The 57,671-nt window shown below is 44.6% G+C and carries 51 protein-coding genes (1 of these 51 running past the window's edge); 20 read left to right on the top strand and 31 right to left on the bottom strand.

The window, feature by feature from the left end:
• Positions 1-6: 6 nt before the first annotated feature.
• From ACDZ28_RS18400 to citZ, 5 genes are all read right to left on the bottom strand, one after another.
• Complete coding sequence (locus ACDZ28_RS18400; RefSeq protein ID WP_042125991.1) at positions 7-876, bottom strand: SDR family oxidoreductase; 870 nt, start codon at positions 874-876, stop codon at positions 7-9.
• A gap of 209 nt (positions 877-1,085) precedes the next feature.
• Entirely contained in the window at positions 1,086-1,514 is a 429-nt protein-coding gene (locus ACDZ28_RS18395) for a hypothetical protein (RefSeq protein WP_042125989.1), read from the bottom strand.
• A 171-nt stretch (positions 1,515-1,685) separates the two neighbouring features.
• Complete coding sequence (mdh, locus tag ACDZ28_RS18390) at positions 1,686-2,627, bottom strand: malate dehydrogenase (protein WP_042125987.1); 942 nt, start codon at positions 2,625-2,627, stop codon at positions 1,686-1,688.
• A gap of 56 nt (positions 2,628-2,683) precedes the next feature.
• Positions 2,684-3,979 (bottom strand): NADP-dependent isocitrate dehydrogenase, encoded by a 1,296-nt coding sequence (gene icd / locus ACDZ28_RS18385; protein WP_042125986.1) that lies wholly within the window; start codon positions 3,977-3,979, stop codon positions 2,684-2,686.
• Positions 3,980-4,129: 150 nt separating this feature from the next.
• Positions 4,130-5,242, bottom strand: a complete 1,113-nt coding sequence (gene citZ, locus ACDZ28_RS18380; protein ID WP_375102443.1) for a citrate synthase — start codon at positions 5,240-5,242, stop codon at positions 4,130-4,132.
• Positions 5,243-5,637: 395 nt separating this feature from the next.
• On the opposite strand from citZ, the gene ytvI reads away from it, so the two are divergent.
• Positions 5,638-6,753 carry a sporulation integral membrane protein YtvI gene (gene ytvI, locus ACDZ28_RS18375; RefSeq protein WP_042125983.1) on the top strand — a complete coding sequence of 372 codons (1,116 nt, stop codon included), beginning with the start codon at positions 5,638-5,640 and terminating at the stop codon, positions 6,751-6,753.
• 91 nt (positions 6,754-6,844) lie between these two features.
• On the opposite strand, the gene ACDZ28_RS18370 is transcribed toward ytvI, so the two are convergent.
• The 3 genes from ACDZ28_RS18370 to ACDZ28_RS18360 are packed head-to-tail and all read right to left on the bottom strand — an operon-like array spanning position 6,845 to position 8,990.
• Positions 6,845-7,243: an FxsA family protein gene (locus ACDZ28_RS18370; protein WP_042125981.1), complete on the bottom strand. Its 399-nt coding sequence runs from the start codon at positions 7,241-7,243 to the stop codon at positions 6,845-6,847.
• Complete coding sequence (locus ACDZ28_RS18365; RefSeq protein WP_042125978.1) at positions 7,240-7,767, bottom strand: thioesterase family protein; 528 nt, start codon at positions 7,765-7,767, stop codon at positions 7,240-7,242. The genes ACDZ28_RS18370 and ACDZ28_RS18365 overlap by 4 nt, the downstream gene beginning before the upstream one ends.
• A 38-nt stretch (positions 7,768-7,805) precedes the next feature.
• Positions 7,806-8,990, bottom strand: a complete 1,185-nt coding sequence (locus ACDZ28_RS18360; protein WP_042125976.1) for an MFS transporter — start codon at positions 8,988-8,990, stop codon at positions 7,806-7,808.
• Between the two features lie 196 nt (positions 8,991-9,186).
• Between ACDZ28_RS18360 and ACDZ28_RS18355 the strand changes: the two genes are divergently transcribed.
• Positions 9,187-9,882, top strand: a complete 696-nt coding sequence (locus tag ACDZ28_RS18355) for a G1 family glutamic endopeptidase (protein ID WP_375102442.1) — start codon at positions 9,187-9,189, stop codon at positions 9,880-9,882.
• Between the two features lie 116 nt (positions 9,883-9,998).
• Here the strand turns inward: ACDZ28_RS18355 and pyk are convergent, their stop codons facing one another.
• From pyk to ACDZ28_RS18325, 6 genes are all read right to left on the bottom strand, one after another.
• Entirely contained in the window at positions 9,999-11,417 is a 1,419-nt protein-coding gene (gene pyk / locus ACDZ28_RS18350) for a pyruvate kinase (protein ID WP_042125972.1), read from the bottom strand.
• Between the two features lie 332 nt (positions 11,418-11,749).
• A complete protein-coding gene (locus ACDZ28_RS18345) occupies positions 11,750-12,751 on the bottom strand; it encodes an acetyl-CoA carboxylase carboxyltransferase subunit alpha (protein ID WP_076121507.1) in 1,002 nt (333 codons plus the stop codon).
• Position 12,752: 1 nt separating this feature from the next.
• The gene (accD, locus tag ACDZ28_RS18340; RefSeq protein WP_076121509.1) at positions 12,753-13,646 is read right to left on the bottom strand and encodes an acetyl-CoA carboxylase, carboxyltransferase subunit beta; all 894 of its coding nucleotides are present in this window, start codon (positions 13,644-13,646) and stop codon (positions 12,753-12,755) included.
• 72 nt (positions 13,647-13,718) lie between these two features.
• On the bottom strand, positions 13,719-13,907 hold the full coding sequence (locus ACDZ28_RS18335; RefSeq protein ID WP_042125966.1) for a hypothetical protein: 189 nt from the start codon (positions 13,905-13,907) through the stop codon (positions 13,719-13,721).
• Positions 13,908-14,053: 146 nt separating this feature from the next.
• Positions 14,054-14,554, bottom strand: a complete 501-nt coding sequence (locus ACDZ28_RS18330; RefSeq protein WP_042125964.1) for a phosphatidylglycerophosphatase A — start codon at positions 14,552-14,554, stop codon at positions 14,054-14,056.
• Positions 14,555-14,628: 74 nt separating this feature from the next.
• Positions 14,629-18,267 carry a DNA polymerase III subunit alpha gene (locus ACDZ28_RS18325; RefSeq protein ID WP_339291299.1) on the bottom strand — a complete coding sequence of 1,213 codons (3,639 nt, stop codon included), beginning with the start codon at positions 18,265-18,267 and terminating at the stop codon, positions 14,629-14,631.
• 324 nt (positions 18,268-18,591) lie between these two features.
• Here ACDZ28_RS18325 and ACDZ28_RS18320 point away from each other — a divergent pair, with 324 nt between their 5' ends.
• The 3 genes from ACDZ28_RS18320 to ACDZ28_RS18310 all read left to right on the top strand — a co-directional run bounded on the left by ACDZ28_RS18320 (position 18,592) and on the right by ACDZ28_RS18310 (position 19,829).
• Positions 18,592-18,915: a YtrH family sporulation protein gene (locus tag ACDZ28_RS18320; RefSeq protein WP_042125960.1), complete on the top strand. Its 324-nt coding sequence runs from the start codon at positions 18,592-18,594 to the stop codon at positions 18,913-18,915.
• A 5-nt stretch (positions 18,916-18,920) separates the two neighbouring features.
• Positions 18,921-19,427: a DUF4044 domain-containing protein gene (locus ACDZ28_RS18315; protein WP_042125959.1), complete on the top strand. Its 507-nt coding sequence runs from the start codon at positions 18,921-18,923 to the stop codon at positions 19,425-19,427.
• A gap of 87 nt (positions 19,428-19,514) precedes the next feature.
• Positions 19,515-19,829 carry a YtpI family protein gene (locus ACDZ28_RS18310; RefSeq protein WP_042125957.1) on the top strand — a complete coding sequence of 105 codons (315 nt, stop codon included), beginning with the start codon at positions 19,515-19,517 and terminating at the stop codon, positions 19,827-19,829.
• 95 nt (positions 19,830-19,924) lie between these two features.
• On the opposite strand, the gene ACDZ28_RS18305 is transcribed toward ACDZ28_RS18310, so the two are convergent.
• Positions 19,925-21,259, bottom strand: coding sequence for a DRTGG domain-containing protein (locus ACDZ28_RS18305; RefSeq protein ID WP_042125955.1), 1,335 nt, complete (start codon positions 21,257-21,259; stop codon positions 19,925-19,927).
• 300 nt (positions 21,260-21,559) lie between these two features.
• Here ACDZ28_RS18305 and ACDZ28_RS18300 point away from each other — a divergent pair, with 300 nt between their 5' ends.
• Together ACDZ28_RS18300 and ACDZ28_RS18295 are read left to right on the top strand one after the other, a co-directional pair.
• Complete coding sequence (locus ACDZ28_RS18300; protein ID WP_339290071.1) at positions 21,560-22,399, top strand: hypothetical protein; 840 nt, start codon at positions 21,560-21,562, stop codon at positions 22,397-22,399.
• Between the two features lie 97 nt (positions 22,400-22,496).
• Positions 22,497-22,637, top strand: coding sequence for a hypothetical protein (locus tag ACDZ28_RS18295; RefSeq protein ID WP_339290069.1), 141 nt, complete (start codon positions 22,497-22,499; stop codon positions 22,635-22,637).
• 311 nt (positions 22,638-22,948) lie between these two features.
• Here the strand turns inward: ACDZ28_RS18295 and ACDZ28_RS18290 are convergent, their stop codons facing one another.
• On the bottom strand, positions 22,949-23,233 hold the full coding sequence (locus ACDZ28_RS18290; protein ID WP_042125953.1) for a hypothetical protein: 285 nt from the start codon (positions 23,231-23,233) through the stop codon (positions 22,949-22,951).
• 191 nt (positions 23,234-23,424) lie between these two features.
• Here ACDZ28_RS18290 and ACDZ28_RS18285 point away from each other — a divergent pair, with 191 nt between their 5' ends.
• Positions 23,425-24,000 (top strand): hypothetical protein, encoded by a 576-nt coding sequence (locus tag ACDZ28_RS18285; RefSeq protein WP_375102441.1) that lies wholly within the window; start codon positions 23,425-23,427, stop codon positions 23,998-24,000.
• A 126-nt stretch (positions 24,001-24,126) separates the two neighbouring features.
• Here ACDZ28_RS18285 and ACDZ28_RS18280 read toward each other — a convergent pair whose 3' ends face one another.
• Positions 24,127-24,465: a YlbF family regulator gene (locus ACDZ28_RS18280; protein WP_076121521.1), complete on the bottom strand. Its 339-nt coding sequence runs from the start codon at positions 24,463-24,465 to the stop codon at positions 24,127-24,129.
• Positions 24,466-24,731: 266 nt separating this feature from the next.
• On the opposite strand from ACDZ28_RS18280, the gene ACDZ28_RS18275 reads away from it, so the two are divergent.
• From ACDZ28_RS18275 to ACDZ28_RS18250, 6 genes are read left to right on the top strand one after another with little or no spacing between them, the layout of a single operon-like run.
• Positions 24,732-26,099, top strand: a complete 1,368-nt coding sequence (locus tag ACDZ28_RS18275; RefSeq protein ID WP_375102440.1) for a YheC/YheD family protein — start codon at positions 24,732-24,734, stop codon at positions 26,097-26,099.
• 10 nt (positions 26,100-26,109) lie between these two features.
• Positions 26,110-27,288, top strand: a complete 1,179-nt coding sequence (locus ACDZ28_RS18270; protein ID WP_375102439.1) for a YheC/YheD family protein — start codon at positions 26,110-26,112, stop codon at positions 27,286-27,288.
• Positions 27,289-28,662, top strand: coding sequence for a YheC/YheD family protein (locus tag ACDZ28_RS18265; RefSeq protein ID WP_042125945.1), 1,374 nt, complete (start codon positions 27,289-27,291; stop codon positions 28,660-28,662). It abuts the gene before it with no gap.
• Entirely contained in the window at positions 28,659-29,771 is a 1,113-nt protein-coding gene (locus tag ACDZ28_RS18260) for a YheC/YheD family protein (protein ID WP_076121529.1), read from the top strand. The genes ACDZ28_RS18265 and ACDZ28_RS18260 overlap by 4 nt, the downstream gene beginning before the upstream one ends.
• 25 nt (positions 29,772-29,796) lie before the next feature.
• Positions 29,797-30,315: a hypothetical protein gene (locus ACDZ28_RS18255; RefSeq protein ID WP_076121531.1), complete on the top strand. Its 519-nt coding sequence runs from the start codon at positions 29,797-29,799 to the stop codon at positions 30,313-30,315.
• Positions 30,297-31,427, top strand: coding sequence for a YheC/YheD family protein (locus ACDZ28_RS18250; protein ID WP_042125939.1), 1,131 nt, complete (start codon positions 30,297-30,299; stop codon positions 31,425-31,427). The genes ACDZ28_RS18255 and ACDZ28_RS18250 overlap by 19 nt, the downstream gene beginning before the upstream one ends.
• Before the next feature lie 613 nt (positions 31,428-32,040).
• Here the strand turns inward: ACDZ28_RS18250 and ACDZ28_RS18245 are convergent.
• Positions 32,041-32,766, bottom strand: a complete 726-nt coding sequence (locus ACDZ28_RS18245; protein ID WP_042125935.1) for an HAD family hydrolase — start codon at positions 32,764-32,766, stop codon at positions 32,041-32,043.
• 194 nt (positions 32,767-32,960) lie between these two features.
• Here ACDZ28_RS18245 and ACDZ28_RS18240 point away from each other — a divergent pair, with 194 nt between their 5' ends.
• Both ACDZ28_RS18240 and ACDZ28_RS18235 read left to right on the top strand, forming a co-directional pair.
• A complete protein-coding gene (locus ACDZ28_RS18240) occupies positions 32,961-34,124 on the top strand; it encodes an ABC transporter permease (protein WP_375102438.1) in 1,164 nt (387 codons plus the stop codon).
• 93 nt (positions 34,125-34,217) lie between these two features.
• The gene (locus ACDZ28_RS18235) at positions 34,218-34,727 is read left to right on the top strand and encodes a PadR family transcriptional regulator (RefSeq protein WP_375102437.1); all 510 of its coding nucleotides are present in this window, start codon (positions 34,218-34,220) and stop codon (positions 34,725-34,727) included.
• A 142-nt stretch (positions 34,728-34,869) separates the two neighbouring features.
• Here ACDZ28_RS18235 and ACDZ28_RS18230 read toward each other — a convergent pair whose 3' ends face one another.
• The 6 genes from ACDZ28_RS18230 to ACDZ28_RS18205 form a co-directional block, all read right to left on the bottom strand.
• Positions 34,870-35,127: an AbrB/MazE/SpoVT family DNA-binding domain-containing protein gene (locus ACDZ28_RS18230; protein ID WP_042125931.1), complete on the bottom strand. Its 258-nt coding sequence runs from the start codon at positions 35,125-35,127 to the stop codon at positions 34,870-34,872.
• 541 nt (positions 35,128-35,668) lie between these two features.
• Positions 35,669-36,721 (bottom strand): CapA family protein, encoded by a 1,053-nt coding sequence (locus ACDZ28_RS18225; RefSeq protein ID WP_375102436.1) that lies wholly within the window; start codon positions 36,719-36,721, stop codon positions 35,669-35,671.
• A gap of 94 nt (positions 36,722-36,815) precedes the next feature.
• The gene (locus ACDZ28_RS18220; RefSeq protein WP_042125929.1) at positions 36,816-37,475 is read right to left on the bottom strand and encodes a bifunctional 2-polyprenyl-6-hydroxyphenol methylase/3-demethylubiquinol 3-O-methyltransferase UbiG; all 660 of its coding nucleotides are present in this window, start codon (positions 37,473-37,475) and stop codon (positions 36,816-36,818) included.
• A 154-nt stretch (positions 37,476-37,629) separates the two neighbouring features.
• Complete coding sequence (locus ACDZ28_RS18215; protein ID WP_042125927.1) at positions 37,630-38,652, bottom strand: SDR family oxidoreductase; 1,023 nt, start codon at positions 38,650-38,652, stop codon at positions 37,630-37,632.
• An 82-nt stretch (positions 38,653-38,734) separates the two neighbouring features.
• Complete coding sequence (locus ACDZ28_RS18210) at positions 38,735-39,583, bottom strand: NAD-dependent epimerase/dehydratase family protein (RefSeq protein WP_375102435.1); 849 nt, start codon at positions 39,581-39,583, stop codon at positions 38,735-38,737.
• A 30-nt stretch (positions 39,584-39,613) separates the two neighbouring features.
• A complete protein-coding gene (locus tag ACDZ28_RS18205; protein WP_042125923.1) occupies positions 39,614-40,546 on the bottom strand; it encodes an aldo/keto reductase family protein in 933 nt (310 codons plus the stop codon).
• Positions 40,547-40,720: 174 nt separating this feature from the next.
• On the opposite strand from ACDZ28_RS18205, the gene ACDZ28_RS18200 reads away from it, so the two are divergent.
• Positions 40,721-41,065 carry a helix-turn-helix domain-containing protein gene (locus ACDZ28_RS18200; protein ID WP_042125921.1) on the top strand — a complete coding sequence of 115 codons (345 nt, stop codon included), beginning with the start codon at positions 40,721-40,723 and terminating at the stop codon, positions 41,063-41,065.
• 76 nt (positions 41,066-41,141) lie between these two features.
• Here the strand turns inward: ACDZ28_RS18200 and ACDZ28_RS18195 are convergent, their stop codons facing one another.
• The 7 genes from ACDZ28_RS18195 to ACDZ28_RS18165 form a co-directional block, all read right to left on the bottom strand.
• Positions 41,142-42,143: an anti-sigma factor gene (locus tag ACDZ28_RS18195; RefSeq protein WP_042125918.1), complete on the bottom strand. Its 1,002-nt coding sequence runs from the start codon at positions 42,141-42,143 to the stop codon at positions 41,142-41,144.
• A complete protein-coding gene (locus ACDZ28_RS18190) occupies positions 42,140-42,631 on the bottom strand; it encodes an RNA polymerase sigma factor (protein ID WP_375102434.1) in 492 nt (163 codons plus the stop codon). The genes ACDZ28_RS18195 and ACDZ28_RS18190 overlap by 4 nt, the downstream gene beginning before the upstream one ends.
• Positions 42,632-42,809: 178 nt before the next feature.
• Positions 42,810-49,676, bottom strand: coding sequence for an Ig-like domain-containing protein (locus tag ACDZ28_RS18185; protein ID WP_375102433.1), 6,867 nt, complete (start codon positions 49,674-49,676; stop codon positions 42,810-42,812).
• A 251-nt stretch (positions 49,677-49,927) separates the two neighbouring features.
• Positions 49,928-51,040, bottom strand: coding sequence for a response regulator (locus ACDZ28_RS18180; RefSeq protein WP_042125914.1), 1,113 nt, complete (start codon positions 51,038-51,040; stop codon positions 49,928-49,930).
• Positions 51,037-54,123: an ATP-binding protein gene (locus ACDZ28_RS18175; RefSeq protein ID WP_042125912.1), complete on the bottom strand. Its 3,087-nt coding sequence runs from the start codon at positions 54,121-54,123 to the stop codon at positions 51,037-51,039. Before ACDZ28_RS18175 ends, ACDZ28_RS18180 begins: the two co-directional genes overlap by 4 nt.
• Positions 54,124-54,251: 128 nt before the next feature.
• A complete protein-coding gene (locus ACDZ28_RS18170) occupies positions 54,252-54,458 on the bottom strand; it encodes a hypothetical protein (protein WP_156114764.1) in 207 nt (68 codons plus the stop codon).
• Between the two features lie 156 nt (positions 54,459-54,614).
• Positions 54,615-55,472: a LysR family transcriptional regulator gene (locus ACDZ28_RS18165; protein WP_042125910.1), complete on the bottom strand. Its 858-nt coding sequence runs from the start codon at positions 55,470-55,472 to the stop codon at positions 54,615-54,617.
• Between the two features lie 124 nt (positions 55,473-55,596).
• Here ACDZ28_RS18165 and ACDZ28_RS18160 point away from each other — a divergent pair, with 124 nt between their 5' ends.
• The 3 genes from ACDZ28_RS18160 to ACDZ28_RS18150 form a co-directional block, all read left to right on the top strand.
• On the top strand, positions 55,597-56,106 hold the full coding sequence (locus tag ACDZ28_RS18160; RefSeq protein WP_375102432.1) for a GNAT family N-acetyltransferase: 510 nt from the start codon (positions 55,597-55,599) through the stop codon (positions 56,104-56,106).
• 238 nt (positions 56,107-56,344) lie between these two features.
• Positions 56,345-57,385 carry an ROK family protein gene (locus ACDZ28_RS18155; protein WP_375102431.1) on the top strand — a complete coding sequence of 347 codons (1,041 nt, stop codon included), beginning with the start codon at positions 56,345-56,347 and terminating at the stop codon, positions 57,383-57,385.
• Positions 57,386-57,415: 30 nt separating this feature from the next.
• Positions 57,416-57,671, top strand: partial view of a sugar O-acetyltransferase gene (locus tag ACDZ28_RS18150; RefSeq protein WP_375102430.1) — the start only. It continues 362 nt past the right edge of the window; the window shows 256 of its 618 coding nt (coding positions 1-256); the start codon lies at positions 57,416-57,418; its stop codon lies off the right edge, out of view.

Genomic DNA, 57,671 nt, shown 5'->3' with positions numbered 1-57,671 from the left:
TAGCCTCTACCCGTTTACAACCTCGCCACCATTTACATGAATAACCTGTCCAGTCACATAGCTAGAATCATCGGAGGCTAGATATACATATGCCGGAGCCAGCTCCTCTGGCTGTCCCGGACGCTTCATAGGCTGTGTACCCCCGAACTCGCTAACCTGCTTCGCATCAAAGGTAGACGGGATAAGCGGTGTCCAAATTGGACCCGGAGCAACACCATTTACCCGAATGCCTTGCTCCGCCAGATTCGTAGATAAGGAACGTGTGAAGCTCAGAATCGCTCCTTTTGTTGAAGAATAGTCCAGCAATTGTGGGCTACCGCGATAAGCGGTAATCGATGTCGTATTGATGATAGCAGATCCTGCTTTTAGATGAGGCATAGCCGCTTTGGTCAAATAAAACATCGCAAATATGTTCGTTCGGAATGTACGCTCTAGCTGCTCGGAAGTAATGTCTTCAATCTTAGCTTGCGGATGCTGCTCCGCCGCGTTATTGATGAGAATATCCAGTTTACCGAGGCCCTCTACCGTCTGTTTAATTAGATCCTTACAGAAGGATTCCACACCAATATCTCCGGGAATTAGAATACATTTGCGACCTTCCTGCTCCACCTGACGTTTCGTTTCCTCTGCATCAGAGTGCTCATTCAGATATGAAATCACTACATCAGCGCCTTCTTTAGCAAAAAGAACAGCAACAGCCCGTCCGATTCCACTGTCTCCTCCAGTGATAAGCGCCGCCTTACCCTCCAGCTTACCTGCTGCTTTATAATTAGCCGGCTCATATTTCGGCAACGGCTTCATTTCGCTCTCAATTCCTGGCTGATGATGCTGCTCTTGCGGGGGTAAGGTTTTGGTAGCTTGCTTATTGTTTGACATAATCCCTATCTCCTCTCGTTAGCAATTGATAGTTAACTGATCGTCTTAGGATGGCTCAAGTATTAATGTTTATACGTACTTGCCCAATTTCTCAAACCACTTTTCGATAAGTTCTTACCACGCTGCAGATAGAATCAAACAATCTGAAGTTCATTTAAACACAAAAAAAACCACTCTCCATTACGGGAGTGGGCTCATCGTGATTCAGATTAAATGATGTCGTTAAAAACCATAAAGAATACCATGAGCAGCAATGACACTGACAGCAGCGCACTAAGCGTACGCAATTTGCCTGTTTCTGCTTTAACATCGCGGTTCTCACGAATTCCAGCAGCTGCAAGGCGCAGTGGCTTGCTCATAATACCGCCAAGTGCAAACATAGCTAGTAGCAATACAACAATAATAATCATCCATGCTACAGAATAATCACCTTTGGTCATCATGTAACCACCTGTAAGTAGTTGAATCACTAAACCGTACTGTGCAAAGCGGTTAAATCCAGTAACTGCACTTAACGTACCTTCTTTTGCTGCAGGTGACAATTTTTCAGCACGACCGATGATGAAAGGCAATACAAGGTAAAATCCTAGTGCCAGCGTCCCTATCATATGTAAGAAAAACAAAACGTTCCAATCCATATCATATCTCCTCCAATTTAACTGTGATAATAGTTACATCTTATTATACCCATAATAATAGAATAAGAAAAGCAACATAGGTGACCATTCTTTGAAGTTGTTGATAATAAAAGAGAGAGTCCTTAAGCCGTTTCACGGCCTTTGGGACCCTCCCCTTACTTCTACACAAATTTACACAGATAATAAAGCTGTTACCTCGCGTACGGATTCAGCGGACTTATCCAAAGCCGCTCTCTCCTCAGCCGTAAGCTCCAGTTCAAAAATCTTCTCAATCCCATTCGCACCAAGAAGAGCTGGAACACCCAGAAACAGATTGTCATAACCATATTCGCCTTCAAGCATGGCAATAACCGGAATGATTCGTTTCTTATCCTTCAAGATAGCTTCCGTCATTTGAACCAAAGAGGCTGCAGGCGCATAATACGCACTACCGTTTCCTAGAAGGTCAACGATTTCTCCGCCACCCACACGTGTTCGTTTCACAATCTCCTCGATACGATTCGCAGGAATCAATGTATCGATTGGAATGCCTCCGACACTAGAATAACGTACGAGCGGTACCATATCATTGCCGTGTCCGCCTATTACGAAACCTCGTACATCTTCAACGGATACGTTCAACTCTTGTGCAATAAAAGTGCAATAACGGGCTGTATCCAGCACGCCGGATTGTCCAATAACGCGATTCTTCGGAAAGCCTAGCGCTTCAAATGCAGCATAAGTCATTGCATCTACCGGATTACTCAAAATAATTACGATAGATTCAGGCGCTACATGTCTTATGTTCTCGCATACCGACCTAACAATTCCTGCATTGATATTCACAAGATCGTCGCGGCTCATCCCAGGTTTACGGGCAATCCCTGCAGTGATAATTACAATATCAGAATCTACAGCATCTTCATAACTTGAGGTCCCGGTAATATGACTGTCGAATCTCTGCACAGGACCTGCTTCTTGCATGTCCAGCGCCTTACCCTTGGTTGGGTTCTCCATTTGCGGAATATCGAGCAGCACAACGTCACCAAGTTCTTTCTGGGCTAACATAAGAGCTGTAGTAGCGCCGGTAAAACCGGCGCCTACCACTGTAATTTTATAACGCTTGATTGCCACAGATTCGCCTCCTAGAAATGATAAAGGTAAGGCTAATATGATCTGGCAATTCTAACTTATAGGTGGTTAATAATTTCGTCTGCAAATGCGGAGCATTTCAGCTCAGTTGCACCTTCCATCAGACGAGCAAAGTCATAAGTCACGGTCTTATTGTTAATAGCCGTTTCCATCCCTTTATAAATCAGGTCCGCTGCTTCCTGCCAGCCCAAGTGCTCCAAGAGCATTACGCCGGACAGAATAACAGAACCAGGATTCACAACGTCTTTGTCAGCATATTTAGGAGCTGTACCATGGGTAGCTTCAAAAATAGCGTGGCCAGTAATATAGTTAATGTTCGCTCCAGGAGCGATGCCGATGCCGCCGATTTGTGCAGCAAGTGCGTCGGACAGGTAATCCCCGTTCAAGTTCAACGTAGCAATAACATCGAAATCAGTTGGACGAGTCAGAACTTGTTGCAGCGCGATATCCGCAATTGCATCCTTGATAATGATTTTGCCAGCAGCTTCAGCATCCTTCTGAGCAGCATTAGCGGCAGCCTCACCGTCACGTTCCTTAATCACATCATATTGACTCCAAGTGAAGACCTTATCTCCGAACTCTTGCTCAGCTACTTCATAACCCCAGTTTTTGAAGGCACCTTCAGTGAACTTCATGATGTTTCCTTTGTGAACAAGCGTTACGCTCTTACGTCCATGCTTGATCGCATATTCAATTGCAGCGCGCACCAAACGCTTCGAACCTTCGGAGGATACCGGTTTGATACCAATACCAGAGGTTTCAGGGAAACGGATTTTGTTAACTCCCATTTCTTTTTGCAGGAATTCGATGACTTTCTTCACTTCAGCAGAGCCTTCTTGATATTCAATCCCTGCATAGATATCCTCTGTATTCTCACGGAAAATAACCATATCCACCAGCTCAGGACGTTTAACAGGAGAAGGAACACCTTGGAAATAACGAACTGGACGCAGACATACGTACAAATCCAATTCTTGACGCAAAGCTACATTCAATGAACGGATACCGCCTCCGATTGGAGTAGTAAGTGGTCCCTTGATCGCCACAAAATATTCGCGGATTGCTTCCAACGTATCATTTGGCAACCATTCACCATATGTATTGAAAGCTTTTTCGCCAGCAAATACTTCGTACCAAGCGATTTGCTTAGTACCACCATAAGCTTTAGTTACTGCTGCATCAAGTACGCGCTTGGAAGCTTTCCAAATATCACGGCCTGTGCCGTCACCCTCGATAAAAGGAATGATTGGATTATTCGGAACTTGTAGTTTTCCTTCTTTAATCGTGATTTGTTCGCCTTCTGTAGGTAGATCGAATTTTTCTAGTTTCAACATTTGAGTGTATTCCTCCTAAAGTTTTGTGGGATTTAAATAGCATTGACAAGCATCGAACAAAACTCTCATCATCATTAAATCAAAAATTTAAAACACTATTGCTAGGGTTCATTCTACTAAACATTAGGAGCAGCCTGCAAGGCTGCCCTTCTATCTTTCGTCCACTGGAACGTATTTCTGTTCAATCATACCTGTGTATTCTGCACGTGGCCGAATAATCCGGTTATCTGTATATTGCTCCAGAATATGTGCAGTCCAGCCTGAAGTCCGGCTAATTGCAAAGATAGGAGTGAACAGCTCACGTTCAATACCCAACTGTGTATAAACTGACGCCGAATAGAAATCAACATTCGGTTTAAGTCCCTTTTGCCCGGTAATCAATTCCTCAATATTTACGGACATATCGTACAGCGTAGTATCATTCTTCATCGTGCCAAGTTCCAAAGACATTTTCATCAAATGCTTTGCACGTGGATCACCATTCTTATATACTCGATGACCGAAGCCCATGATCTTCTCACGGTTATCCAGCTTCTTACGGATATAAGGTTCAACCGCTTCCAAACTTCCGATCTCCTCTAGCATCTTCATAACGGCTTCATTCGCCCCACCGTGAAGCGGGCCTTTGAGCGCACCAATAGCGGAGGTAACCCCGGAATAAATATCCGATAATGTCGCAACCGTAACCCTGCCTGCAAAAGTCGAAGCATTCAGCTCATGGTCCGCATGAAGAACAAGTGCGGTATCAAGTGCTTTGACAGATACGCTGTCCGGCTCTTTTCCCCACAGCATATAGAGGAAGTTCTCAGCAATAGAAACGCCTTCTTTCGGAGCCACTGGTTCAAGCCCTTTGCGAATACGCGACAGTGCCGCCACAATTGTTGGGAGTTGTGCCTGCAGTTTTACCGCCTTAATCTCGTTCGCTTCTCTGCTCATATCGTCAGCCGTTTCATCATAGAGAGCCAGGCTTGATACAGCCGACCGCAACGCTGCCATGGTGTTGGCGTCTTTTGGATAGAGCTTCATTTGCTCGATTACCTGCTCAGGAATCTGTGCAAAAGCACTGAGATCCCGCTTGAGTGCTTCCAGCTCTGGCGCCGTCGGCAGACTGCCGAACCATAACAAATAAGCTGTTTCTTCGAAGGTAGCATGTTCTGCAAGTTCATCAATATCATAACCGCGGTAAGTGAGTACACCATCCACAATAGAGCTAATGGATGAAGTTGTTGCAACGATACCTTCCAAGCCTTTGGTAGCTGTCATAGCATATCTCTCCTTTGCCAACAAGGTATAAAAACAATCTTCACTTCAATGAAAACATTTCCAATTTAAAGCATTATAAAATCTAAAAAGTGCGTTAAAAAACATTTCTGTCAGGAATGCTGAATGACCAACATACTCGTATCTTTATTCATCATACTGGATTTTGTCGGTTATGTGAACAATGTGGAAGCTTTGCAGCGCATCAAATGATTTTATCAGAGAGATAGAAAAAAACTTCTAAACCCCTGATTCAATATTGCCATTTCAGTTTAGAGATTCCGGCCCATTCTAATATTTATCCCATATTCTAGTCTTTAAATAGGTTCTATGAATATATATGAAGACGAGCTCTTATTCCCCTGTATGTGCAGGAATGAAGAAGGTGTGGTCTCAGTATGGATCGTTTGGTATTAAAAAGGCTGCTGCGCGGCCTGTGGGTCGTTCTGGCTACTTCCATCCTCCTGCTGGCAATCTATCTATTGCTTCCGCTGTTATACCCGCTGCTGCTCGCTTGGCTGCTCGCCTATATCATGCATCCATTAGTGCTTATTCTGAAAGGCTTCAAATTACCAGGCTGGTTGGCGGTATCGCTCGCTCTGTTATTTTACATAGGTGGAATCGCACTGGTCCTGACCGCGATGATTACAAGACTCGTTAAAGAATTAATCGTCCTGCTTCAGACCTTTAATCTCCACACCGACCAATGGAAAGATCTCCTGATGTCCTTAAGCCAGAATGCAAGCTTACAGAATATCATCAACCAAATTAATCAATTCTACCGCGACAATCCTGACTATCATGCTACGATTGACAGCAATATCAGCAGAACAACGGAAACCGTAGGATACGCAGTCACTCAAGTGGTCACAGGATTTTTTAATGTAATATTAAAACTGATCTCCGCACTTCCTAGTATGGGTACAATTCTTATCGTGGTTGTTCTTGCTGCCTTTTTCATTAGTACAAGTTGGGAGCGTCATAATGAGAAATTCACAAGCTGGCTGCCAACAGCATTCCTAAAGCCTGTATCTGATATCTGGAGAGATTTACGCAGAGCGCTTTTCGGTTATCTCCGCGCTCAGGTTATTCTGATCTCCATCACAGCGATCATTGTTGTGATCGGGCTGTTGCTGCTGGGTGTGAAGTCCGCGTTTGCTATCGGCTTAATGATTGGCTTTGTCGATCTGCTGCCTTATCTCGGTGTGGGAATTGTGATGCTGCCTTGGGCGCTGTATTCTTATATGACGGACAATCTGGCACTGGGAATCGGACTCTCCATACTCTATGCCGTTATCCTTATTACCCGGCAGGTGCTTGAGCCAAAAGTGCTCGCGAGCAGCATTGGACTTGATCCCCTTGCCATGTTGATTGGCATGTTCGCCGGCCTGCAATTATTCGGTATGCTAGGGCTAATCATCGGACCTGTTGTTCTTGTTATCCTTGTTGCCTTTAACCGTGCCGGCGTATTCCGAGCTTTACACAGCTACATTGTTAGCGGCCGATTAAGATAGGAACCCATAATTATCAATTCGCAAAATAGCAAACAGAGCGGGCCCTTCGTCAATGACAGGGGTCCGCTCTGTTATTGTTGTGAACAGGATTCTAACGACGGTAAAAGGTGAAGGTGCCATTCTTCATCTTCTTCTCAATCCACTTCAGCAAAAATATACGGTACAAAGGCCGAGTCAATGGAAAAACTAGCGTGAACCCGACAATATCGGTTACGAAGCCTGGCAATATCAGCAGCAATCCTCCAAAAAAAATACATAAGCCGTCCAGCATCGTCCGACCAGGAACACGGCCCTCCTGCATATGTGTTTTGCTATCCTGAAGCACCTTCTTACCTTCAAAACGCATCATTAGCAGGCCGATTACCGAAGTGGTCAGCATAAGCAGCAGTGTTTTGAATGCTCCAAGTTGATCTGCTACGTAGATAAAACCGAATAATTCCACAGCAGGAATAATAAATAGTCCAGCCCATAACCATTTGCTTCTAATCATACTGAACTCCCTTCTTCCCGCAGCGCCTCTTTTATTGCGTGAAAGAGCTCTGGAAGGGCTCTATCCAGCCTGGCAGGCCTCCATTCCCGGTTCACCCAAACATGACTTGTCGTGCCGGTAACTAACAGCTCCCCAGGTGGATCCATCGACCGCAACTCCCCTAAAGTAGCTACTAAATCTTCTGAATTTCTACCTTCTTCTTCCGAAAGTCTCCGCACTTGATACTCAAATACGACTCTTAACGCTGAGAAAGTAATCATTCGCGCATACACGGTGATAAGATCATCATATCGCGCCGGACTTTTAAATTGCAAATCTGCTGAAGTGACAGGAAGTAAGACACCTTGTTTCTCAAGTTCACGATAAGTAAAACCAACCTGACGGAACATCTCTGTACGACCGGACTCAAACCAGTTCAAATAATTCGCATGATACACAACGCCCATCTGATCACTTTCCTGATATCGAACACGCAAGGTCGACTTATACCATCGGCTGGGTAAGCCAGCTCGCTCTAATTCCATCTAAAAATACTCCTTTCGGCATAGCAGCAGGGGAGCATTTAAGCCTGAACCCCTTCTGAAGGTAACGTTGTTGTTGATAATTTGCGCCGAGAGCTTCTGGCAACATAGAACAGCAGCATTGCGCCTGCGATAGAGCTCAACATACAAGACAGATTCATTACTTCTACCCCGCCTTGATTAAGCAAAAATCCATTCAGTAAATTACCGACAATGCCAGCAAAACCTGAGAACACCATATTAAATACACTTTGACCAGTGGCCTGCATCTCGTTAGAAGTGATCTGAGATACATATTCGACTGCAGCAATATAAAAGAACCCAAACGAAAGACCGTGCAGCACCTGCACACCGATCATTACTGATGGATAAGGAAAAGCAACCTGAATACCCCATCGCAAAACATAAATAAGGGCCCCAAGGAGCAAGGTACGCTCACGCCCTAGCTTCTTGATCACCTTAGAAGCAAACAGCATGGAGGGTACATTAGTCACCGATGCGAGAAAAAGAGCAATCCCTGCATAGCGAGTGGAGCCTCCAACCGATTGAAAAGCGATTACAAAATATGTACCAAAGGCAGTCATCGTCTGATTCACAAGAAAGCTGCCGCCCAAAAAAGCAAGGAAGACCCGATTCCCCAGCAGTTGTCTTACCCCCTGAGTAAACGATTGCCTCATCATATGATTCTCTTCCGCCTGCTTCGGCAATGTAAACGCAATAAGAACCGCAATCACATTAAAAAAGAGAAAAGGCAGCCATATCGTGGATACAGAGAAGGTGGATACATACACTCCCCCTGCATAAGCTCCCAGAGCCGCTCCAATGCTCATCATAAGCCGAATGCTACCATAAGTGGCCCCAGCTCTATTCGCCGCTGAGATCGCGTAAGAATCGGCTATAGGAGCCTGTGTAGAAGAGAAGATCGTTGAGCACGTATACACCAGAAGGAGCACAATGAAATATTCCGAACGATAAAACACGGCTAATAAAGCCGGAACCGCCACACTTAGGATTAGTACTAAACGTGTCTGATTATACCGATCAGAGATAATCCCCCACATCGGCTGAATGGTGATCGCTATTAGCGTACCTGTTGCCATTAGTATACCTATCTGTCCGCTATTAAGTCCATTGTGGACCAAGAGCAGCGAAAGATAGGAGCCAAATGAACCTCCGGCCAATCCTAAGAATAGATAAAAGCCGCGCAGCTTCGATAGTTTTTCCATTTGTGCTAAAAGTCCTCTCTAACTTCTTAATTAAGTATAAATGCCTTCGGCCACTTATAAGGACGGTATGCGTTTAAGCGATAACTATAGGCTCATAAAGTATGGAGCTTAATATTTTTATATTTTAACAGAATACCCGTACTTCCTATGTAATCATCGCATTTAATATAGCAGTACTATAAAGGCGGTGGACAAGTTGAGCATAAATCATAATCCTCTCATGGTAAATCATCCCTGTCTAACAGACAAGTCTAATGCGAGCAATAAACAGAGCTCAGCCTTCGGCTGGTCATCTAAGAACTGGAGTGGCTACACTGTTACTGGCAGAAAAGGCGCTTTCAACCGCATTTCCGGTGAATGGATCGTCCCATACGTTAAACCAACCTACAAATCCACCTATTCCTCTGCATGGATTGGCATCGACGGATTCAAGAACAGCAGCCTTATCCAGACGGGAACAGGTCATGAATTCGTAAATGGGATTGCCCGTTACTACGCCTGGTGGGAAATCCTGCCTGACGCTGAGACTGTAATCTCTTTTCCAGTATACCCGGGAGATCATATGAAGGGTACTATCACGAAAATAAGCCACACAAAATGGTCTATCACACTCCGAAATTTAAGCCGAAATTGGGCCTTCCGAACGCTCCAGCGGTATACCGGTCCACAAACGTCCGGCGAATGGATAATGGAGGCTCCCGAGGTCGATGGTTCCATCGCAAAGCTGGCCCGCGTCTGTACAACCTATTTCAATTGCTGTCGAATTAACGGAAAACGGCCTAGGTTAACTCTTTCTAACGGAGGGATCATGGTCCAGAATAACATCACCGTTGCGGTTCCTTCCAGTCCAAGCCATCGAGGGGACTCTTTTAGCGTCAAACGTATATACTAACAGTTTGAATGGATTCAAGTAAAAAAAAGCTGCCTCACTTGTAGGTTTTCACTACATCTGAGACAGCTCTTATATTTTAAAATATATACTACGAATCAGGCAAAGCCAGTCGAGTACTACTCGATTGTGCTTACTTTTACCAAGTTAGTGGAACCGGAACGTCCAAGTGGAATTCCTGCAGTAATCACAACTAGGTCGCCAGCATGAACCAGACCGGAATCCTTACCACCTTGGATTGCTGTTTCAAGCAATTCATCTGTGGAAGTAGCTACTTTACCGAATACTGGTGTTACGCCCCAAACGAGGGACAATTGACGCATAGTTCTTTCTTGTGTCGTAACAGCAATGATTGGTGCTTTAGGACGGTATTTGGAAACAACGCGTGCAGTATGACCTGTAACCGTCGAAGAAAGAATAGCCTTAGCGTTCAGATCCAAAGCGGAAATTGCAACGGATTGGCTGATCGCTTCTGTAACTGTAGTTTCTTGTGCAGTTTGTTGTTTCGAGAAAATTTCATGGTGATCCAGTGCGGACTCCGCTTTCTCAGCAATACGGGACATTGTAAGAACGGATTCTACTGGATATTTACCAGCAGCAGTTTCTCCGGAAAGCATGATTGCATCTGTTCCGTCGAAAATAGCGTTTGCTACGTCACTTGCTTCAGCGCGAGTAGGACGTGGGTTACGTTGCATAGAATCCAGCATTTGTGTAGCTGTGATTACTGGTTTGCCAGCAACGTTACATTTTTGAATCATCAATTTTTGAGCCAAAGGTACATCTTCAGCTGGGATTTCAACACCAAGGTCACCACGAGCAACCATCAGGCCGTCGGAAGCTTCTAGAATTTCATCAAGGTTGTCAACACCTTGTTGGTTTTCGATTTTGGAAATGATTTGAATGTGAGAAGCGTTGTTTTTCGCAAGCAGCTCACGAATTTCCTGAACGTCGCTAGCTTTGCGAACGAAGGAAGCGGCGATAAAATCGATGTCCTGTTCGATACCGAAAAGAATATCGTTGGTGTCTTTTTCCGTAATACCCGGCAAGGAGATGTTTACTCCTGGTACGTTAACGCCCTTTTTGCTCTTGATCGTACCACCGTTTACAATACGGGTCTTGATTTCTGTACCTTGAATGTCGACAACTGTCAAACCAATTAGACCGTCATCAATAAGGATAGTGGAGCCTACTTGAACATCATTAGGAAGCTCGCTGTACGTGATGGAAATACGTTCTTGGGTGCCAAGGATTTCTTCCGTAGTTAGTGTCAGGTACTCGTCCTGAACTAGTTCAATCGGTTCTACTTCCAACTTGCCTGTGCGAATCTCCGGTCCTTTTGTATCGAGCAGGATAGCAACAGTTTTGTTCAGTTCCTTAGATGCTTGACGGATCGTTTTAATCCGAGCACCATGCTCTTCAAAATCGCCGTGGGAGAAATTCAAACGGGCCACATTCATACCAGCCAAAATCAATTTTTTGATATTCTCCAACGATTCACTCGCAGGTCCGATCGTACATACAATTTTACTTTTCCGCATTAGGTTTTCCTCCGTTTTTTCGTTCTCTCTGTCTCACTTTTTCCAACTACAAAATCTACTACAAGGCTAACTAATTAAATAGGAACTTTGTCACATGTGCCTTTAACTACGCCCTTATGAATATTACTGCAACTTAGACACAAAATCAATGTTGTAGGCTCTTTTAGATGTAATTTGAGCTCGAATTATCTGAACGCACAAAAAAAATTAAAATAATCCCGGCATTGCGTCGAGATTATTTTAATTCCAATAAAATGTATAATTTACACTTAATTCAATATGGTCCACTAAGTATGGTTATATGTCTTAAAGTGCAAATGGCAACACCCTTCTTACACTTCAGATTCCACTTCTTCTTCAAGGAAAATCTGCTCCTGCTGGGCTTCAGCAAACTCACCGATTTTACGGAATTTACGGTAACGATCTTCTTTCAGCTCCGCACTATTCAGAGAAATCAGCTCCTGCAAGTGACGCCATAACGCATCCTTAATTGCAGCTGCTGTAGCCTCGTAATCACGATGTGCGCCGCCTTTTGGCTCAGGAACAATCTCTTCAATGACTTCCATTTCAAGCAGATCAGATGCCGTTATCTTCATGGCTTCCGCCGCTTGATCAGCCTTCGAAGCATCCTTCCATAGAATCGAAGCAGCCCCGTTAGGAGATATTACAGAATAGATGGCATGCTCCAGCATAAGCACTCTGTTACCCACTGCCAGTGCTAGTGCGCCGCCACTTCCGCCTTCTCCGATGACAACACAGATAACAGGAACACCAAACTGAGACATTTCACGCAAATTACGCGCGATCGCTTCAGACTGGCCTCTTTCCTCAGCTGTATTGCCTGGATATGCGCCTTTCGTATCCACGAAGGTAATAATGGGACGTTTGAACTTGTCCGCTTGCTGCATCAGACGTAGCGCTTTACGGAAGCCTTCAGGGTGTGCACTGCCGAAAAAGCGTAAAATATTTTCTTTCGTATCTTTACCGCGTTGCTGGCCAATGACCGTAACCGGGACGCCGTTCAGCTTCGCGATACCGCCTACAATAGCTAGATCATCCCCAAACATCCGATCTCCGTGCAGCTCAATAAAATCTGTGAAGATCTGTCCCATAAGATCAAGTGAAGTCGGACGACCTTGATGTCTGGCTAGATGCATTTTTTGGGAAGGAGAGATATTAGAATACACTTCCTCCTCAAGCACACGGTACCGTTCTTCCAACCTTGCTACCTCATCCGTAAAATCAATACCCTTCTCTTCGCCAAACTGCTTTAGCTCGGCAATTTTCTTGCGCATTTCAACTAGAGGCATTTCAAAAGGCAACTCTCCTGCCAACCTAAAATCCCCCTTTCACATCATGCAATTCCAAAATTTTGGTCAGTGTAGCGCGCATTTCTTTACGGTGCACAACCATATCAATCAAGCCATGCTGCAGATTAAATTCAGCTGTCTGGAAATCATCCGGAAGCTTCTGGCGAATCGTCTGTTCAATGACTATACGTCCTGCGAAACCGAATACCGCTCCAGGCTCTGCAATAATAATATCCCCAAGACTAGCAAAACTTGCAGAGACTCCGCCGGTTGTCGGATCCGTAATTATAGAAATATAAAGGCCGCCCACCTCATTAAAACGAGCAAGGGCTGCACTGGTCTTCGCCATTTGCATAAGGCTTAAAATACTCTCCTGCATTCTCGCTCCGCCTGAAGTAGAGAAAATAAGGAGTGGAAGCTGCTTCTCCGTGGCTTCTTCAATCGCCCGGGTAATCTTCTCACCTACCACAGATCCCATACTGCCGGAGAAAAATTCGAAATTCATCACAGCTACGATCACTGGATGCCCGCCAATAGATCCCTGTCCCGTAATCACGGCATCAGTTTGTCCCGATTTTAGTTGCTGCTGCTCCAGTTTAGAAGCATAACCCGGGAATTTCAGCGGATCTATGGAATACATTTCACTGTCAAACTCAATAAAGCCCTCTGGGTCTAACGTCATAGCAATACGCTCAACAGCATTCAAGCGCAAATGATGACCACAAGTAGGACATACTTTTAGATTCTTTTCCAATTCCTTGCTATACTGGATCGTTCCGCATTTATTACATTTACTCATTAATCCTTCTGGAATTTCCCGTTTGGGGCGTTCGCCTTCTGCAGGCTCGCCGCTTCGCTCCAGACGTTCTGAAGGAATAGTCGCGTACTTCCGTTTCTTCTGAAATAAATCTTTGAACACACCCGCACCTCTTCAGCCGTTTATTTGCGTTATGCAGCTTGCCGCTGTCATGACTTTTCTCTTGATAGAAATTCAGGGATGCAGAATAAGATTAAGGACTTCCTGTACTTCCTCCAGTTCACCCGAAGGAACCAATATCTCAAACTGCTGCTTGGACATATTGATTGGACGGCATTTTACTAAAAAACCTTCTTCAGTCAGCTTACTCTTAATCATATCCGCCACTTTGGCGGTCGGCGCGATATATATTACCGTCCACATGCCTTGCAAGGCCTCCCCAATCTTAATTCCCAGCCGTATCCCGTATAATGGAATTATGATAACACAGTTTTCTTTTTTCCCGCAACAGGCGTAGGGCAAAGGAAGCAAGACTGAGGAACTCGTTCAAACGAAATAAATCGAGTCATTTATTCCGTGTCCGTGACTATAGGATATACTTTTGCTCCTTCATGCCGATGAGCAATTCTAGCAGAAGCAGCTGCAGCGATACCCGCCACAAGGTCATCCAAGAACACATGAATACTCCCCTTATCATCGTTCAATTCACCGATGATTCCAAGCTTTATTTTGTCCAAGTACCCAAATCCTGTAAGTCCGATCATCCCATATACCCCTGTGATACCAAGGGCTAGAGTCTCGTCCGCACCATAAAGTGATTCATCCGCCTCCATAACTGCCTGGAGCGGCTGCGGAAGCAGTCTTTTTTCTGCCAGTTCATCAAGTGCAATCCCCGTCATTAACGTGTACTGCACTTCTCTTTTTCCCAGAACAGATTTCACACTGGAAAGGCATTCTTCCTTGGATAAACCGGGATAATAAACAGATTGTAAAATATATACGATCTCAGCAATAGAAGAAAGTGATACGCCTCTACGTTCCAACAGATCGACTGCCATTTGATAGGACATGATGTCATTCCCCTTTCCGCCCAGGGATTCGCCCTGTGGTTTCCTAATGTATGCGGAAAAGGATAGAATTGTTCTTATTTTATTCTTACGGTACCTGCTCCCAGCATAGACTCGATAGCCGCGAACAGCTCCTGAGTAGGCTTGATCCGGTAGTTATCGCTAAGGGCCAGGAGCTTCTGATCCCGTTCGTAGAACAGAATCGTCGCTACTGGGCCTGGATGATTCTGCAGCAGCTCCTTCAAGCGCGACAGCTGCGCAGCATTCTCGGCGGCCGGCGTGATCTTGATAAAGACACGCTGGCCTGAGACCGGCGCTGGCGCAGCGGCCGGTGCAGGTGTTGCAGGCGCAGCTGCGCCGCCTGCAGGTCTGCCAGCGGGGCCAGTGGCGGCCCCGCTGGCCCGCGAAGCAGGAGCGCCGCCGCGCGGCGGTGTTCCTGCTGAGGCCGAGCGTCCCGCGCTATAAGAGCGGGACGCGGCGGCACTACGGCGCTGCAGCAGGCCGCGGAGTGTCTCCGCGGAGAGCAGCGCCACTTCCTCGGCCAGCAGCTTGAAGCCTTCGTCCTCCTGCTGCACCTTGGCGCGCAAAGCTAACAGCGCGCCCTTGGCAATCAAGCTGCGGCTTCGCTTCCACACCTCGGGGAAGAGCACGACTTCGCAGCGCTCGATCTGATCTTCCCATTCGATGAAGGCCATCGATTTTCCTTGCTTCGTCGTAATTTCCTTAACGGATACGACCATGCCGGCCGTAACCGTCTGACTCTCATCTGCGGCTTCACCGAGATCCATCAGCCGCTGTATACCAGGCTCCTCAAGCAGCTCAGCGCTATCGTCGAGCGGGTGACCTGATAGATACAGCCCCAGCAGCTCACGTTCCATCTCCAGCTGCTGTCCTACTGTGAACTTAGGGATATCCGGATAGCGAATCTCCCAGTTTGGCGTTTCCACCAAATCGTCGAACAACTGGATTTGCAGCTCATCCCGCTCCTTGCGCCATTTCAGCGCGGCGTCAACGGTCTCGTCCAGCATAGCGAGCAGCTGGGCTCTATGACCCGGCAGACAGTCAAAAGCTCCTGCCTGCAGCAAAGACTCCACTACCCGCTTGTTGCAGACCCGCAGATCGACACGTCGACAGAAATCGAGCAGACTGTCGAACGGCCGCTCCTTACGGACCGACATAATATTCTCCACTGCTAACGTTCCGACATTCTTAATCGCCGCGAGCCCAAAGCGGATATGCCCTGTTCCCGTTTCTTCCCCTGGAACCGGGGTAAACAACACGCCGCTCTCGTTCACATCCGGCGGTAACACGCCGATGCCCGTGCGGCGGCAGTCCAGTACATACTCCGCCACCTTACGGTGGGTGCCCATTACAGCCGTCAGCATAGATGCCATAAACTGTACCGGATAATGCGCCTTGAGATATGCCGTCTGGAAAGCCAGCACACCATAAGCCGCCGCATGCGCACGAGGGAAACCATAATCGGCAAACCTTACAATCATATCATAAACGGCATTCGCATCCGCTTCGTTATATCCTTGCTGCAAGCTCCCCTGTACAAAATGGCTGCGTTCCTTATCCAGCGTCTCACGTTTCTTCTTAGAGACCGCTCGCCGGAGCAGATCCGCTTCACCAAGCGAGAATCCGGCCATAAGCGAAGCAATCTGCATAATCTGTTCCTGGTACACAATAATCCCATAGGTATCCGCTAATATAGATTTCAAATCAGAATGTGGGTACTCTACTTCAATCTGGCCGTGCTTTCCTGCTATATATTTCGGGATAAATTCCATTGGACCCGGACGATACAGCGCTAGAACCGATACGATATCTTCAAAACCATTAGGCTTCAAATCCTTCAGCACACGTCTTACACCCGCCGATTCCAGTTGGAAGACCCCAGTCGTCTCCCCTGCACCTAGCATTTCATACGTAAGGGGATCATGATCTGGTATCGTTTTGAAATTCGGAACACTGCCACTCATTTCTTTAATCGAATTCATACAGCGTTCGATAATCGACAAAGTACGCAAGCCCAGAAAATCCATCTTCAACAGCCCGACACTCTCCAAATGCTCCATAGAGTACTGAGTTAAAGCTGTGCTTTCGTTACCTTCCTGGAGGGGTACAGCATCAGTTAGCGGACCTTTGGAAATGACAACCCCGGCAGCATGTGTCGAAGCATGACGAGGCATTCCTTCCACTTTCATTGCCATATCCAGCAAGCCCTTGATCTTCGGATTACTGTCATATAGCGCTTTAAGATCTGGAGTAGTCTCTAGTGCTCTAGCGAGGCTGATGCCTAGTTGTCCTGGGATGAGCTTGGCAGCTTTGTCTACCTCGTTATAAGGTAAATTCAGCACCCTGCCCACATCACGAACCGCAGCCCGTGCAGCCATGGTTCCAAATGTAATAATCTGTGCCACATGTTCTTTGCCGTATTTCTCCACCACATAAGCGATAACCTCATCACGGCGTTCATCACTAAAATCGATATCAATATCCGGCATCGTGATCCGTTCTGGATTTAAGAAACGTTCAAAGAGCAAGTTATACTTAAGCGGATCAACATCCGTGATTCGTAGGGAGTAAGCGGTAAGACTCCCCGCGGAGGAACCCCGGCCCGGTCCTGTAGCAATCCCCTGACGATGACAATAAGCGATAAAATCCCACACAATTAGAAAATAATCGCTAAATCCCATACTCTCGATGACACCAAGCTCATAGGCAAGACGCTTCTCAGCAGTCTCTCTTTGCTCAGGCGATACCCATAGTGGTGTGTCAATATATCGTTCTTCAAGCCCCCTAAAGCATAACTCACGCAAATATGCAGCAGAGTCCATACCTTCCGGAATCGGTGAATAAGCAGGCAGAATATGTTGACCGAAGGTAAGCTCCAGATTACATTTTTCTGCGATCAGTAGCGTGTTACTAATAGCATCAGGCACATGCGGGAATAACGCCGCCATCTGTTCACTGCTTTTTAAAAATAACTGATCTGTTCCGATCTTGAGCCGTTCCTCATCATCCACAGTTTTACCTGTTCCAATACAGATCAGAACATCCTGTACCTCTGCATCTTCCTTAGCTAAATAATGAACGTCATTCGTAGCTACGAGTGGGATATCACAGGCCTTGGCAAGTGCGATCAGCTTCGGATTTACTCGCTTTTGCTCGGAAATTCCGTGATCTTGAAGCTCCAGGTAGAAGTCTTCGCCAAAAATCTCCTTATATCGCAGCGCAGCCTTTCGCGCTTCATCATCTCTTCCATGCAACAGATGCTGCGGCACTTCGCCGCCTAGACATGCACTAAGGCATATGATCCCCTCCGAATGAGCGGCCAGAACCTCCATATCAATACGAGGTTTATAGTGATGGCCTTCCAGATGGCCGATAGAGATCAGCTTCATCAGATTCTTGTAGCCGGTTTCATTCTTGACGAGCAGAATCAGGTGATAAATCGGTTGATCTTTGCGACTGCCCCGCTCTCGGCGAGAGCCTGCGGTTAAATAAGCTTCACAGCCGATAATCGGCTTGATTCCATTCTCTTTACACGCTTTATAAAAGGGGATCGCCCCATACATCACTCCATGATCCGTAAGCGCCAGCGACTTCATGCCGTATTCGCCGGCCCGGCGCACGAGATCGGTAATGCGCGCCGCCCCGTCCAGTAAACTGTATTCGCTGTGCACATGCAAATGCACGAAAGGGCTCATCATCCCACTTCCTTTCTACTACAAAAATCAAACATAAATAGTTGTTCAAAAAGTCCGCTTTTGATCACGAAGTAACCCAAGAAGCTTACTCAACATCGAATATTGAATTCAGGCGAAATTTCCGGTGTTCACGTAGCTTCCGCTACGACCGCTCCTCATTTTCTACCCTCTTTCAATCTTCCCGGTGCTGAAAGCCGTACTTTTTGAACTCGCACTATAAGATGAAACTATTTTATCATATTAAAGGGGGACCCGCCCATAGAATGGATTAAGAGCACATGGACAGGCAACGTTTATAGATGCCTCGTCCGGGAAGGGGCCTTTATGAGCATTTTTATGAGCAAAGCGATCCTCGATTTCTTTATCGCCTTCGGCATCGTACTTGGCGGAGCTATGGTCGGTGGAATCGGCGCCGTTGTCTCCCTGCAACCACCGACGCAAACGATGCTAGATGTAGCAGACCGGATTAAAATATGGGCACTTGCCGCCGCTGTAGGGGGTACTATGGACCCTTTACGGGTCATTGAAAGCAACATGATTGGGGGCAACCTTTCCCCTGCCATCAAGCAAATCATGTATATTGCCTTCGCTTTTCTCGGAGCCCATATGGGCAGTGAGCTAGTAAAATGGGTGTGCGGCAGGGGGTAACGACAGTGAGAGTTCCACCATTCAGTCGTTTTCGTAGATTCACTCAAATTTCCGCTATATTCATGCTAGGGATCGTCGTGGGAGCCGTCATATACAACGCCATATACCATGTTGGATATAATGTGTTATGGCTGAATAATGCAGACCTGCGTGTACAGATCGAGCAATATCAAGAGGATATTAAAACACTCAAAAAATATAATAATACCTCTACGGTAATCAGAGAAATCAAAATTCGATCGGAGGAAAGCAAAGCCCAATCAGAAGGCTCAAACCCAGTTGACCCCGTAACTTTAAAATTAATACTTAGCGAAATACGATCAGATCTGGAACCGATGCGCGGCCGCAGCATGTTCGATATTGACACAGACAGTAAACTGGTTAGGCTGCTGCTGGATGGTAAACTTTACATTGTGCGTGAGAAGGAATACTCTGTCAAAATCCGGACGATGCTCGTCATGGAAGGCGTTTTGCAAATCTGGGTGGAAATCAGTCCTTTTAAGCGCAACTAACAACAATCGTATGATACAATAATGGACAGACAAAAGTGGAAATTACTTCAAGGCTTTTGCACGACATGATAAAGGAGCTGGCTGTCCATGGTTTTATTTATCAAATACTTATTGTTTATCCTGCTGGTGGTCTTTGTAATCGGTGCCGCTGTGTACAGCTTATCCTCTCGCCGTGCCTTAAATCCCCGAGTTAAGGGGCTAAAACGCTCCGTTATGAATGTGATGCTGGGCGCAATGCTCGTAACGCTGTCCCTAATTTCCATGTTTCTGTTTCGCGGCTCCACCGTTAATATTATTGTTGAAGCTGCCTTTCTTCTGATCGGTGTGTTCAACATCTTCTCAGGACTGCGTAGCTATAGCTATTACAGCCGCAGCCAAGAGCAGCATCAGTCGAAAGCCTAGGCTTTAGTCTTCATAGGATTGCAAGAATAAAATAGACTACCCTCATTATTATCCTCGAGGGCAGTCTATTTAGCATGTTTATCACTCGTCGTGTCTTAGCCGTGGTCAATGGATTGCAGCATTAGAACAGCTTTCGCTACCAGGGTATCTGAATAGCTGATCTCTATTTCTAGCTTACAAGTACGGCGACTAATCTCGAGCAGTCTCGGCATTACAATAATCGCGTGTTCGATCTGTACTGGCCGGATAAAATAGGTAGACATATTATCTAAGACATAGTCATTTCCTGTTATATCCTTAGCAGCCTTAAACGCTGAGAGCGTCATTAGCGTAGACAAGACACCTTCAGAAATGGTTCCTAGGTCAGTCGCCATCTGAGGAGTAATGAAGCCATGAAAAAACAATCGTCCCTCTTCATCCCGCTCATCCGCAAAGCCGTTCCAGATGAGATGATCGAAGGTCTCACCAAGCTGTGGAGTGTTACGGACATCTCGCAGACTTTGCAGCACTTCTTTACGAGTTAGGGAGCCCACCAATTTGCGGTTACGGTCTACAATAGGTAGGAAATCGACGCCTTCCCACATCATGATCTGCGCAGCTGAGGCTAGTGAGGTATGCAGTGCAGCGGTAACCGGACTCCGAACCATAGCCTTTTCAATACTTTGCCCTTCTGTCAGGTCCTCTACTTCACGTCGTCCGATAATGCCAATCACTCGGTTCCATTCATCCGTAACGGGAAAACGTTGCTCTCCAGTCTCCTCTGAAATCTGCCGCAGCTCACCGACGGTGCTTGAAATTTTCAACGTATTCAGACGCGGTTTGCTGTCGACAATATCCTCTACAAGCATGATTTTTTTCTTAATCAATCTATCAAAAATGGCACGGTTAATCATTGATGCCACAGTAAACGTGTCATGTCTTGATGAAATGATAGGGAGGTCCAGCTCGTCCGCTAACGCCTTAACTTCACGGCTTGTCCCGAAGCCACCTGTAACGAGAACTGCCGCACCTTGCTCTAGCGCCAAAGAGTGAACATCATCACGGTTACCTACAATGAGCAGGCTGTCTGCGTCTATATAACGAATCATCGCGTCAACCTTCATCGCACCGATTACATATTTATGAAGATGCTTACTCAGTCCGCTAGCCCCGCCAAGAACATGACCCTCAACAATATCAACCACGTCCCCAAACGTCAGCTGTTCAGAAATGTTACGAGGCTTTTTTTCTACACGTACTGTACCAATCCGTTCCTTCGTGATGACAATTCCAAGATTCTCAGCTTCCTTCACTGCACGATATGCAGTTCCCTCGCTGACTAACATTTCTTTTGCAAGCTTACGAACAGATATTTTGGAGCCTACCTTAAGACTTTCAATATGCTGCAGCAGTTGCTCGTGTTTAGTAATTGCATCGCCTTGACCTTCCAACTGTTACACCCCCGTACTCCGATCTGTACTATACTGTACTCATTATACACGGAGAGAATGGCACAGTACAACCGATTCATAAGCATCGGATTCGAATTTAACTGCCCGCACACAATCTATAATCAAGGAAATTATTACAATATATTAGATCTGATAATCGCTTGAAACACCTACTTTGCCAAATGGGATAATTCTGCAGACGCTATAAGCTTCACGTGAAATCCACTTCCTTTATTTAGCAACCTTTCCCTCTTTTTTATAGTCTGAGAGTTAGAACATGCGTAAAGGAGAAATGCGAATATGAACAAGATTGCTTTAATACTATTTACCATTATTTTGTTTTTAATAGGACTGGTCGGCTGTGGAAATACGGGAACCGAAGTCAAACAAACAGATCGAATGGAGCTGGATGCACAAAAAATAGTTTCCATTAATTTAATAGAAAATGACCAACCAGTGGCGACTATCTCTGAAGCATCATCCTTCAAACGATTCGTTCAAGCCATAACTACTGCTGAATATGATAAAGGACAACTAGATATTGCTCCCGGCGATTACAGAACCACTGTGAACATGAGGGATGGCATAAGTTATGAATTCTCTTTTTGGATTGGTGAAAGTAACAGTGGATTACTCATTCAATCCGGACAAATGGGTCACTATCGTCTGTCAGATACCAGCAAAAAGGACCTGTTGGACTTGTTTCAATCGACTCTTAAAGAAGATAAGAACTCTCCAGCAGACTCTATTAACCCACAGCCCCCTAATGTTCAAGTTACTGTTGGCGGTGAGCAGTTCGATGCCATTCAAGGCTCTTATTGCTGGAACGAGTATGGTAAAGGCGTGTGTGTAGATGTAGCTTCATACGATCAATTGGTTAACAAACAGAAGGTACATCCCAAGGCCATCAGCCGCGATCAGGTAGGACTCAAATTCTCATCTGCACCCAAAGAAATAGAGGTTATGGCTTCATTTCCTGGTGAGGAACGTCCGGACGAAGCTCTTTCCGTAGAAAATAACAGTTTTCAACTCGCAGCAGGTAGCGGAAAACATCTGTATATAATCCAAGCAAGATGGCCTCAGGGGAGCGCCAGTTATGTATTTGAAGTTGAGTGCTCGTCATCGGTCAGTAAAAAGTAATCCGTTTGTTAGACAAACTGGGTAGAAAATAGAGAATAGACTCTTAAGAAAAAAAGGAAAAATATGTTATACTGTATTAGTGAAGGGGGATGACTTTATGCAATTTCTTTTTATACTCGCGGTTCTCGTTCCGGCGGTGTGGTACTACGCGGCTCTTGGTAAACGAATATCTGCAGAAGAAAAGAAAGCTGGAAAAGATCTCTCAGATGAGATCAAGCCTTTTACAGGTGCACGATAAATTTAATCCCCCTGCGTTCGCGGGGGGATTCTTAAAGCCCACTGGCTTTAGCTAGTGGGCTTTTCTGTGATTCTAGGGCATTTATGCACCTCTTTACGCTAATTCGGCGCTTTTTCCAAGATTCTAGGGCATTTATGCACCTCTTTACGCTAATTCGGCGCTTTTTCTGGGATTCTAGGGGATTTATGCACCTCTTTACGCCATTTCGGCGCTTTTTCCAGGAATCTAGGGCATTTATGCATCTCTTTTTGCCAGCCTGGAGCTTTTCCCCTGAAACTCAAATCTAGTCACTAATGGATTCAACCCCACTTCTATGATCTTTGTGTAACTCTAGTTTCTTCATTCCATTTGGACTGCCATTGTTCCAGTTTTGCTTTTCGCACAGCTTCTAAACGCTTGGTCTTCTCCTCATCAACACCAATTATGAAATGCAGATGTGCCGCAATGACCATAAAGGCGAAAAGTGACCAGATCACTCCAAAACCAAATACCCAACTAGGCCCATTCGCTAGCGATAACTTCGGCAGAGCATACAAAAGCATGGCCAACGCCAGCACCAGATAGACACCATGTTTAAACTTGTTTCTTTTTCTCATTACTAACAACTCCTTCGCAGACAAGATATTCGATTGAATCTATATCTCTACTCTATGAACTTGAAGTCCTTAATATGAGACAAGTCCACAAAAATATACTTTTACTCAAAAAAATATAAAATAGTACGCATTTATGTAGCTAGCAAAGCTTATATATGAGATGATAATTTCATTTAGGGGGCGATTTAGACTTGAATACAACTTATACTCATACCGAATACATAATTCGAAAAAAGGTATTTTCGATCATGGGTGCGAAACTTCATATTTATGATAATACGGAGCAACTTGTACTCTATTCACAAATGAAAGCATTCAAGCTGAAAGAGGATATTGCGCTGTATACGGATGAGAGCATGAATAAGGAGCTATTGCGAATCAAAGCCCGCAGTGTGGTCGATTTTAGCGCAACTTATGATGTGCATGATACGGAGACTGGCGAGCACATCGGTGCACTGCGCCGTAAGGGACTCAAATCTATTTTGAAAGATGAATGGAAGATTCTCGATCGTCATGATCAGGAAATCGGAAAAATCAAGGAAGATAGCACCGCGATGGCTTTACTCCGCCGCTTTATCTCTATTATCCCTCAGAAATACAATATCGAGATGGATGACACAACGATTCCGGCCTTCAAACAGAACTTCAACCCATTCGTTACAAAAATCATGGCTGACTTCTCCGAAGATCCCAAGGGAATGCTTGATCGCCGCCTAGGTTTGGCTGCTGGTATTCTTCTTTGCGCAATCGAAGGTAAGCAAGATTAGTTAGTTTACTCCTACGCTAGTCACAAGAATAAAGAGGATGTTTCCAATGCCAAATGGCTTCGGGAACATCCTCTTTAGATTGAACTGATGAAACTTTTCAAGCGAGTGCTCGCTTAATAAAAGCGTTTATTCGCCATACAATTGCGACAAGCTCTCGGTAATGATCTTGTTTACATCCTCGATTACAACGCTCAGACGGCGTTCTGCATCGAACAGACGGCGAATCCCAAGATTCATGTTAAGCACCTCGAATAATTTCTCCATTTTCTCCATTTCTTCCTGTGGAGGCATATCTCCGCTCATCATCCGTTGTTGAAGCTCCATTTGGCCGTTACGGAAGTTGTCGAGCATCGCTTTGGCTTCAGGATCTGTTTCTACCAGTTTCATCGCGTTAGTGATATCTGCTACCTCAGTGCTTTCTTTAATGGCTTTCGCCAGTTCATGTGCTTTGTCGTGAATACTCATTATGATTCCTCCTAAAAGTTTTGTTAGCGTTCGCTTCCTGGCTTACTTCGTACAAAACTCGCCTCGGAAGCTTACGCTTAAGTTTCCAAATATTGATTCATCCCATGCTTGTTTCGCTTCTTGGATCAGACTTATGAAATGATGTGGCAAGGTTTTTAAAGAGTAGGTCAATCACCAAGGGTCATCTGTCTCCATATGATGAATGATATGTAACCCTTAGCTACCAAATTGCCGGCATCATGCTGCCTACCGGAAGGAGATCCACGATGTCCCAATTCAAGATCCCGGTCCATACGGTCCACTCGGGCATCCTGCAGGAAAACGCTATAATGCTTGGCGAACGATCCATGAAAAGACTCAAAATCCCGGCTCACGGAACGCTCCAGCTGGCTTTCGGCTCTTTCCGGCAGGAGGTTACCATTATCCCGGCTCCCAAATCCGACAGCCTGCGTGTAAGCGAAGGACTGGCGCGGCGGACCGGATGGAAACATCGGCAAACCCTCAACGCCTCTTACAGCTCCGTAAGTCGTACCTTGCGGCTTGGACCGTTGATCGGTGTACTCGTCAGTCGTGACCATCCAGATAATCTCGACAGGCTTTTTGGACCCATTACCATGTTCTGCCGAGAATTAACAAATGCCTGCCACGTACAAGGCGCCTATGTATATTTCTTTACCCCGGAAGCGCTCGAAACAAGCAGCACTTCCATTCAGGGCTGGGTATACAACGAGGGTTGGAGGAAAATGAGTCTGCCCATCGCCGATGTAATCAACAATCGGCTAACGACGCGAAAGGTGGAGAATAAACCTAGCGTACAGCATTTTTTGGCGGATGTAAAATCACGGTATGGAACGCATTTCTTCAACGAAAAATTTCTTGACAAGACAGAAGTATTTGAAGCTTTAGCGCAAGACCCTTCATTGAAGCGGTATTTACCGGAATCGCATGCTTTAAACGGTTTTGCTGTTGTAAAGAAGATGTGTAGCCAATACCCAAGCGTGTTTCTAAAGCCTGTACGAGGCAGTCTCGGCAAAGGCATTCTCCGAATCTCCAAAGATGAAGGCGGAGGATACCGTTTGTTATCTACTACCTCTATAGGTACACGCAAGCAAAGCTACCCGACTTTAGCTAAACTGTACCAGTCTATTGCTCCCAAGATGAAGACAACGCGCTACCAGATTCAACAAGGATTGCCTTTGATGGAGCTCGGTAAGCGTCCTGTAGATTTTCGAGCACTTGTACAAAAGAATGGTACCGGAAAATGGGGGGTTACCTCCATTGTCGCTCGTACCGCTGGGAGCAATCATTTCGTCTCCAATCTAGCAAGAGGTGGCAGTCTCAGTACTGTCCGTGAAGCCGTTAGCAATAGCAGCCTTCCTTTAGGTACCAAGGATAGCGTACAGCTTCAGCTTCCAAGAGCAGCACTTGCCATTGCAAGAGGAGTAGAAACCTTTATCCCTGCTCATTTCGGAGAGCTCGGAATCGATCTGGCACTGGATCAATCCGGACGAATATGGCTCTTGGAGGTTAACTCCAAACCTTCCAAGAACGATAACACACCGCTAAACGATCAAAAAATCAGACCGTCCGTCAAGCAAATGATTCTGTATTGCCGCTATTTGGCCGGTTTATAAGGAGGACACAATGACTGAAACAGCTATGGGGTTCCTCGGCATTATGACGGGCCGTCGCCACGGGAATCCTCCGATTTCCGAGCCAGAATTTTGCAGTCATTTATGCCGTGCAGCTCCGCGATATAATCTTAAAGTCCTCGTGTTTCATCCGGACGGAGTAGCGTCAGACGGGTCATCTATAACCGGTTATACATGGAAAGACGGAAGCTGGCACAATACGACCTCTACACCACCGGATATCATTTATAATCGTTGTTTTTACAATAGTCCGAAAGAAAGAAAAGAAGCTTCGTCTGCACTCTCTTTCCTTCACCGATCACTACCTTGGTCAAGAGGTTTACCTGATAAATGGGGCGTATACGAGATCTTGAAGCGCAACCGAAGAGCAGCTATTTTACTGCCGGAAACTGTTCTTTATACCGGTACACGCAAGTTAAGCAATATGCTCGCCGAAAGAGAATACGGGGTCTTCCTAAAACCCAAAGCAGGCTCTCACGGCAAACGTACATTGCATGCCATACTGCAGAACAGACGCTCTGGAGGAGGCATAAGAGTACGAGGGCGTGATGGGACAAATACACCCTTTCAATATGTATTCAGCTCGCAGGATGAAGGACTGAACTGGATTCATGAATTTATCGGCACACGCCGCTATATTATACAGCCTTATCTGCACCTAACTAATCGTAAGGGGCAACCGTTCGATGTGCGTGTATTGATGCAAAAGAATGGCCTCGGCCGCTGGGATCTTACTGGCATGGCCGTTCGGCTGGGTAATCATGGTTCACTGACTTCGAACCTGCACGGCGGTGGAACTGCGGTTCCTCCTTTGCCCTTTTTGCTTGCAGAATATGGTCAGGACGGAAAAGACATCATGCAGGAGCTTGCTACAGAAGCTGCATACTTGCCTCCTCTTCTGGAGGCCGCATGCGGTAGGCTTGGAGAACTCGGCCTAGATTTCGGTATTGATTCGAGCGGTCGGATTCATTTACTAGAAGCAAATTCCAAGCCAGGGCGCACGGTATTCCGGCTGACGGGCGACCGCCGGGCTGCTAAGCTCGCCGCCGAGAATCCACTGTCTTATGCGCGCCATCTGCTACTCACACAGCGACGGATACCATCCCTATCTACGGACAGCTCCGTTATAAACGGGAGAATGATAACAATGGTTCCTAAGGAGGATTCATAAATGAGTCTCACTTTTTGCAATGTGCATTTCACTAAGCAGCCCCAAAGAGTTGTATATGTATCAGGTGCACTGATGAAAAGCTTGAAATTAACCGGGAAAAAGAACATTCGCCTTAGACTCGGTAAAGATGCCATCCCGACCATGATCAAGCCCATCAAGCGCGCCGGAAATCATCTATTCCTCGCCACTGGTGTAAAGAGTGCTATCAAGGTTCCGAAATCTGGTGGTATCTATTTACGCAATCTGCAAAACGACGAGGTACAGCTTGGACCTTTAGTCGGTGTATTGTCCGATGGGCCAGCATCTTCAAATCAACCCTTCGGTTCCCGCACTGGCTTTATAAAGCAATTGCTGCGGGAAGGCAGTAACAAATGTTATATATTTGCCTTTATGCCACGTGATATCAACTGGCAGCAGGAGCAGGTCTATGGTTATTTCTTAACCGCAGGCGGCAAATTCGAGCGTAAAATGGTTCCGCTCCCTGATGTTGTCTACAATCGGCTGCCCAGTCGGAGAGCTGAAACCTCACCATATATCAACCAGCTTCGCGAACGCTTTATGCGCAAGAAAATCCCTTACTTCAACTGGAGCTTTTTCAATAAATCCGATATCTACCGGCTGCTAGAGAATGACGGGGCTGCAAACCGTTACGTCCCTGAAACACACAGCAATCCCTCTTCCGAAAAAATGAGAGAAATGCTGGATCACCACCATTTTGTATATTACAAACCTTCCGCAGGTAGCCTGGGTCACGGGATTTACCGACTCACCTATCTGCCGAAAAAAGGGTATTTTGCCCGCTACCGCAAGGGTGGTAAAAACGTACTTCTGCGCTTCACTACCTTTGAAAGCCTCATGCGTATGCTTCGATCACGACACGGTCAAGGCCTGCAGAATTATATCGTCCAACAAGGAATACGTTTGATTGAAATTGATGGCTGCCCCATTGATTTCCGATTCCATATGCATAAAAACGGGAGTAATCAATGGATTGTTGTCGGCATAGGCGCTAAAAAAGCCGGCCGAGGCAGCGTCACCACTCACCTCAAAAATGGGGGGGCTTTGCTTACACCTGGGCAGGCGCTCGGGCGTGTATTCGGCGCCAGAGCAGATGAAGTCTTGCAGCGTGCGAAGAGTACAGCCATTAAACTGGCAGAATCCTTAGAAATCCAGCATCGTCATTTGCTCGGTGAAATCGGCTTTGATCTCGGCATTGATCAGGATGAAGACATCTGGATGTTCGAGGCCAACGCCAAACCAGGACGTTCCATCTTCCGTCATCCCTCCCTGCGCGCTGAGGGCAAAGCTTCCATCGAGCACATTCTGGAGCATTGTCTATACCTCAGCAAATTCCGCAGGAGGGATGAGATGTGAGCACGCATATTCCGGATGAAACAAAACCCGTTATTGCCATACTGACAACCAGTGACAAAATAAGACATTTTAATGGCAACCGCAATAACTTCCGGGACATCATTCGCACAGGCAAGGAAATGGGATTTCTTGTCTACGTCGTCACTGTCCGTGACTTAAAGCTTGAGGAACGGATGGTGAACGGATATGTCCCATCATCCAACGGAAAAATATGGTACAGCATTCCTGTACCTCTTCCACAAATTATCTATAATCGAATTCCTACCCGTGAGGATGAGGAGAAACCTGCTGTCGTACGCAAAATAGCTCAATGCCTGGAGCATCCAGGCATTAAGCTTTATAATCCGTATTTTTTCAATAAATGGAATCTCTTTGAATGGCTGAAAGGCTCACATGCTACCTCTAAGCATGTTCCAAAAACCAGACGTCTACGCAGCGCAAACACACTTACTGCCATGCTAAATAATCACACCAGCCTCTACCTAAAACCGGAGAGCGGCAAAGCCGGTAAAGGCATTATGCGTTTAAAATACCGTGCTGAGACCACTTTGCCCTATCGGCTGCAAATTCAAAGCGGCAAAAAAAATGTGACATACAAAGCCGCCTCTATAGAGCGCCTCTGGGCACGAATCGGAAAGGAAAAGGGTACCTCGCGTTACATCGTACAGCAGGCCATTGAGCTGGCGACTCACCGAGGACGACCATTTGATCTGCGTGTACTTCTGCAGAAAAACAGCAGAGGAGGCTGGGCGATGACCGGCATAGGTGCGCGACTAGCTGGTGCCCGCAGTATCACCACGCATGTACCACGCGGCGGCAGTATTGAGGAGCCCTCCAGTATGCTGGAAAGCACATTTGGAACCGAAAGAGCCGCCTCCATTCTAAAAAGCGTACCTACAACTGCTCTGTTAATCGCCAGACAAATTGAGAGAGCCTCTGACACTATGCTCGGGGAGATGTCCATGGATCTCGGTGTAGATGAGAACGGAGGACTCTGGTTCTTTGAGGCAAACTCACGGCCGATGAAATTTGATGAGCCTGCGATTCGCAAGCTTTCATTGGAGCGAATCTTTCATTATGGCCAGCACTTAGCACGACATGCCAAGTAGAATTCATTAAAGGATGTGACACAGCATGCAGATATCCTCCATCTACGACACTGATGCTAAAAAGTGGAAATCGCGGCTAACCGGACTGCTTGAGTTTATAAGAGAACACGGAGAGCGGCGCATTACAAACCAAGCTTGTAAGGTACTGGCCAAATTAACTCCAGATCAGTTGTCAGAGCCAGGTGTCTCGCTGCTTGTCGCTACCGTACGCGGTCAAAATGGTCGCCAGCTAGCAGGAGTAAGCTTCGTATCCGGTTTCGGGGAAGAAGCCTGTCTCGTTACCGTGCATCCCTTATACCGGAATAAGCATACCGGCACCGCCCTGATGACCGCCCAGTTAAAGCGCTTAGGCCGTCTAGAATGCAGTGTTGCCAGCGATAATACAGCCAGTCTGAAAATGTGCTTCAATGTTGGCCTTGCCGCAGTGGCGCTTACTAGTGGCCCTACTGGCAAGCCAACTTTATTGATCAGATCACCGCAGAATACCGTCAGTACTACCATTTCTCCACAAGAAGGTGAACTCCTGTGCCAGAGCCCGTCTTAGGCATTCTCACTTTGTATATCAATGAAGCCAAGCAGCTTGAAGAAAAGGCCGTGTACCGGAGAATGATCATTGAGGGTAGTCGAATCGGTTTGGATGTTTTTGTGTTTACCCCCATGGATGTCCATCCCAGCAAAGAGCAAATCCATGCCCTTGTCTATGATCCCAAGAGCGGAAAATGGTCTCGCAAATGGCGTTCCTTTCCGAACATGATTTATGATCGTTGCCGTATCCAGCGCAGCGCTCGCTTTGAACAATTGCTTCGTTTCCGTGAACGCTATAAACATCTGCTGTTTCTGAATCGTCCACTGCGCAACAAATGGACCATTCATCAAACGTTCTCACAAAAAAGCAGGTTCCGGCAGCATATGCCGGAAACTTTGCTATATCAATCCTCTGCCGATCTACACCGGATGTTAAAACAGAATCCCGTGCTCTATGTCAAGCCAGCAAACGGTACAGGTGGACGCGGTATCCTTAGAATTGAGCGGGTAAAGAACAGTAAAGGGGTCTTTGATATTCAAGGCCGTCGCCAAGATCGCCGGATTATTCCACCCCGAAAGGTCTCTTCCACAAGATTGGATTCCATTGTTCGACAATGGTGTATCGGTGGACGATTCCTCGTCCAGCAGGGTATCCCGCTGCGTCTGCCTGGCGGACGTTTCCATGATTATCGTATGCTCGTTCAAAAGAATGGGCAAGGGGTCTGGGAACTGACTGGTATGGCCGCTAGGGTCGGTGCAGCCCGAAGCGTAACCTCCAATCTTCACGGGGGTGGGCATGCCGTTCGAGCTGAAACGCTGCTAAAGGAATGGCTGGGTAGTCAGGATAAAACCGATAAGGTTATGAAAACCGCAGAGCGATTAGGACTTGATGCCGCAGCCTTCCTGGAAGACAGCTTTGGAGCCTTATGTGAGCTTGCACTAGATCTCGCCATTGATCGAGAAGGAAAAATCTATGTGCTGGAGGTTAATCCAAAACCTGCCCGTGAAGTGTTCGCACGTTCAGGGGACGGCAACACGTATCGTAAAGCACTGGTGCGTCCTTTGGAATATGCGTTATGGCTGTATAATAATAAAGGTGCTCCAGCCTCAGCTAAGACTACTGAGGAATAAATTGATACTCAACAACAAAACGACCGCCTCTCTGCAATATGCAGAAAGTGCGGTTGTTGTATGACTTCTGATGTTCTGAGGAACTTATATTAGAAAAAATCGTTGTATTGAAGATTTTGATTAGCTGAGCCAAGGCGTTAGAAAAAAGAAGAGCGTAGTTGTACTCACACAAATATGGAGCAAGAGCTGTAAGTCCTTCTCTAATAGATGTTTTATAAACAAAAGATAGCTCACTATACACAACAAAAAAACAGCAATATAAAAAAATAAGGAATCATAATGAGTAACTATAAATAAGTCTCCGCCACCAATAGAAAAGACTATACCTATTACTAAAAACCACATGCCCACTCCAAGTGCAGCGCTTAAAGCAATAAAAAGGAAGCTCATTATCATTTTTTATACTCCTTTAACATGCTTCTCGATTCCTTATCATCACATAGGAATAACCCCTTTCCATGATCTATCGGATCATTCCCTTTGTTTATGTATATCTTTTTAGCTTTGAGCTATTCCTGCATCTGCATTTAGAACCTTAACATTAAAAAAGGCAACCCTCTGCTTAGATGAGGTTTGCCTTTTATTCTTTTACCAAATATAAATCGCGATATTCCTATTCGCTAACCAATGCGTTGTCGTAAAAGTCTATCAACTCATCAAAGGAAGTGATAATTACATCGGAGCCCTTCAGCTCATCCTGACGGCCAAAACCTGCATACGCACAGCCGATGACGGTTTGAGCATTTCCCTTACCTGCCTCCACATCGGACGAGCGATCGCCTACCATCCAGGCACTCTTGATTCCATGATTGTCCAGCAAAATGCGTAGCAATTCTGTCTTCGTAGCAGTGCCTTGACCACCCGCACTATACAATCCTTCAAATAACTCTTTAAGCTCATGCACCACAACTATACTGTGAATGTATTCCTCCAGCCCATTACTAGCCACAAACAATCGTACTCCACGCTCTTTTAGAGCAGTCAGTGTTTCGACCACCTGAGGATACAGTAACGTCCCACCTGCTTCAAGTCCTTCGACCTCAAGCTGCAATAGCAGCTCATCTGCACGGCGGTGCACCGCCTCATCGGCATCAGGCATAACCTTCTTCCAAATGTCTGCCAGCAGCATCCCTAAACTGCTTAGAATACGCTCTTCCGGTGGCGTTGGTCCTACATATAGTCCCTCTTCCCGCAAAATATCGAACATCTTATGATATGCAGGTAATAAAAGACTTTCAGTCTGGAACAATGTTCCATCCATATCAAAAACAATCGCTTCCGGCTTGTTCAACACCGAGTGAACTGCATTCAGCTCTGTTCCTTGTACCTCATTACTCATCTGTTGTTCCTCCCCATTCTCTTTTGCTTCAGGTAAGCACATTCATCTGCACGAAATTTCCAGTACAAGCCCTATGATATATGAAACCACTTCGGAATGTCCATGCTCTCCATTTTTCTTGTTGTAGTTTATATTTCAACATGTTATATTACAACTTGTAATATAACATGTTGAAATATAAAGGAGAGATAACCATGTCACGTCCAATAATCATGCACTTCCTCAAGCAGCCTGCTACCATCGTCGGGATTATAACTGCACTGTTGTTCCAAGTCTTTTTCAGCTTAATCTGGATTACAGGGTATGACCATGTAACTGATCGGGTAGATCGGTTGCCAATTGCTATTGTGAATGAGGATGGTGCGAATGCCCAGCCCATTGCCGAAGGGATTGCAGGCTCGCTACAGTTCGTAACTAAACAGGATTTCACGCTGAAGGAAGCCCAGAAAGCGCTGGAGGACCGAAAAATTCGTATGATTATTAATATTCCGCAAGGGTTTACCGGACAGATCAGCAATCCTTCCGCAAAGGCTGAACTCCGTTACCTCGTAAATGAATCTAATCCACAGATGGTAAGCAATGTTATGCAGACTGTAGCACTAAAAGTCACGGCTGCCATGAACACACAAAGCAGTGATACAGCACTAAACCAAACCCTTGAAGCTATGAAGCTGCCGAAGGCACAAGCAGAGATCATCAAAAGCGCGGCAAGCAGCCGAATCTCCGCAAACGTTGAAGTCATCAATCCCACAACAAATTTTGCACAAACTATGGTCCCACTAATGATCGTTACTGCTTCGTTTACCGGCGCAATGTTACTCGCAATGAATCTCCAAAAGGCTTCCTCCAACTTGTCTAACACATACGGTAAATGGGATCGTTTAACCGCAAGGTATATCGTTATGGGTGGAACGGCAATGCTCACGTCACTGGTGGGAACCCTCATGATTAACTCATTGGGTATCCATTCTAGCCACGGTTTTCTGCTCATGTGGTTGTTCGAATTCACTATCATTCTCTCTTGTATGTGCCTTGCCCAGTTAAGTCTCCTGCTCCTCGGGGATGCTGGTGCCTGGTTAAACATTGCACTTCTCTCCATGCAAATGTTAGCTTCCGGAGCAACGATTCCCCGTGACCTATTGTCCCCTTTTTATAGCTGGATCGGTCCATTCTCACCTGCTTACTACGCCGTAAATGGAATGCTCGATCTTGTAATCGGTGGAACAGGTGTGTGGCAGAATATGCTCTACCTTGTCTGCATTGGAGCGGCAACAACGATACTAAGTATTATGATTACCTTCTTCCGAAAAGAGACCTTACATTTGCGAGAACAAGATTCCCTGCCAGCAAGTGCCTAACTATGTATCTTGCTGTTATTATGCTGTTTCAAATTGAGAGCGATATGCAGTTGTGATATGGTAGGAGGTGAAAGAAAGGAGCGGCAACGAATCATGAACATTCAAGATGTCATTCTAGGATTATTAAGTAAAAAACCTCAATCGGGTTATGAGATAAAACGGCATTTCGAGGAATACTTCTCTTTTTTCTTTGATGCTAGCTACGGCACCATCTACCCAACTTTGAGCAAGATGGAGAAGCTGAATCTAATTACCAAAGAATCCGTAAGGCAGGAAGGCAAACCTGACAAAAATGTATTTACTATTACGTCTGCCGGATTGGATCAGTTTCATGCTTACTTGCAAAGACCGGCCGAAAAGGAAGTGCTGCGTTCAGATTTTTTTATGCATCTGTATTTCGGGGATAAGACCGACAAAGAGAATGTAGATGCCCTATTACGGCAAGCATTAATAGAGAAGCAAGCTATGTACGACGATCTGAATCAAAAATTGAAGGAACTAGATTCTCATCTATCCCCTTACGAGAAGCTATGTATGGAGCTCGGTCTCGTGCAATATGAAGCCTTTATCAAGAAAATTCAAAGTGTGCTGGAGTCTGAATAAGCATTGTGTGGGCAGCAAGTTTCCTATTTCCCATGGGGATTTGCTGCTTTTTTAATGTGATGTTAAAAAAAGAACCGGCAGCATGCACAATTCGTGTTTGCTGTACCGGTTCTTTTTTTAACAAAAATGTGTAATCTATCGATTATACTCTGTCAAAGCTGGAAATCAGCTCATCAAGAACATCTTTGCTTACCATTTTACCTTTGAAATTGATGAGGTTCTCTGCGCTTCCGGAGAAGATACAAGTTGGCTCATATTTTCTAAGAATAATTTTCTCTCCATCTACAAAAATCTCGAGCGGGTCTTTTATGTCAATTCCCATCGTTCTACGTAGTTCAATAGGAATTACGATACGTCCCAATTCATCTACTTTTCTTACTATGCCTGTCGCTTTCATCATTGTACATCCTCCCTTGAATTAACATTAATAATCATTTTTGCTAAAAGCTATGTAGGCTTCTAAGTGATAGTAATGATTACGCTATACTCTAATATTAAAGTGCTATTCTTTCCCTGTCAATTTTATTTCTACAAAATATGATATTTATCGACAATTATTCGACAAAAATATGTACGGTTTCGACAAAATGCTGTAAAGCGATCCAATTTATTCGACTTGAAATTAATAAATATCCAATATTGCGATTACAAATCAGCTTGCGAAGTATCCCTATTATTAACCTCATTTACCCAATACATCAAGTCTGTAAACACTTCGGCGTATATCAGAGCGACCAATACATCTAGTAGAGTTAATACAGACTATTTAAGCTTTATGCATCTACTTTTTTCGACAATCTAATGCTCTACTACACTCTTATTTAATATAAGTATTACATATTATTAATAGAAAGATCAAATATTGGATAAATTAAACATAGTGAATTGAATTTAATCACAAAAAAAACCGACCAGCAATCTCTGGCCGATCTGCTATATCGTTATAATTGCTTTTCCGTGACCCTGCCATTCGCATCAATAACTGCATTATAAGATAGGCTATTCATTAGCTTGATCGTCTTCCTATTGTAAGAATCATCCATAAAGTTGGGCTGTCCCCCAATAATCTTGACTGGCGTAATCTTACTCGTCACCTGGGCATCATTAATCTCAATATTCACTAGCATCGAGTGAAGCGTCTTTTCTCCACCACGTGTTGAACGATTAAACACAAAGTTTCCAAGTGAATAATAGATCGGTTTATTTTTGTAGTATTCGATGCCCATCAGGCAATGGCTGTGTGCGCCGAGTATGATATCTGCACCACTATCAATCATCTGTTTGGCTAGCGTGCGGGCGTATTGTTCAGGGTAATCCTTAAACTCTTCATTCCAGTGAATGTACACAATCGTGTAATCATTCTCCTTAGACATCTTCTGAATAGCCGTAAGCATAGGCTGCGAGGTGTACGCTGAGGCTGCTCCAGGCTTATTGTCACCGGCATACCAAGAAGGACCTGAAAGCACTCGGCTTACACCTAAAATAGCGATCTTCTTCCCCTTTACCGTCTTTGTATACGGTTTGAACGCTTCGTCCACATCTTTGCCTGCTCCTGTATGGCCGATCTTGTTTCGATCCAGATGCACCAGCGTGTCGAGCATGGCGTCTTTTCCGAAATCTAAAATATGATTATTAGCCAAAGATACGCCATCAATCCCAGCATAGGATAAGCCGCTAAGCACTGCCGGTTTAGATCTAAAGACAAAGGTCTTCTCTGCTGCCTTTCCTCGAATAGAGACTGGGGTTTCCAGATTCGCGAAGGCAATATCAGCCTTTTGCAAGGTAGGTGCAACTTTCGCAAACGGAAAGTTCACTCCGTATTTAGCGATCTGATCGCCTACAAAACCGTCCAAGAGAATATCACCAGCAAAAGCAAGCTTGATAGGTTCTGACGATGGCGAAGCTGCACTAACTGCAATTGTCGAAGGGAGGATCAGTGATAACAAAAGTGTAGTGAGTAGTATTCTGCGCAATACATTCGACCCTAAACTCAAAAAATACAGCCTCCTATCCTCAGCATGTTATTTAAATTAGCTATTAATCTAGCATACTGGAAATAGATTACTAATTTAAGGGTAAGAAGACCTGTTATCCCTTTGTTTTTTTCAAAACAGCTCGGAAGCAATTTAACCCACCCCACAAATCTGTATATACAGCATCCGCAGGCAACTCAAAGTCGGTCTCCCCCCAATACTGAAATCCAGCTTGCAGCAGCAGATCATTCATTAGATTTAAGTTTACCGTTGGGTAATCAAACGTTAATACCAATAGCCCTTCTTCGTTCAACGTTCGGTGAAACTCCCGTAAAGTACCCACCGTATCCTCTAAGGTCAAATGCTCCAGGACCGAGATACAAAAAATAGTATCAAAGCTCTCATCCTCATAAGGCAGATCTGCAAGATTGGCCTGAGCAAGATGCAAGTTGTTTGTTCTTCTCGCTATAACCTGCTTCGCCGCTTTTTCCCCGATCTCATTTGTAATCGTATCTAAGATGTCCTCCCGGTAAATCACCCTGCTGTCCATATCGCAAGCATAGACTTCTGCACAAACCCCGGCTAAATAAAATTTCAAGGGATGAGGAATTCCGCAGGCTGCATCCAGCACAACCCCATGAGGAGAAATGAAGTTAATACACCACTCATATTCAAAGGGACGGCTCCACCAGGATTCTGGCAAATCATAAATTAACTTCTCACGGCTTGCATCTGAGTTTACAAAAAAACGCGAGACAAAGGGATGTGTTGGCATGGCCAGGACTCCTTTTTAACGGAATTTAAGGTAGTGAGAGTATATTCATGATTTGCTGATTCATTCCATAACCTTACATTGAGCGAGACAAACCAAAAAAAAAACGGCTGCTCCCTTAGGAACAGACCGTCTTTAAATATTAACCGTACAAATCTTATGAGTAAAAGGATAGAGGCTTGGCCTCAACTCCATGTTTCTCGATCAAATGATCTAGTAAAGCAGACCATTCCGCATCGACTGTGCATTGATCAGGATGAGCCTCGAACCAAGCAATTGACTGCTTTATCCCTTCAGAGAAAGGAACGGCAGCCTGGAAGTCAGGCACGAGACGTTTGATTTTACGATTGTCAAAAACACTGCTGACCGCTTGATCGCCGATCAAGCCATCCGCCGTCCCTGGAGGGGAGAAGGCTGTGATAAAGTCTGTAGAGATATGAACCACTTTCGGCTCCACACCTGCCGCTTGCCCAATGGCCGCATAGATCTGATTCCAGTTCAACACCTCATCAGAAGTAATATGAATGGCCTCCCCAATCGCTTCCGGATGCCCAAGCAATCCGACGAACCCTTTGGCAAAATCTGAGTTATGCGTCAGTGTCCACAAAGATGTTCCATCTCCATGGATGACTAAAGGCAAGCCACGACGGATACGATCAATCAAGGACCAAGGATGCTGTCCGCTCGTGAGTGCCGCAGGGATGGCTGTATTTCCGTAAGTATGGGAAGGACGAACAATCGTAACCGGGAATCCGCTGTTCTTGTGTGCTTCCATCAATAGCTGCTCGCAAGCAATTTTATTTCTCGAGTATTCCCAATAAGGATTCTCCAGGAGTGTCTCTTCTGTGATTATATAATTACGCTGTGGCTTCTGATAAGCCGAGGCCGAGCTGATAAAAATATACTGCTTCGTTTTACCTGTAAACAGGTTAATATCTGTCTGCACATGTTCCGGTGTAAAAGCAATCCAGTCTACCACTACGTCAAATTCATAATCTCGCAATACTTCGGCAGCCTCCGCCGGATTACGAATGTCACCTTGAATCACCTTCGCCCCATCCGGAACGAATTCGCCTCTTTGTCCTCTGTTGAACAAATACAGCTCTATTCCTTGTTCTACGGCGAGCGGGGATACAGCCTGGCTAATCAGTCCCGTACCTCCGATAAATAATACCTTCATTTCACACGCTCCTTATAGAGGATGTTCAAAAACCATACTTTTTTAACTCTCATTTATAGTAAAAGTAAACCTGACTCGTCATTTATTCGTTAACGTAATCTCGCCATAAGTGCTTTGGCTGCCAATTCAGCAGCTTCTTCGCCTTCGCATTGCTGAGTAACGACTCATGGCCTTCCAGCGGCTGGCGGAAATCCGTCACCTCTGGATAACGTGCGGCCATTAACTCTCTGCTAGGAACAGCCATACTGGTCTCATCTGCGCATATATTAAGAGCAACTGCGCCCAATCCGTCCGTTTCAATCGCCAATTGGCAAGCTGTCGCTACATCCCGTGTATCAATATAGCTCCACAGAATCCGATCACGCTGCGCGGGATCATGAATGAAGGAAGGGAAACGTTCATACTTCGATGGGTCAATGACATTTCCGATTCTTAGGGAAACGACTTGTATACCCGTTCTGCGCTGGAACATCTCTGCTGTCTTTTCATTCACAACTTTAGATAGACCGTAACTATCCTCAGGTAATTGTGGATGTTCCTCATCCATAGGCACATACTGCGGACCCAATGGGTTAACCGCAAAACAGATGCCATATGAAGATTCACTGGAAGCAATAACAGCTTTGCCAATGCCCAGTCCAGCAGCAGCCTCCAGAATGTTATAGGTGGAACCTACATTATTTTGAAAGGTGACTTCACTCGTCTTTATATTTGCGGCTGGGATTGCAGCCAGATGTACAACTGCATCAGCGCCTGCAAGTACGCCATACACTTCACCTAAGTTATTCAAATCAGCAATGATCGTTTGGCACAAGGAATCTGTAGATTTTTGCGTATCCACATTCACAACCTCATACCCTTGTTCTACAAAATGTCGGACGACCCATCTGCCGAGCATCCCGCTTCCGCCAGTAACAACTACTTTCGCCATGATCATATCTCCTTTTTTATGAAACTATCTCTAGTTAAGAATCTCTTCAATTTTCTTCAGAATATCTTCAGAAAGCTCTATTCCCGAAGCCTTAGCATTCTCTTCGACCTGCTCCGGGCGACTTGCACCCACTAGCGCACTTGCTACATTAGGCTGACGCAAAATCCAAGCCAAAGCCAGATTTCCCACAGAAATATTCAGCTCCGCAGCTACCCCGCTAAGTTGGCGAACCTTTTCAATCTTCTCTTCCGTAATCGCCTTCTTCAACCGATCCAGCTTAGCCGCACGGCTATCTTCAGGGATATCCGCGTTATACTTTCCTGTTAGCAGCCCTTGAGCCAATGGAGAAAATACGACCTGTCCAATGCCGCGGCGCTCGCCGAGGGGAATGATTTCTTTTTCAATATAACGTTCGAACATATTATAAATCGGTTGGTTAACCACGATATGATCCAGCAAATAGCGGTCTGCTACAGCTAATGCATCCGTCATTTGCGCCGCTGTCCACTCACTTACACCGACATAATATACCTTGCCTTGACGAACCAGATCATCCAGCGCACGTAAGGTCTCTTCAATTGGAGTTTCAGTATCAAACCGGTGGCAATACATTATATCCACGTATTCTACGCCGAGACGCTTTAAACTTGCGTGACACTGCTCAGTAATATGTTTACGGGATAAACCACGATCGTTTGGCCCCGTCCCCATTTCTCCAAATACTTTAGTGGCGAGTACATAGGATTCTCTCGGATAGTTCCGCAAGGTCTCGCCTAGCACTTTCTCAGCAGCACCCTTTTCGTAAACATTAGCCGTATCAAAAAAATTCACGCCTAGGTCGTAAGCGGTTTCAATGGCTTTGACAGCATTATCTCTTTCTACGTATCCTCCATATGTCAGCCAGCTTCCCAAACTAATCTCGCTAACTTTTAGGCCTGTGCCACCTAGTCTACGATATTTCATAATAACTGCTCCTTTCCATAGTTCCGTGTTATGATTTCGGCAGGTTGCCTAACGAACATATTCATTCTAGAATAGTTTGTATATAATAGGAAGAAGTGAAATTTAGTTTACTATATGATCCCTAGAGTAGTTACTATACAAGAGTATAGTAGCACCCAAACAGGAGGAGATTCCTTGACAACAGCTAAATCTACCAATAATTATATCCCTAAAACCCCACTTACTATTGAATGTAATGTAGAAAAAACCCTTGAAGTGTTGGGCGGAAAATGGGCTTTTCTCGTATTAAGAGAGTTATTCGACGGCACCCAACGCTTTGGAGCGCTTCAGCGAAAAATCACTAATGTTAGCCCCCGCGCGTTGACTAGTACTCTTCGCCATTTAGAGGAACACGGTGTACTAGAACGCCATGTGTTTCCTACCGTACCGGTGACAGTGGAATATTCTTTAACTCCAAAAGGTGAGGATTTGCATCAAATTTTGAAGGAAATGAAGCTATGGTCGGCCAAATGGACGTAGCATAAATGGTAGGTTGTGATATGATCAAAATAGCCCTGGGATCATTGTTCCCGGGGCTTCTTTTTTACTATACGATCTAGTATTTATCCACAACTGCGCCGAGTACTGCCGTATTTACATACGGTTTTCCTCTAAGGCTTTGCAGCTCCTTAGCAGTTCCTGTAACAACAACTCCCAATAGCTGTACGTCACTGGCATCCGGTGCCGCTTTATCCTTTTTCAAATAGTTCGAGATTCGCTCAAATTCTCCGTAATACTTGCCCTCTTTCTGAAGCCCATATGCTAGTGATTGTAAAAAATCCTCTGGTTTTGGTTTAAATAACCCTTCCCATTTGACACCGTAACCGTATACTTGTCTCGCTGATTCCGGTAAGGCATACTTATCCGGGCTACTGTCATTCGTAATAAACTCAAGCTTCTTCTTATTGTCATACGTATCTACCCAATACCAAGTCTGCGTCAGTTCTGTTGGCAGCATTTTTTCAACTTCAGCCTGCGTATAGCTTTTATCAAATGAAACTGCCATCTCTACCAGCTTACCGGGATCCATTTGTTCGAGTGCAGGCAGGTCGTTCAGCACCTTTCCGTTATAGTTTACTCCTGGCACATAGAACATCATCTCCCGCTGTCCATTCTGACTGTTATATCCTCGGTAGTATTCGTAATTTTGGCTTGTCATTACTGGGTCAGGAACATTTATACTAGAATATCCCCTATTAAGCAGAGAAAAGCGGCTGCTCATACTAAAATCCAGCTTTTTAGTATCCCACACGACAGGTACACCTTCAACAACCTTGTACGTACTAAGTTCAACTTTGCCCGATAAAAATCCTAGATCCAGGTCAGTTCTCAGCTCATGAAGATTAGGACTGCTAATTTCCATCATGATCCTCTCCTCATCCAGCCCGCGCATCGCTAACCAGCTAGTCAGTTGAGAGATACCCAGCATGCCGCCGAACAATACTATAACAGTCACGACCAAAGAAATGACCGTATTACGAATCATTGTTTTTCGTTTTGCTTTCTTAATTATTTTTGAAAGGTTTTGATCATCCTTTTGTTCCCATGGTGCTGTCATTCCGCTTCACCTCTATACTTTTTTTGGAATTGCTTGCGGGCACGAAACAATGCCGACTTGACTGTATCTGTCGTGATTCCGAGGAGCTCTGCTATCTCCTGATAGGACAACTCCAGTTCATACTTCATAATAATGAGTTGTTTATGGAGCGGTTGCAGTTCTGCAAGCACGCGGTCAATGTCTTCCCGTTTTTCTTTTAGCAACAAATGATCCTCCGGAAGTTCCTTATCCGGCACATCGACATAGTCAATAGGAATGATTATACGTTTGCTGCGGCGGCACAGATCATAGTAGCGATTGATCGCTACTTTATATAGCCATGCACTGAATTTGTTCTCATCAATAGAGTCGATATACAATAGAGCCTTATACACCGTATCCTGTACGATATCTTCCGCGTCGGCTGCAGGTGCCCCGAGACGAATCAAGTATTTTTGGATTTCTAGCATTTTGGGTTGAAGTATCTGATGTAGCTGCCCGGGCTTCATCCTGCACCTCCCTTCGTATGTATAACGGTGAAGTTCTCGGAAAGTTAGCTGGTAGGAGAAAAAACTTATAAAAGAAAAGCTTCGTAAAAAATCCCCTTACCGCTAACAGTATATAGATACCGTATAGCGTAAGGGGATTCTCTTGTAAAAAATATTTCTTCACTTAAAAAAGATTCATTTATTTTACCTCAGGAATGTATTGCTCTCCACCCATTTGCTGTTTCTCAAAGGAATGGTTCATACTAGCTTCCTGAATGTGTCCGTACGCCCAGTGTTTATCACTGACGTCTTTCCACTTCTGCTGTGCTCCAAGCAATGGGCCTCTGCCCAAAAGTCTGTTAATAATCACAACAGCTTCTGCACGAGTTAATGTCTGATTCGGACGGAATGTTCCATCCAAATATCCGTTAATGATCCCAGCTGCTTTGGCCGCATCAATCGCATTTTTTGCCCAATGCCCACTACTAATGTCTTTAAAGCTGCTGGTCCCACTTTGAGCCTTATCCAGCAAGCGCTCTACAATGATAGCCATTTCTGCACGAGTAATTAGCTGATTCGGCTTAAAGCTGCCATCTTCATACCCCTTCATTAACCCTTGTGCTGTAACTACACTAATAGACTGCAAAGCCCAATAAGTTGTATTTACATCTTTATAAGCTGAGGTAGCCTGTGCTTCATTCTTACCCCATAGCCTTGCCAAAATCGTTGCCATTTCCGCACGGGTAATCATTCGTTCCGGGTTGAAGCTGCCATCCGCATAGCCTAAAATATATCCTTTATGTGATTCATGAACTACATTTGGATTGTTAGGCTGTTCCTTATCCGTGCCACTATTGTTAGTAGGATTACTGATTGTAGTGCCACCAGGCGTGTTCGTTCCTCCCGGAATATTCTCATGATTCGACTGAGGAGAGAAACTCACGATTTGAAAACGACTGAACTTCGAAATCTCAAATTGGATCCCTGTTGCTACGCCGTTCTCATATTGTATAGTTCCTGATACCAGCTCTGTCGTACCATCCGTATGTTCAATGAACACCTTCAAAGCGTCTAGGAAAGCTTGTCTATTCTCAGTTGGAATAGTAATTCCACTTAATGGGAGAACAACCTTCGTGTTAAAACCACCAAAGTTTGTTTCGATCTTTCTTGGCAGACCCAGTAAGTTTATCTGATTCCCAGCAGCTGCTAACGTAACCTTAGGGTCAGTATTCGCTGCTTTTTTAGCCTCACTATCCTCTTGTGCATTCTTAACCGGTACAATTCTGAAATAAAGATCTGTACCCTTAACTGCAGCGTCTTTTAAAGCTTCCTGACTCAACTTTACAGAACCTTCATCGGTAAAGATATTCATACCCGCATTTCTGTCAGCCAGTGCCGAAACAGCTGCAGCCGGAATCTCTACGGCAATCTCATCTGCCTTATCATCTGCTTGCTGCTTAATCTCAACAGTTAGCGTACGGTTGTTAATATCTCCATCCTGAGGATTAAAAGAATTCGTCAGACTTTCTACTTTTGACGGATCAACGATAACAGTATCAATCTTAACCTGATTGCTGAGCGTTGTTCTGAGAATGTTCAGACTCTCCGTGTGAATCATGTCATTTGCGTTTGCCTTTACATCAGCCGTTCTTCCGCTCTCTTGGCGTGTATTTTCTTTTTCCTTCACTATGTTCTTGTTAGTAACTACCAGAAGGAAACTCTTAGTGATTTTGGCGGTACCCTTAGAGATCGTAGCGGTAACTATTACATTCTTATCACCCACTTCAGGTCTGTTCACGGTACCCTGTTCCTCACCATCTTTGCTGGATAGCTTAAGAACATCGATATTGGTCGAGGTCCATGTAATCTTCGTTCCATGTTTTCCTGTACCAAGCAACAAGAATTCATTTGTAACTGACTCCCAAGTATCTCCATCCGAGAATTTAAAAGCCTTATCTACCCCTAATGCTTTAGCAGCATCTCTAACAGCATCCTCATCTGACATTCTGACAATAGTCACTTTAAATGTCTTTGTGCGCTTTTCACCAGTCTCTTTGTCAAGAATCGTTGCAGTTAAAGTGACTTCGATATCACTTTCATCAGGTCCAGGCTGAACTACTTTACCCTTTGCACTAACGACATCTGGTTTGCTTGATTCCCAAGTGATTGATGTATTTCCAGAAGAACCTTTTTCAGTCAAATATAATGTTTTGGAAACATGCTTCGCATGATCCCCTGCACCATAGATAATATCTAACTTATTGTAATCTTTTACTAGATTACTTAAGGATGGCTTCGTGGCATCCGTTGGGAACGGATCGTCTTTATCGTTGATTCCATCATGATCTGTATCAGGTTGCTTCGGATTCGTTCCGTTAATGAGTTCTTCTGTATCTGGAATGCCATCGTTATCATCATCTGGATCTAGGCTGTCCGGAATTCCGTCGCCATCCGTATCCAACTCACCATTTACTGTCCCTGGTTTCGCTGCATCTGTTGGAAACGGATCATCCTTATCGTTGATTCCATCATGATCTGTATCAGGATGCTTCGGATTCGTTCCAAGCACGATTTCCTCTTCATCCGTCAGACCATCGTTATCATCATCTGGATCTAAACTGTCCGGAATGCCATCGCCATCTGTATCCAGCTCACCATTTACTGTTCCTGGTTTCGCTGCATCTGTCGGGAATGGATCATCCTTATCGTTAATTCCGTCGCCATCCGTATCTGCCTTCTTCGGATCTGTGCCGAGCACGATTTCCTGCTCATCCGTCAGACCGTCGTTATCATCATCTGGATCTAGGCTATCTGGAATACCATCTCCGTCTGTATCCAGTTCGCCACCGTTACCTGGCTTCGTCGCATCCAATGGGAACGGATCGTCTTTATCGTTGATTCCATCATGATCTGTATCTGGATGCTTCGGATTCGTTCCAAGCACGATTTCCTCTTCATCCGTCAGACCATCGTTATCATCATCTGGATCTAAACTGTCCGGAATGCCATCGCCATCTGTATCCAGCTCACCATTTACTGTTCCTGGTTTCGCTGCATCTGTCGGGAATGGATCATCCTTATCGTTAATTCCGTCGCCATCCGTATCTGCCTTCTTCGGATCTGTGCCGAGCACGATTTCCTGCTCATCCGTCAGACCGTCGTTATCATCATCTGGATCTAGGCTATCTGGAATACCATCTCCGTCTGTATCCAGTTCGCCACCGTTACCTGGCTTCGTCGCATCCAATGGGAACGGATCGTCTTTATCGTTGATTCCATCATGATCTGTATCAGGATGCTTCGGATTCGTTCCAAGCACGATTTCCTCTTCATCCGTCAGACCATCGTTATCATCATCTGGATCTAAACTGTCCGGAATGCCATCGCCATCTGTATCCAGCTCACCATTTACTGTTCCTGGTTTCGCTGCATCTGTCGGGAATGGATCATCCTTATCGTTAATTCCGTCGCCATCCGTATCTGCCTTCTTCGGATCTGTGCCGAGCACGATTTCCTGCTCATCCGTCAGACCGTCGTTATCATCATCTGGATCTAGGCTATCTGGAACACCATCTCCGTCTGTATCCAGTTCGCCACCGTTACCTGGCTTCGTCGGGTCGGTTGGGAATGGATCTAAGCTATCTGGAATACCGTCCCCATCCGTATCTGGTTCAGTCGTAAACGTCCAAGTTGCTTTATCCGTAATTCCAGCGTACTTGTTACCCGCAGCATCCTTAAATGCTCCAGCCGCAACAAGGACATAATATTCTGTACTTGGTTGTAAATAACCCACTTTCACACCGTTACCAGGGGTTACAATCATTGGATTAAAGGTTACGCTGTTACCCGATAAGTTGACGCCCATAGCACCTGTTTCGAAGCTGTACACAACACTATCGTCAGATTTCTTGCGAATTTCAATTTTTTTACCCCACACATCTTGAACAGCTGAGCTGAATGTCAGCTTCAAATTTGTATCCGCTGCTACATTCGTAGCCCCTTTTACTGGCGAATAAGCTGTAGCTGTAAGATCCGTCTTTTCTGGAGCTAATCCTGTCGTGAAGTTCCAAGTGGTCTTATCCGTAATTCCTGCAAAAGCGTTACCTTTCGCATCCTTTATTGCTCCGGCATCAACCTGTACATAATATTTCGTATTATAGTCCATATATTTTCCGTCATGATCTGACAGCATCAAATAAGGATTGATCGTCACTGTTTTGCCCGAGACGCTAACACGGGTTATATCGCCCATATCGAATGTATAAATCACGCTGTTATCTAGCTCTTTTTTGAGTACTACATTTTTGCCCGCTACTCCTTGTACATCTTTACTAAATGTAAGCTTCAAACTGGAGTCCACCCCAACATTTGTTGCCTCATCAGCAGGCGATAGTGTCGTTACAGTTGGTAGTGTGGTGTCCGGTTTGGCTACCATTTCAAAGACCCATGTATTTTCTGCTACTTCCTTACCTACCGCAGGTGACCCTGAGAAATATCTATATTCCACAAAACCATATAGGCCTTCATAGCTGTTTCCTGCTAAATCTACCAAAGCACCTTGATCAATGGTTACATAGTATTCTCGACCATAATCCAATTTGGTCTGTTTAATCGTTACTACGTTCCCTGTGATTGTTACTTTATTAGTATCATCAATAGCAATCAATTCTACCTCTTCAGGAGGTTGAGATTCATAATAATTCTCAGAATACGAAGCACTACCCGGTGACATGATCCTAATATATTTATCTTCCCCCGCTACTGCCTTGACTTTCTCGCTGAATGTGACAGTGAGTTCCGTGTTCAGAGGTACTTTTGTTGCATTAATAGCAGGTGCCAGAGAGGTTACTGTTGGAGCAGTTTCATCTGGCGCCACTGTTGTGAAGTTCCATTTCGTCTTGTCAGTGATACCCGCATAGCTATTACCTGCGAGATCTTGAACGGCTCCAGCTTCAATCTGCACGTAGTACCCAGTACCATACGCGAAATCGGTAGCAGGCTTAACCGTTATTTTGTCTCCAGATACGGTAACTTTCGTAGGATCACTTGCTGTTATCGTCTCTATAACACTATCATCTGTCTTGTTAAGAATCTTGATCGTTTTACCAGTCACCTTGACATTTTCGCTGAACGCCAATACGAGGTTGGTATTCACCGGAACATCCTTAGCATCATTCGCAGGAGTCAATCCCACTACCGTTGGCGCGAGTGTATCCGCTGGAGCTCCGGTTTTGAAATACCACGGAGCTGTGCCAATCTCCATTAGTACATTATTAATATACTGTACCGAAGTGACTATCCCACCATAATCATTATTGAAGGTATCTTGGAAAGCTCCACTATCCATGGTCACATAATAATATTTATTGTTTGCCATGTTTTTTGCTGGATTGATCGTAACTTTATTGCCTGAAATCGTCACTTTTGTAGTATCACTCGTGGAAATCTTTTCGAACTCGACAGCCTCTGTATAATTGTTAGATGATCCATCCGAGAACATTGTTCCCGGTACCATAATCCTTATAAATTTCCCCCTGCCCGCATGTACATTTTCACTAAAAGTTAGAGTCAAATTAGCATCTGTTGCTACATTCGATTCTTTCTTCGCAGGAGAGAACTCTGTTGCTAAAGGTGCAGTGGTATCACTACTGGCGCCAGTTTTGAAATCCCATATCTCAGCACCCGTGAAGCCAACCGGCACATGAACTTGGCCATCAAGAATCTCTATCTCTCCATTCAATCCCTCATAGAGATTACCTGCTGAATCCTTAAACGCTGCCGGGTCGATCTTCACGAAATAATTCGTTTTATAATCTAGGTCAGCAGCTGGGTTGATCTTTACAACATTGTTCGAAATCGTCACTTTACTTGTATCATCAGCGGCGATCGTCTCTATTTTGGTTGAGTTTGCAAGCACCTCCGGATATTCGGAACCACTGGCGTTAGAAGTAACTTGTGGTTTCCAAATCGATATATTTTTACCCGAAACGGCCTTTACACCTTCATTAAAGGTCAACGTAAGGTCTGAGTCGACCTTTACATTCTGCGCATTTTTCTCAGGGGCATATGTCGATACTATCGGCGTATCTTTATCCTCTGGACCACCACTATTCCCGGGGTCTGTATTAACAGCTACAGCTACAGGAACCATGAAGGTACCTACCATAAAAGGTCCTGGGCTGAGATTTATAGTTTTTATTACTGTATTTTTTGTTGTGTCTATTACACTCATAGTTGAAGCACCATAATTAACCGTAAATGCTTGACTCCCATCTTTGGAGAGACCAATTACATAAGGATTAAAACCAACAGGAATTGTAGCTTCCACCTGATTCGTTATTGCATTGACAACAGAAACCGAATTACTAAAAGCATTAGCTACATAAACCTTACTCCCATCCGGACTGACTTCTGTTGCGTGAGGAGCTTCACCAACAGGAATGGTAGCCTCCACTTTATTCGTTACTGTATCGATCACAGCCATGGTATTGTTCCCTTTACCTGCTACGTAGATCTTTGAACCCTCGGAATTTACTGACAGGCCATAGGATGAACTTGCTAATGAAATTCCAGAAATCACAGTATCACTATTAATATCAATTAAAGAAACTTCATTGTCAGAATCGTAGGATAAGTACAGCTTTTCTCCAATCACGACCATTGCGACTGGGTTAGAATTTACAGATATCGAATTTATCACGCTCAAAGTAGCTGTATCGATCACCGAAAGGGAGTTACTGGAGTAATTAGCCACATAAGCTTTACTGCCATCTGAATTAAATGCAACGCCATGAGGCCACGAGCCCACTGCAATGGTTGAAATCACAGTGTCAGTGGATGGATCTATAACAGAAACAGTCCCATCCGCTCTGTTAGTTACAAAGACCTGGGTCTTATTCGGATTAATGGCGGCGCTATTCGGCTCATTTCCCACCTTGATCTTCGCCTTTTCCACCGCTAAATTCGTTAAATCTACTACATCCACTACACCACTCGAAAAACTTGTAACATACGCCTTTTGAAATACCGAAGTCGTATCCTTATCAGCAGTGTCTGCATAAGCCAACTCTCCCCCTCTAATAAATAGTGACGAGCATATGTTGACCAGTAATACAAATAATAGAATGCTTATAGCTTTCTTGGACCTGACTAATCGAAGCACACTCTCAACTTCTTTCCTATGTATTTTATTACTCCCATGTTTAGGAAATCATATCAACCCTAACTCACCAAAATCTCACAAATTGTCGCGTAATGCCGAAAAATACAAAAAAAGCAGTGAGATTTCTCCCTCTGCTTTCCTTTTTTATTAATATTTCAAACTAGATATGCAGCTACACGCTCTTTAAACTCTGCTGAAGGGACCAGCCCCAGCTCAGTACGATAAGCCCCCTCGAATTTCTCATAAAGTCGTGCAATCTTTTCTTTATTTCCGAGTTTGGCATAAACATCAATCATTTGCTGGTTCATTTCTTCATGCAGCGGATATAAGCTTAAGAACTTTTCTAGTCGTTGCTCCGCTTTATGCCAGTCCTGAGCAGCACAATCATTGTCTACCAGCAAACGAGTGCATGTTGTGAAAAACTTGCAATACGCTTCCTCCAGCGATATCTTCCATAGATAAGGCTTTCCGTCCAGCAGAGGCCCCTGATATAAGTTACTGAGCCGCTCCATTTGCGTAGTGTTCTGTTGTCCTTCCGCTATTTCTAAATGAAATCTTTGATACTCAAGCGCATCATAGCTTTCGTTTCCGGTCTCCAGCATATAACCATCGTTCATTTTGCGGATTTCCATACCGAAGTCCTTTTCCTTCAGCATTTTCTTCAAGAGGTATATCGTATTATACAGATTGGATGCCCCTCTCTCATCCTGCATATCCGGCCACAATAAATCCATTATCTTCCACTTACTGATATAACGACCAGCATTACATAGGAAATAGGCGAATAATTCCTCTGCTCTACGTGTTCGAAAATGAATAGGCTTCCCTTCTGAATCACATACTTCGAATCCACCGAAACAGCGGATCATTGGCTCCGTTTTCTTAGGCTCTTGTATCACCGCCGGTCTCATTCGTTTAACAAGTCGTTCAGTGACCCTATGGATTGCTTCGGGTGTGATCGGCTTAAGAATATAATCCAGTGCACTTACTTCGAACGCTTCCAGTGCATAATTTTTGTAGGCGGTAGTAAATACAATTTCCGGTTGATGCATCAGCTTCTGAATTCTGCTTGCCAGCTCAATCCCGTTCATCCTTGGCATTTCAACATCTATAAACACAACGTCCGGTTGTAAATCAGGTATACACTCCAGTGCCTCCAATGGATTAGAAAAGGCCCCGCTAATGGTATAATCTGAATTACGACCGATCAGTACCTTCATCAAATTCAAAATCGGCTTCTCATCTTCAACAATCACTACACGAATCATCGTGCTTCTCCCTCCATGCTCCCAAGGCTTGCTGGTAAATACATCGTAACTTTGGTTCCGAACCCAAGGTCGGAATGAATGGTAAGGGTGGCTCCGGGGATAGCGCCTATACGCTTTCGAATGTTATGGATACCGATGCTGCCATCTAGCTGCCCGTCTCCGGTTAATTGATATAGCAGATCATCTGGAATACCTATACCATCATCTTCGATGATAACTTTCATATAGTTACCGCCTGCTTGAACCGTGAGCGAAACTCTGCCCTGACCCTCTTTTTCAAACAACCCATGTCTGATCGCATTTTCGACAAACGGCTGAATACATAAGGAAGGAATCTCAACAGAACGTAGACCCTCATCCATTTTAAAAATAAAATCGAACCGCTCTCCAAACCGAGCTTTTTCGATCTCCACATAAGCTTGAATCAATTCTAACTCCCGGTGTAACGGAACAACTAAAGTGGACCGATCCATATCGAGAATATAACGAATGTATTGACTTAGCATGGATAACAAATAAGCGGCTTTCTCTCCATCTGTATAACAGAAAGAGATTACACTACTCAGTGCGTTATACAGAAAATGAGGCTTAATTTGTGCTTGATGAAAAGCATACTCATTTCGTATCGCTTCCTGTATCGATGTTTTCATAGCAATCAGCGTCTGAATTCTCGCCATCAGTGTCTCGCCATCAAATGGCTTAGTGATATAATCATTCGCCCCAGCCCTGAAGCCAAGCGCTATATCCGTTGGTGCGTCCTTAACTGTAGCAAACAGAATAGGTAAATCCAGAATGGAGTAACGTACCCGTAATGTTCTACATAGCTCAATTCCTGAAATACCCGGCATCATGACATCTAATATGACTAGATCCACATTCGGGTATTGCTCCATTTTGTCTATTGCTTCATTCGCTGAAAACGCAGTAATTACATTATAATGATGCCGTCTTAAAATGTTCAGCAGAATATGGATATTAGATGCTTCATCATCCACAATTAGGATTGTATATCCGCTTTGATCTACAATATCAAGCGAGGTCTGCTCAAAATGCGCGTGCTGTCCCGCCCCTGTAGCTGCTGCTTCGAGGTAGCCTGGAATCCGCTCTATTTTGGGCAATGTGAAGATCATTCGAGTGCCTTGGCCAATCTCAGACCAATCTACCCTAATCTCACCACCCATCCGTTCGATGAGCTTCCGGCTAATGTACAAACCAACGCCCATTCCTGTGTAGCCATCTTGCGGAAGAGGTTTATCGACCTGTTCAAAATATTCGAATATGGCCGTATGCATATCGGGGGATATCCCAGTTCCTGTATCTTCCACCGCGACAGTCACCGTATTTCCCTCTACATAAGCTTTTATCTGAATTAATCCTTCATCCGTATGCTTGATCGCATTGTGAACTAAATTGTACATTACCTGTCTTAGTCGGCTATCATCTGCAAGCACCCAAACATCGGGTTCCACCTGATTATCTAATCTCACCGATTTTCCCGCAAGTTCAAACTGCAACACATCAAATACAATTTGGGAAGCCACTCTTAGATCAACCACTGTCTGCTGTAATCGTAATTCTCCATGCTTCAAAAGACTAACATCAATCAAATCCTGAATAAGCATAGACAGCTTCGTAGAAGTGTCCTTAATCAACCAAAGATTCTGTTTCTGTATCGGATACAGATTATCTTCGCCATCTTCTAATAAAAAGGATGTCATATTCATAATGCCATGCAATGGGGTTTTGATCTCATGAGATGTGTTCATCAGAAATTCATCTTTAAGCTGATTCGAGACTAGCAGCTGACGGGACAGCGTTTCCGTCTTGTCGTAAGCGTTGGAGAATCGTACAGCTAACATAATATTGAAGAAAACAATAAAACCAATCACTCCGCACTTACCCAACAAATCGGTCTGCAGAGCATTTTCAGAATAGAGACTTACATCAATGAAAAAAATCAGGAGTGAAATCGCACCGCCAATGAACAAAAACAATTCTTTTCGATCCGTCGTTTGGCTCTGACTGCGAACATATAAATAGATCATTCTCACAATAATTGTGATCATAACGACTCCAAGATAAGTAACAAATACATATTTCATACGAATGTGCACATCATACGGCAGTACCAAAACCGAAAACAAGTAAAAGACAAATGGAGATAACACGATCCTCATCCTCTTACTTGACATCAACCTAGACTCCACCGAGCAGTAAAACATAATAATGATGATTGACCCAACAAACTGGCTTATTTCCAACATCTTATAGGTTGATTCAAAAGGGAAATGGGGTAATAACTGTTGAAATATCTTCTCTCCATATAGAGAATTATTCATAGAAAGAATAAGCAAATATAAACCGCTGAGCAAATAGGCTTTTTCTCTACGCCCGACAAAATAGAAGCTGAGATGGTAAGCACCAAACATCCCCAGAATCAGAATAATTCCAATGTCAGTGCCGATCTGAATACTGTTCACTTTTGTAATATCGGCTTGTGCGCCCAGTGGGATTGAATTCACGATCCCCCCAGTGATAAAGTTGAAATTAGAGACTTGAATTAATATTTCTATCTCTCGGTTATTAGATTGAAAAAATACCGTATACGGAGTATTCCCAGGCTTAAATGACTCACTTTGTGTTGAAGGAACCCCGTTCTCTCCCTCTTGCTTCCCATTGATAAATAACTTTTGAGACATGCGTATACTTCGTATTTTTAGACCAAGGATCTCATCCGAATCTTGGACTAACACTTTAAGTCGATAGGTGCCAGCACCCTTTCTGTCCATCCCATCTTCTAAGCCCTTACCTTTCCATGTGCCTGGGACAGAAAGATATGTAGATTTCTTATTACTGCTTTGCTGAATCTCAGAGGGACTCAGTAATTCATTCTCATAAAACTCCCATTCTCCGTCTAGATCAACTAGTCCTTGTTCCTCAAAATCCCACTTCGACAAATCCAATACGCCCTGCTTGGCCACCGGGGTTACTTGACCCTGAATTGTTGGGGAAATAATACTTACTAATAGGGAAATCGCGAGGATAAAAAACAGCCCCATCCCGACTATTCCCCGATATTTCATCGTCCTCAACCTTCAGGCTCCTCTCTATGCGAGTAATTCTACTATCCTACCCCACTGCTCTCACAAAAATCTCTCAAGTTCCTGATTGTTAGTCGCTTCCAATCACTCTCATAAATTGTTACCATTACTCAGTATAATCGGCACTCAGATAAGCGTCTATCTAAGACTATTTGTACCGGATGGATAGAAGCTGACAAAATAGAAAATTGCAATCGCCATTCTTCGATTTGAGCGAGCATCCGTCCGGGCACAACGGCTTCCCAAACCTCTCCTTCCAGATCCTTAGTCAATTCCTTAATCGTTCCTTGATGTAGTAACTCCCCTCGTCCCATCATAAGCACCTACTTGGCGATATGATCAACGTCGGATATGATATGAGCAGATAAAATTACGATACGCTTATTTATATTAGAATCCATAATTTCCATATAAAAAAGCCACCCAGAACACGGTTCTGATTAGCCAAAAATAAGATACGATACAAATACGCCTTACCTATCCACCCCAAGCATCTCCAGCCCAAGCCGTACACGAATATCTTCGGTATTCTCTGTTAAATAAAGCGCGTAGGCCTTTGTGATCGGCATGTCTAACTCACATTGAAGTTGAAATAGCCTCTGTTGATCGAGATACGGTTGTGCAATAGATCGGGGTAGAAATCCAAAGCCTTCTCCTAGTAGCAGCATGTCCAGCATAATCATCGAGTGATCGGTCTGAAGTGCAGGCACATAGCCTGGTCCAACTATACTGGAAAACCATTCTGGAAATGGGCCTCCCCACTCTAAATGACAATACTCACGCTGAAAAAAATCCTCCTTGCGTACAGATGTCTCTCTTAATTGCGTGGAAACCAGAACAATCTCATCGTCAAACAAGAAGTGTTTGGTTACCTTGGGGTGTTCCGGCGGGTCATATTTAATCGCAATTTGTACAATTCCATCCAACAAAAGATCACGAATCATATAACTGGAATCAATATAACTTAGGAATTTGATAGCCACCTTCGGATGATCACGTCTAAATGAAAGAATATGCTCCAGGTAATAATAATGCCATACGGACCCAGGCCCACTTAAAATGATATAGTTCTCCAGCTCTTCGGATAGAGTCACCTTGCTCTCTTCAAACAAACGAAGCATCCGCTCAGCATATGGAACAAAGGAAATTCCTGCTTGCGTTAAGCTAACATTCCGATTATCACGTGTAAGAAGTACTTTGCCCACGGCGTTTTCTAATGCTTTTATTCTTGCGGTAACGGCGGACTGGGAGATATGTAGATGTTCTGCGGCCTTGGTGAAATTTCGGATTCTGCATACTGCCAAAAAAGCTTCTAATTGAGATAAGTCCATGTATTGCACCCTCTATGATTCAAAATATTAATGATTGCGATCTATAAAATTCGTTATACAAATTATATGTATTCAGTTATGATTTCGCTATATTTTTAAACTTAAAAGTGCTGGAGGAAAAAACATGAATAATATTGTAAGCATTGAACAACTATTTTCGATTGAAGAATCTATAGATGAGCTTTCAGAGCTACTTATACAGGTCGTGGAGGATGGAGCCTCCATTGGTTTTTTACCACCCTTAGATGCGTCAGACTCTGTCTTATACTGGCACAATGTTTTGGCTCCCGATGTGATCCTTTTTGTCGCAACAATGAATGAGATTATCGTAGGAAGTGTACAACTACATTTAAGTACAAAAGCAAACGGAACACATCGAGCCGAAATCGCAAAGCTGATGACACACCCTAATTATCGCCGGAATGGTATTGCTCGTTCACTAATGCAAAAAGCTGAGGAAAGAGCTACGCAGGAAGACAGGTCTTTAATCGTGCTGGATACAAGAGAAGGTGACCCTTCCAACCTCCTTTATACTTCAATGGGCTACATACAAGCTGGACGTATACCATACTATGCAATATCAGCTAACGGTGAATTACATGCGACGATCTACTATTATAAAATCATTGGCTAGACACTTTGAACTTAGCAACATTCAATAAGGAAGCGTGGACTGTCACCAGATTTCAACCGTGAAAAACGGTATATAATCAAGAAATCTGGGGACAATAGCGGCCGGAAGTCCAAGCGTTCACCGCAGTCACACAATTACCTTAATAGAAAAATTTAAAGTTCAACTAATATAGACATTTATAAAACACCAAGTTATAGTATTGATAACACTTTTAATAACCATTTTCAAAAGTCTAGAGGTGAATAAAATAAACCAAATCGCAAACAATTCTATTCGTGTTAAAAAGATAAATCAGGAGCTTATCAAGCAAGCCTTAAAGTCGATGAAAGAAGGAACCAAATCAACGATTGCTAGCGCCACCGGATTAAGTATTGCCACTTGCGGAAATATATTGAATGAACTTATGGAGACAGGTGAAGTCATTGAGACGGAGCTGGAGGCTTCCAATGGAGGTCGGCCGGCTCGAAGATTCATCTATAATGTTGATTTCTTCTACATCGCATGCATCTATGCCAAAATTGAAGATGGGCTACAATCCTTAACCTATACAGTAACGAATTCCGTTGGTCAACGTGTCGATGGCGGATATATCAAAGCTGAGAGTATTGATGCTACGACCATAGATCGTTTAGTAGGCACACTAATTCAAGCCTATAACAACATCAAAGCCGTTGGTATCGGAATCCCGGGACTGGTTCACCAAGGTGTCATTAATATTTGTGATATCAAGACTTTAATTCATGCTCCCTTAGAATCACTCCTCAGAGAGAAATACGAGGTTGAAGTCACGGTCGAAAATGACATGAATCTAACCGTTTACGGATTCTATAAGCAGCAGGATTACGAAGAGGACAAAACCATAGTCGTGCTGACCTTTATCAAAGGTGCCTTTCCGGGTGCAGGGATGATGATCGACGGGCATATCCACAAAGGAAATACTAGATTCGCGGGCGAAGTCTCATTTTTACCTTTTGGAATCTCGCGTGACGAGCAATTCATTCGTTTAGGGCAGACAGAAACATTTATCCCCTTAGCAGCTCACACCATTGCCTCATTGACGGCAGTTATTAACCCTGAGACGATAGCGCTCACAGGCGAACAAGTTAGACAAGAGGATATACCACATATCTATCAAAATTGTCTGGCATTCATTCCAGACGAGCATATGCCTCATCTAATTGTGCTGGATCACCCTGATGATTATTACATGAACGGATTAATTGCGATCACGCTGGAAAGCTTGACCTATTCGTTGCAACTGGTTGAAAAGCGCCGCTAAAACTAACAAGAACTTCAGGAGGAATTACGAATGGCAACAAACAAAGAGAATATGATTGCAGGAAAGCTTTACATGGCTGGTGGAGAAGAATTAGCTAGAGATAGCAAAAAATCCAGAATGCTCACTCGTTTATTTAACAATACGACGGAAGAACAAGGTGAATATAGAGTAGAATTACTTAAGCAATTATTCGAGTCTACGGGTGAATCGTTGCATATTGAGCCACCTTTCCGCTGCGATTATGGCAGCAATATTACAGTTGGCAATAACTTTTATGCCAATTTCG

The organism is Paenibacillus sp. RS8 (assembly GCF_041956825.1).
In the GTDB taxonomy this organism is placed as follows: domain Bacteria; phylum Bacillota; class Bacilli; order Paenibacillales; family Paenibacillaceae; genus Paenibacillus_AQ.
This window is presented reverse-complemented; position numbering and strand designations above follow the sequence as displayed.

Coding starts and splice junctions, on each gene's coding strand:
- ACDZ28_RS18180 (WP_042125914.1), bottom strand. CDS start 51,040: ATGATTCGTGTAGTGATTGTTGAAGATGAGAAGCCGATTTTGAATTTG.
- ACDZ28_RS18170 (WP_156114764.1), bottom strand. CDS start 54,458: ATGATGGGACGAGGGGAGTTACTACATCAAGGAACGATTAAGGAATTG.
- ACDZ28_RS18360 (WP_042125976.1), bottom strand. CDS start 8,990: ATGGAAAAACTATCGAAGCTGCGCGGCTTTTATCTATTCTTAGGATTG.
- pyk (WP_042125972.1), bottom strand. CDS start 11,417: ATGCGGAAAAGTAAAATTGTATGTACGATCGGACCTGCGAGTGAATCG.
- ACDZ28_RS18165 (WP_042125910.1), bottom strand. CDS start 55,472: ATGGACTTATCTCAATTAGAAGCTTTTTTGGCAGTATGCAGAATCCGA.
- ACDZ28_RS18175 (WP_042125912.1), bottom strand. CDS start 54,123: ATGAAATATCGGGGAATAGTCGGGATGGGGCTGTTTTTTATCCTCGCG.
- ACDZ28_RS18255 (WP_076121531.1), top strand. CDS start 29,797: ATGCAGATATCCTCCATCTACGACACTGATGCTAAAAAGTGGAAATCG.
- ACDZ28_RS18215 (WP_042125927.1), bottom strand. CDS start 38,652: ATGAAGGTATTATTTATCGGAGGTACGGGACTGATTAGCCAGGCTGTA.
- ACDZ28_RS18230 (WP_042125931.1), bottom strand. CDS start 35,127: ATGATGAAAGCGACAGGCATAGTAAGAAAAGTAGATGAATTGGGACGT.
- ytvI (WP_042125983.1), top strand. CDS start 5,638: ATGGATCGTTTGGTATTAAAAAGGCTGCTGCGCGGCCTGTGGGTCGTT.
- ACDZ28_RS18190 (WP_375102434.1), bottom strand. CDS start 42,631: ATGAAGCCCGGGCAGCTACATCAGATACTTCAACCCAAAATGCTAGAA.
- citZ (WP_375102443.1), bottom strand. CDS start 5,242: ATGACAGCTACCAAAGGCTTGGAAGGTATCGTTGCAACAACTTCATCC.
- ACDZ28_RS18160 (WP_375102432.1), top strand. CDS start 55,597: ATGAATAATATTGTAAGCATTGAACAACTATTTTCGATTGAAGAATCT.
- ACDZ28_RS18280 (WP_076121521.1), bottom strand. CDS start 24,465: ATGAGTATTCACGACAAAGCACATGAACTGGCGAAAGCCATTAAAGAA.
- ACDZ28_RS18300 (WP_339290071.1), top strand. CDS start 21,560: ATGAACAAGATTGCTTTAATACTATTTACCATTATTTTGTTTTTAATA.
- ACDZ28_RS18295 (WP_339290069.1), top strand. CDS start 22,497: ATGCAATTTCTTTTTATACTCGCGGTTCTCGTTCCGGCGGTGTGGTAC.
- ACDZ28_RS18370 (WP_042125981.1), bottom strand. CDS start 7,243: ATGATTAGAAGCAAATGGTTATGGGCTGGACTATTTATTATTCCTGCT.
- ACDZ28_RS18240 (WP_375102438.1), top strand. CDS start 32,961: ATGTCACGTCCAATAATCATGCACTTCCTCAAGCAGCCTGCTACCATC.
- ACDZ28_RS18325 (WP_339291299.1), bottom strand. CDS start 18,267: ATGAGCCCTTTCGTGCATTTGCATGTGCACAGCGAATACAGTTTACTG.
- ACDZ28_RS18270 (WP_375102439.1), top strand. CDS start 26,110: ATGACTGAAACAGCTATGGGGTTCCTCGGCATTATGACGGGCCGTCGC.
- ACDZ28_RS18205 (WP_042125923.1), bottom strand. CDS start 40,546: ATGAAATATCGTAGACTAGGTGGCACAGGCCTAAAAGTTAGCGAGATT.
- ACDZ28_RS18265 (WP_042125945.1), top strand. CDS start 27,289: ATGAGTCTCACTTTTTGCAATGTGCATTTCACTAAGCAGCCCCAAAGA.
- ACDZ28_RS18320 (WP_042125960.1), top strand. CDS start 18,592: ATGAGCATTTTTATGAGCAAAGCGATCCTCGATTTCTTTATCGCCTTC.
- ACDZ28_RS18310 (WP_042125957.1), top strand. CDS start 19,515: ATGGTTTTATTTATCAAATACTTATTGTTTATCCTGCTGGTGGTCTTT.
- ACDZ28_RS18220 (WP_042125929.1), bottom strand. CDS start 37,475: ATGCCAACACATCCCTTTGTCTCGCGTTTTTTTGTAAACTCAGATGCA.
- ACDZ28_RS18275 (WP_375102440.1), top strand. CDS start 24,732: ATGTCCCAATTCAAGATCCCGGTCCATACGGTCCACTCGGGCATCCTG.
- icd (WP_042125986.1), bottom strand. CDS start 3,979: ATGTTGAAACTAGAAAAATTCGATCTACCTACAGAAGGCGAACAAATC.
- ACDZ28_RS18335 (WP_042125966.1), bottom strand. CDS start 13,907: ATGTGGACGGTAATATATATCGCGCCGACCGCCAAAGTGGCGGATATG.
- ACDZ28_RS18400 (WP_042125991.1), bottom strand. CDS start 876: ATGTCAAACAATAAGCAAGCTACCAAAACCTTACCCCCGCAAGAGCAG.
- ACDZ28_RS18365 (WP_042125978.1), bottom strand. CDS start 7,767: ATGGAATTAGAGCGAGCTGGCTTACCCAGCCGATGGTATAAGTCGACC.
- ACDZ28_RS18195 (WP_042125918.1), bottom strand. CDS start 42,143: ATGACAGCACCATGGGAACAAAAGGATGATCAAAACCTTTCAAAAATA.
- ACDZ28_RS18290 (WP_042125953.1), bottom strand. CDS start 23,233: ATGAGAAAAAGAAACAAGTTTAAACATGGTGTCTATCTGGTGCTGGCG.
- ACDZ28_RS18395 (WP_042125989.1), bottom strand. CDS start 1,514: ATGGATTGGAACGTTTTGTTTTTCTTACATATGATAGGGACGCTGGCA.
- ACDZ28_RS18245 (WP_042125935.1), bottom strand. CDS start 32,766: ATGAGTAATGAGGTACAAGGAACAGAGCTGAATGCAGTTCACTCGGTG.
- ACDZ28_RS18210 (WP_375102435.1), bottom strand. CDS start 39,583: ATGGCGAAAGTAGTTGTTACTGGCGGAAGCGGGATGCTCGGCAGATGG.
- ACDZ28_RS18330 (WP_042125964.1), bottom strand. CDS start 14,554: ATGTCCTATCAAATGGCAGTCGATCTGTTGGAACGTAGAGGCGTATCA.
- ACDZ28_RS18235 (WP_375102437.1), top strand. CDS start 34,218: ATGAACATTCAAGATGTCATTCTAGGATTATTAAGTAAAAAACCTCAA.